This is a genomic window from Pedobacter terrae (assembly GCF_900100705.1).
In the GTDB taxonomy this organism is placed as follows: domain Bacteria; phylum Bacteroidota; class Bacteroidia; order Sphingobacteriales; family Sphingobacteriaceae; genus Pedobacter; species Pedobacter terrae.
Genome location: NZ_FNCH01000003.1, coordinates 1 through 57,671 on the forward strand (window position 1 = coordinate 1; position 57,671 = coordinate 57,671).

Below are 57,671 nucleotides of genomic sequence, written 5' to 3' on the forward strand. Positions count from 1 at the left end.
AATTTATTATTTTCACAGCAGTAATATTGGTCAACACTAATTTAAGTGAATATTACCTTGCTGCAAAACATTGTTTATCAAAGTTTTGCAGCTTTTATTTTTTTTAACCTGCGGATATTAGGAACTATCGGATTTATCTCAGCATCTTTCCAAGATAGACCCTGAAATGAATTACCTTCGGTGAGCTCGCTCAAGGCTCGGTTCAGGGTGACGACTATATTAAATGTCTATTTGGAAAGCAGGTTTCGTGGGAATAGGAATGCTTCGGTCCCGCTCACGCTTCTGCCGATAGAAAAATATCGGCATCCCGCTGCGATCGGGTTTAGGTGGCAGGGTAGGTTGTACTATTTATGGATGCAGGGTGCAAAAAAGGACTTGTAAGCAATGCGGTTAAGCCTTTAATAGTAGCAGAAACACTGCAATTTAAACCTGATTGTAATGGAAAGCCCGTAAACGAGGAACGAGTGCGGACTTGAAATGAAAAGCAGGAGTAACAGTAAAATGAAATGCTGAAATCGCTTTTCGAAGATTCTTTATATTAAAAGTTTTGTCATCTCGACTGAAGTGCAACGAAACGGAGAGATCTTTGAATTAAACAATACAGATTTCTCCACTACGGTCGAAATGACGATTCTTCGAAGGATTAATTTAATTTATAAGGGGCTACCAATTGAAATTCGGGAATATCAACATCGAATTGTGAACCATCGATATCACGTCTCATCAAATAGGTACCTTTCATGCTGCCCATATCAGTTTTTAGGTTACAACCTGAAACGTACACATGCGTTTCGCCGGGTTGTATAATGGGTTGCAAACCAACAACACCCTCACCTTCTACCTCTCTTTTGCTACTGTTCGAATCGAAAATTAACCATTGGCGGCGCATTAATTGCACGGCGTAATCAGAAAGATTGGATATTTCTATGCGATAGGCAAACATGTAATGTTCGTTGGCCGGATTTGAATATTCTGGCTGATAAACAGTTTCTACTGAAACTTTAACCCCGTCTGTAATAGCTGTAACCATGATGATAACGAATGTAGGAAAAAAGCTTTCAAAAATCAAGCCATTACACTAGTGGCGTCATAGTTGGCAAATTTTTCTGCCACTTCTTCTAAAATGCTGTAAATGTTGTTGATATCTGGCTCAGCAACTAAACGCATGCGGTATGGTTTAAAATCTGGCAGCCCTTTGAAATAGTTGGCGTAATGGCGACGCATTTCAAAAATACCGGTTTTCGGACCTTTCCATTCCAGCGATTTATCTAAGTGTGTACGGCAAACTTCAATTCTTTCCTCAATTGTTGGTCCGGCAAGGTGTTTTCCGGTTTTAAAGAAGTGTTTTACCTCGCGGAAAATCCACGGATAACCAATTGCGGCACGACCGATCATGATACCATCTACCTCATATTCCATACGCCAATTGGCTGCTTTTTCCGGACTATCTACATCACCATTGCCAAAAATGGGAATTTTGATGCGTGGATTGCGTTTAATTTCGCGGATTAAACTCCAATCGGCCTCTCCTTTGTATAATTGTGCCCTTGTTCGGCCATGAATCGTAAGTGCCTGGATGCCTACATCCTGAAGTCGCTCGGCAACTTCGTAAACATTTTTGGTATTATCATCCCAACCCAGGCGGGTTTTTACGGTAACAGGCAAATGCGAAGCTTTAACAACAGCATCGGTCATTTTTACCATTTTATCGATGTCCTGAAGCAAGCTGGAGCCTGCACCTTTGCAAACCACATTTTTTACCGGACAGCCATAATTGATATCAACCAGATCTGGACCTGCTGCAGAGGCAATTTCTGAAGCTTCGCGCATGTGTTCGATATCACCACCGAAAATCTGGATGCCAATTGGTCTTTCATATTCGAAAATGTCCAATTTTTGTAAGCTTTTTGCGGCATCCCTGATCAAGCCTTCCGAAGAGATAAATTCGGTATACATCATATCAGCCCCGTTTTTCTTGCATACATAACGGAACGGTGGATCACTTACATCCTCCATCGGAGCGAGCAATAAAGGGAACTCACCTAAATCTATATTTCCTATCTTTACAGACATTTTCTATCTTCAACGATTAATAAAACATACAAAGGTACAAATAATGAATTTTGTAACACCTAAACGCGAGGAAATCAATCCTTTCTTACAATTACTTTTACTTTTATTTTACGCAGTTGCCGGGGCTTTTGTTTTCGGTATCATTGGACTGGTAATCTGTATGGCCATGTATGGAATGGGTTTGGTGAGTAATTTCAACCTGCTTTTATCGGGCGACGCCGAATATATTTCGGGTTTTAAGGTAATACAGATTTTAAGTTCAATAGGTACATTTATTTTACCACCCCTTGCCCTCGCTTTAACAGAAAGAATAAAAATAACCCGGTTTTATAGTTTTAAACAACCAAAGGTTTTACTGTTTTTGCTAGTGATCATGATTATGATCGTGAGTATGCCTTTTATGGAATGGACAGTAATGTGGAATCAAAAAATGGTTTTGCCCGACTTCTTGAAAGGAATTGAGGCTTGGATGAAGGAGAAAGAAGAACTTGCAGCAAAAATGACTATTCAACTGATTACGGTGAGTAGTAACTGGGATTTTGTGGTTAACCTGATTATGATTGCAGTTTTACCAGCGATTGGTGAGGAGTTGATGTTCAGGGGTGGCGTGCAACGCTCATTGGAGCGGTCGTTTGGCAATCCGCACCTGGCCATCTGGCTTTCGGCTATAATTTTTAGCGCCATACATGTCCAGTTTTATGGTTTTGTGCCTAGGTTGTTATTGGGAGCAGGTTTCGGGTACCTGTATTATTTGAGTGGTAGTATCTGGTATGCCATGTTTGCGCATTTTTTAAACAATGCCTATGCGGTTTGTGCGGCTTTTTATATGCAAAAACACAACATGCCACTTGATAAAGCGGATGAACCGATTGGTTTTCTGTGGTATGGCTATTTAATTAGTGCAATAATTACCATAGCTTTGTTTAAATTTTTTAAAGATAGCGCATCACGTGAGCGAAAATTGGGTTAAAGTATATACCACCAGCAATGCTTTTGCGGCAGAGGTATTAAAACAGGGATTGACAGAGGCTGGTATCCCTGCGGTTACCATAAATAAACAACTCTCGGCATATAATATTGGCGAAATAAATGTTTTGGTGAATAAGGTAGATTTCAATAAAGCCATAGAATACATCGTTGAGAATGAAATTGAATAGTGATAATGACCTTAAACCTTCCACCCTTTACCTCTTACCTTAAATGAAAACCAGGGCAATAACCGCTTTCTTTTTTACCATCGTCATGCTTGGCTCTATCTTTTTAGGGAGTTATGCATTTACAATTTTCTATCTTATTCTAAGTGTTTTATCCTTATTCGAATTTTATAAGCTGATTAAAAATGCCGGTATCAGGCCACATCGAAATATTGGCTTAATGGCAGGATCTTTAATCTTTTTAATGGCTGCAGGCTTACATTATTTAGAGTATGATGTTAAGTACCTGTTGCTTTGCATCCCACTAATTTTCTCGGTTTTTATCACTGAGCTGTATAAGAAAAACAAAATTCCATTTGCCAATATCTCTTATACATTTGTTGGTTTTGTTTATGTAACTATACCTTTCTGTTTTTTCCACGCCCTTGGCTTTTTAAAAAACTGGAATGAATATAACTTTCATTTACCGCTCGCATTTTTGTTAATGCTTTGGGCAAATGATACCGGTGCTTATCTTTTTGGTGTAAAATACGGGAAGAGCAAATTATTTGAACGTCACTCACCAAAGAAAAGCTGGGAAGGTTTTTTCGGCGGTATGTTCACCAGTATTTTGGTCGCTTTTGGCTTATCATTTTTGTTTACCGAAAGTCCGGCTTGGGTTTGGATGGGTATGGCTATATTAATTGCGAGCTTTGGTACGCTGGGCGATTTGGTAGAATCGATGCTTAAACGCAGTTTAGATACAAAAGATAGTGGTGGATTGTTGCCTGGGCATGGCGGTTTGCTAGACCGTTTTGATGGACTGTTATTGGCTGCTCCGGTGGTTTATGCCTATTTGTATCTGATTTTGTATTAGATTAATCACAAAGACAGGAAGACACAAAGAAATACCTTATCTATCGTCCTCGTTTGTAACGAGGATGAATGGGATTCACGTTTGTAGTGTGGTTTTTGTTATTATCGATACAATCGCTATTCTCGCTAATCCTCTTACAAACGAGGACTATAATATGTTTCTCATGCTGTAGCCGTTACAACATGATATTCCCTTTCTATCTGCTCGCCAGTTTTGCTTTTTATCTGTTCAGTTTTACTAAGAATATTTTCAACTGTAAATCCTCCATTTTTTAATAGTTCCTTTACCTCTTCTACTTCGTAAAGTTTAAAACCATAAGGTGTAAAAGGAAGATTTTGCATAAAAGTTTTATCGGCAAAGCAGATTACTAGAGTGCTATTAAGTTTTAAAGTTCTTTTAATTTCGGTAAGATATTCGCTTGGATTTTGCCAAAAGTAGATTGTATTGACGGTAAAAATTTTATCGAACCGATTTTCATCAAACGGCAATGTAATTCCATCTGTTAGTTTAAAATGAACTTTTCCGGCTGGAATTAAACCCTGATTAATCTTTTCAGCCTCGGAAATAATGGTAGCAGAAATATCGGCACCAAAATAGTTGAGGTTTTCGGCTTGTGATAATAGTTGAGCGATGTGCCCACCGTTTCCATGGCCGATCTCTAAAACAGTTTCATTATTTTGGAGGTCTAATGCATCAATTGCAGAACTAGTCATTCCGATGTTACTGCTATGCATCATCTCCCCTGTTTTAACGCCATGTTCGCCTTCCGGACAACTTAATTGTTTCGCAATATTTTTTAAATCTGCTTCAGAATGTTGTTGCTCCATGATCAAATTAAAGATTTAAGTCTGATGACTTTATACCATTTTCGCTAAATGTATCGGGTTATTTGATTACCTGAACAGGCTTTTTGTTTTCATCGATAGCTACAAAAGTGAAATCGCCATGTACGGCAAGCTCCCTTCCTTCTGCATACATCTGCTCAATATAAATTTCTACGTTAACCTTTAAACTGGTATTACCCACATGGTTTACCTTGCCAATAAGTTCTACAATGGTTCCTGCTGGAATCGGTTTTTTAAAATCAATCCTGTCGCTGCTTACCGTTACCATAATCTGGCGGCTAAAACGGGTTGCAGTAATAAAAGCAACTTCGTCCATTAAATGCATGGCAGTACCGCCGAAAAGCGTATCGTAATGGTTGGTGGTATTTGGGAAAACGGCTTTAAAAATACTGGTTTTCGAATTTTCTATTCTTTCTGCTAAGGTCATGGGGTAAATATAGGATGAGTAAAAAGCTTTGACAACTTTCTGATTAGAAAGTTGTCAAAGTTGAGATCAGGATAAAACTATCATCCAAAAGATTTCTTAATACAATTTATTTCAGTTATTCATGATGAAGCGTCTTCGACAGGCTCAGACTGACAACGATTGAATATCTAACACCAATTATATTAATTCACCTGAAGATCTGCCGAAAGTACTTCTTCCGTTTTACGCATCTCTTTTGCGGCTTCAACCATTTCGATCAATGCTTTTTTGGTTTCGTCCCATCCGCGTGTTTTTAAGCCACAATCAGGGTTTACCCAAAGTTGCGCTGAAGGAATAACGGCTTTCGCTTTTTTGAGTAACTGAACCATTTCTTCACGTTTCGGAACCCTTGGAGAATGAATATCATAAACACCTGGTCCAATTTCGTTTGGATATTTAAAATCGGCAAAAGCATCTAATAATTCCATCTGAGAACGAGACGTTTCGATTGTGATTACATCTGCGTCCATATCGGCAATGTTTTGGATGATATCGTTAAACTCTGAATAGCACATATGCGTGTGGATCTGCGTATCATCTTTTACGCCACTGGCTGAAATTTTAAAGGCTTTTACTGCCCAGTTCAGGTAGTCTTGCCATTCTGCCTTTCGCAATGGCAAACCCTCTCTAATGGCTGGTTCATCAATCTGGATGATTTTAATGCCTGCATTTTCCAGATCGCAAACCTCATCACGGATAGCCAGGGCAATCTGTGTACAGGTTTCTGACCGTGGCTGATCATTGCGTACGAACGACCACTGTAAGATGGTTACAGGACCTGTTAACATGCCTTTCATGTATTTCGAGGTAAGCGACTGCGCATAAGCCGTCCACTTTACGGTCATGGGTTTCGGGCGCGTAACATCACCAAAAATAATCGGCGGTTTTACACAGCGCGATCCATAACTCTGTACCCATCCGTTTTTAGAGAAAGCAAAACCGTCTAATTGCTCACCAAAGTATTCAACCATGTCGTTCCGTTCAAACTCGCCGTGAACCAAAACATCCAGATCGATTTCCTCCTGCCATTTTACTGCTTTTTCGGTTTCTTTTGCAATAAAATCATCATATTCTTCAACAGTAAGCGTTCCATTTTTAAGTTTGGCCCGCCAGCTTCTTACCTTTGCGGTTTGCGGAAACGACCCGATAGTGGTAGTGGCATAAACAGGCAGGTTAAGTTCCTGTTGTTTGATTTTTCTACTCGAAAATGGACTCAAACGTTCGGCATCCTGCTCTTTTAAAGCCGAAACCCTTTGTTTAACTGCATGATTATGGATTATTTTAGAAATTTTACGGTTAGCAATTGCAATCTTATTTTCTTCGAATTTTTGCAGGGTAGATGCAGGGCTTTCGTTGGTGATTAGTTTTTTTAAGGTAGCTACCTCCGTAATTTTCTGTTTGGCATAAGCCAGCCATTGTTTAATTTCCGCAGAGAGATTTTGCTCGTTGGTCTCATTATCCAAATCAACCGGCGAATGAATCAGTGAACAAGATGGAGCAATCCATACTTTACCCTGACCTCTTTTTTCTATAGCACGATTAATGATCGATAGAGATTTCTCGAAATCATTTTTCCAGATGTTTCTTCCATCTACCAAACCTAACGAAAGAATGGTATCTTCTTTTAATGAAGCTAGAACATCATCTAATTGATCTTCCGCACGTACCAGGTCGATGTGTAAAACATTTACTGGCAATGAAGTGGTTAATGCTAGATTATTTCCTAAGCCTTCAAAATAGGTGGTTAAAACAACTTTCAGTCTTGGGAAAGCTTTCCTGATTTCTTTATAAGCATATTCATAAGCTTTTTTATCCTTTTCATTTAAATCCAAAGTCAAAAATGGCTCATCAAACTGAATATATTCTACATCCAGAGCGTCCAAGCGAGATAAAATCTCGATATAAACCGGAAGCAGGTTTTTAATCAGGTCAATTTTTTCAAACCCAGCTTCTTTTTCCTTGCCCAATAAAAGGTAGGAAACAGGTCCGATCAGAACGGGTTTAGTGTTAATCCCCAATTGTTTTGCCTCGTAAAACTCATCAATGATTTTAGTAGAGAAAAGTTTAAAAGGTTGGTTTTTGTAAAACTCAGGTACAATGTAATGGTAATTGGTATCGAACCATTTCGTCATTTCCATAGCCATCACATCCAGTCCTTCTTTTTGGTAACCCCTTGCCATCGCGAAATAAAGGTCAAGTTCCTCATTTCCTTTTTTCAGGATTACCTCATTGTACCTTTTCGGGATGGCCCCAAAGGTTAAGGAATGATCAAGGACATGATCATAAAAGGAAAAATCGTTTGATGGAATCACATCAATACCCGCTTCTTTTTGAAGTTTCCAGTTTTCGTGGCGAATGTTTTTGCCCACCTGCAGTACATTCTTGTACCCAGTTTTATCTGCCCAATAATTTTCGCAGATTTTCTTTAATTCCCTTTGACTACCTATTCGCGGATAGCCCAGATTTTGCGTTAGCATCTCTCTTAAAGATTAAGTAAATAAATCGTTTAAAAGCTCTTAAGGCAATATTTTTGTAATACTCTTTGTTAAAAATTAAAGGAAAGGTTATGGCACAGCCCGCCCACTTATCAGCAAAAGCTTAAAGCAAGCATATAAAATTTTAATTTTATCGTGTACAATCAGACCTGACCAATTACTTTATAACGCGAAAGCACCGTCAATTCAATATAGGCAGGTCTCCTGACTTATTCCCGATTTTATCGCCTTCCCATCCCATTAAATGGCACAGTGGCATAATGATAAAACCGTTGTCTTTTTGTTAAAGACAGAATTTACAGTTGCGCGACAGCTCGTGATTTGCACACGATTCCCTATTAATCCCGGGTGTAATTCCGGGAACCTGTATCGGTTGATGAAAAATAAAGTTAAGAACTTACATCAAGGCAAATGTATGGATTAGGATTTAAAACTTGTAACAAATTTACGGCAAGCCGTTTTTGAAAATTATTCTCTATTATATTTGATTACCCAACTAAACTTTCAAATTATGATAAAAACCTACTTTATCAGGCTCTGCATTGCTTTTTTAATGGTAAGTAACTGTGCGGTACTGGCGCAGGAAGTGCCAACGCCAAAATCGCATTTTGGTTTTGATATTGGCGATGATTATCAACTGGCCAATTACACCCAAACAGAAGCTTATTTCAAAAAGCTTGCGGTCAGTTCTAACCGCATTAAACTGGTTGATATCGGTAAAACTGAAGAAGGCAGAAGTCAATATATGCTAATTGTTTCTTCGCCAGAAAACCTAAAGAAATTAGACCGTTACAAGGAGATTTCACAACAGCTGGCTCATGCAGAAATTACGCCAGAGCAGGCCAAAGCATTGGCACAAGAGGGTAAAGCAGTAGTATGGATAGATGGAGGATTACATGCAAATGAGGTAGTTGGCACCCACCAATTAATCCAAACCATATATGAGTTTGCGTCCAGAACAGATGCAGAAACTTTGCGTATTTTGGATAATGTAATTATTTTGTTTACTCATGCAAACCCTGATGGGCAGGAGTTGGTGAGCAATTGGTACATGAGGGATAAAGATCCGAAGAAAAGAACAACTTCCGGACTTCCTGTTTTGTATGAAAAGTATGCGGGACATGATAATAACCGTGATTTCTTTATGCTAAATCTTAAAGAAACACAAAATATCGGTCGCCAGCTTTTTGTAGAGTGGATCCCGCAGATTATGTACAACCACCATCAGGCCGGTCCGGCGGGAACGGTTGTGGCAGGTCCTCCCTATCGGGATCCGTTTAATTATGTTTTCGATCCAACTTTGTTAACCAGTTTAGATGCAGTTGGTGCGGCCATGCACAACAGGATGAACGTAGAAAATAAACCTGGCTATACGCAGCGCGGAGGATCGGTGTATTCTACCTGGTACAATGGCGGTTTAAGAACTACAACCTATTTTCATAATATGATTGGGCTTTTAACAGAAATTATCGGGAATCCTACGCCTTCTGAAATTCCGCTGGTTCCTTCAAGGTTATTACCAAACGGCGACTCCCCTAACCCAATTACGCCAAGGAAATGGTATTTTAAAAATTCGATCGATTATTCGGTATCTTTAAATTATGCCGTTTTGAATTACGCACAACGTTATCACGATGAATTGTTGTACAATATTTACCAGATGGGCAGAAATTCAATTGAAAGAGGCAAAAAAGATACCTGGTCATTTTCCCCTAAAAAAATAGAAGCCATTAATAACGCTGCAAAAGGTAATGCCGCGACAAATGGCGATGCTGATTTCGGACCAAGACGCCAGATCAGTATAAAAGCTTTCGATACAGTGATGAAAGCTCCTGCGAACCGGGATCCAAGGGGATATATTATATCTGCTGATCAGCCTGATTTTAATACTGCTATTAAGTTTTTAAATGCATTGATCCGAGCAGGTATTGTAGTTCAAAAAGCGACCGCTCCATTTGCCGTGGCCGGTAAAAAATATCCGGCCGGGAGTTATGTCGTCAAAACCGATCAGGCTTTCCGTCCGCATGTTTTAGATATGTTCGAGCCACAGGACCACCCAAATGATTTTAAATACGAAGGCGGTGCGCCAATTCCGCCTTACGATGCCGCCGGATGGACATTAGCCTATCTGATGGATGTGAAATTCGATCGAATTTTAGATGATTTTTCAGGGCCGTTTGAAAAAAATCCGTACGGAGAACTCTTAAAACCAGAAAACAAATTGCCTAGTGGATCCACTTATGTGTTAAGTGCTGCACAAAATGATTCTTACCGTGCGGTTAACGATTTATTGAAAAATAAGCTTGAGGTTTACCGATCTACTGAAAACGGTGACTTTTATGTTTCGTCATCAGGAAAAGCAGTGCTAGAAAAAGCAAACATCAAATTAAAAACTGCACCGGCTCCAAAAAATAAAATCAAGGTATCTACAGCGAGAATTGCCCTTTGGGATACCTACGGTGGTTCTATGGCCTCGGGTTGGGTGCGGTTTTTAATGGAACGGTACCACTATAATGCCACAGTAATTTATCCGCAGGATATTGATGCGGGCAATTTGAAATCTAAATACGATGTAATTGTTTTTGTGGGTGGCGCTATACCATCGGTGCAGGGTGCAGGTGGGGGAAACAGGACTTTCGGACCAAAGGCTGAAGAAATTCCTCAGGAATTTAGAAATCGTTTAGGGAGAATTAGTGCTGATCAATCAATCCCTGAATTAAAGAAGTTTTTGGAAGCTGGCGGGCATATTGTAACCATTGGCAGCAGTACCAATCTGGCTTATCACTTAAATCTGCCTATACGTAACGCGATGGTAGAAATTGTAAATGGAGCGGAAAAAAGATTACCTGCTGAAAAATATTATGTTCCGGGAAGTGTTTTAAATGTTGGTGTAGATATAACGTTACCTGCCAATTGGGGCATGAAAAAAGAAGCTGATGTATATTTTGATAATAGTCCTGTTTTTAAACTCACTGGTGATGCTATTGCAGCTGAAAAGATTAAACCTTTAATGTGGTTTGAAAATGCTACACCGCTTCGCAGTGGCTGGGCCTGGGGCCAGGCTTACCTGCAAGATGGGATAACCGCTTTTGAAGCCAAAGTTGGCAAAGGTAAATTGCTTGCCTTCGGGCCCGAAATTGCATTCAGAGCACAAACGCATGGTACTTTTAAGCTGATATTTAACCAATTGTATAAATAATATCAGTTATTGCTTAGTCTTTTACGTTGAGCTTTCTGATCGGTCGTCATTCTCGCGCAGGCGAGAATCTTAATGCAGCCTGCAAACCTACCAAGGCATTAAGATTATTCATTATTTTTTTGTTTTTTTTCAGCATTCATGAGCACTACGTGGTTCCCAATCGAGTTGGGAATGACGGTTTCTCATAGCAGATCAATTTATTAGAATTTCCTTTTCATATGATTAATATAGAAGCCACTATCCTAAACAATAGTTGCTTTTTACTTTGCCCTTACTATAGCTAATTATAATCCGCTTAATTTTGTATTATGAAAGTAGAAATCTGGTCGGATGTAATGTGTCCGTTTTGCTATATTGGGAAAAGACATTTTGAACAGGCGATAGAAAAATTGCCCTTCAAAAATGAAATTGAGGTAGATTGGAAGAGTTTTCAGCTCAATCCGGAGTATCACAATACCAATAATGAAACCGTGTACGATTACCTTTCAAGAAGTAAGGGAATGCCGGTTGAACAGGCCAAACAAATGACTAAACAGGTGGTTGATATGGCTGCAAATGCAGGGTTAAGCATCGATTTCGATACCAATATTCCGGCAAATACCTTTAATGCGCATCGTTTGATCCACCTGGCAGCAAAACACGGTCTTCAGGATTTAGCGGAAGAAAAATTATTTGAAGCCCATTTTGTAAACAGCAAAAATATTGGCGAAACCGATGTTTTAGTTGATCTTGCAGTAGAGATCGGCTTGAATAAGGATGAAGCTGTAGCAGTTTTAAATAGCGACGAGTTTGCTGAAGCGGTTCGTTATGATATTTATGAAAGTCAGAATTTAGGTATTAGAGGGGTTCCTTATTTTGTAATGGACCGTAAATATGGTGTTTCAGGCGCTCAGCCTGTTCAGGCTTTTACCGATGCACTTACCCAAAGTTTTACCAAATGGAAAGAAACTCAGCCTAAAACCACACTTACCTCATTAAATAAAAATAATGATGCGGTTTGTGATGAAAATGGTTGTGAGATATAGAATTGTTTCCCGCAGATTGACGCAGATTTTTTCTGCGAAATCAATAGAAAAATCGTCATCTCGACTGGAGCGCAGCGCAATGGAGAGATCTGTCTAGATAGATTTAGCTTCCGCTGAGCCTTCGGGTTCTCGGCTTCGTTGCACTCCGCTCAAAATGACGGTATATTTTGAGGTTTGCCTCCTTTAGTGATGCATCACCGCTGATTCTTCAACGGCGTTAATAAATACTCCAAACCATTCACCCGAATTTCGAACATCGTAGCCATTAAATCACCTAATTTTCCTTTCGGAAAGCCTTTGTCTTTATACCAAAGCAAATAACTTTCAGGAATATTGCAGATCAGGTAACCTTTATATTTTCCATAAGGCATTTGCATTTTTACTAAATCGAGTAATAAAGAGGGATCTAACATTTATAATATAAAATCTAAATAATTTTCTTTGTTAATAACCGAGAAGCTAGCTTGAGCATAGTTTTTAGCAAAAAAACCTGGGATTTTTTTCTTTTGGTTTCCCCATTTGAAATCGGCAGCTAAAATTTCTCCGTTGTTAATTTCAATAAGGTCTATTTCCTGCTGGTCATAAGTTCTCCAAAAGTAATAAGTGGAATTTTGCTGTTCGTACTCCATTTTTTTGATCCGCTCACTAAAACAGTAATTTTCCCATAAAATACCTTGGTCATTCCTTAAGGCTAATAACCGGAAATCGTTTACAATCGCGTTTCGGATGCCATTATCATAAAAATACCATTTAGATGATTTGGTAACCTCTTTCCGTAAATTATTACTGTATCCACCAACTTTATAGATGATAAAAACCTTCGAAAGTAAATCAAGATAACGGTCTACTGTATTTTTGCTAATGCCTAAAGTACGCGAAATCTCATCAATCGAAACTTCCGATCCTACCTGATAGGCAATAAGCTTTAATAACTCCAGCAGTTTAGCACTATTTTGGATATTTTCATACATCAAAATGTCTTTTAACAGATATGACTTCACCAGTTCAGTCAAATATTGTGCTTTTTCAGCCAATGAGTTCAGATGAAACAGCTCTGGATAAGAACCAAAAATTAATCTTTCTTCAAGGTTTTGGGCGGTCTGCAATGCATTTTCCTGTTTATCTAATTCAACCTGTGCTATCGGGTAGAGATAATAAGTTAAACTTCTTCCGGTTAAAGGTTCGCCGGTTTGATTTGACAGATCAAAAGTAGATGACCCACTCGCAATAATGGTGAGGTCTTTGAAAGTATCAATAAGTAATTTTAATATTTTTCCGATTTCGGGAATAACCTGGGCTTCATCAATAATGAGCAGTTTGGCATCACCCAAAACCCTTTTATAATTTGCCGCTGTACGGGTTGATAGCAACACCTGTACATCCTGATCTTCTCCATTTAAAGAAAGATGGTTGATATTGGCCTCTTTAATAATGCTTTCTACTAACCAGGTTTTGCCTACCCTCCTTGTGCCGAAAATTAAGATGACCTTATTTTTCCCAATTTTATTAAGGATAACAGGCTTCAAAGATCTAACAATTTGACTTTCCATTTAAGTCAAATATAGTAAAAAATGTTAATTCAGTCAATAGACTGACTCAATTAACGTTAATTCGGTCAATTAACTGACTGAATTAACGTTTTTAGTCAATAAGTTCTAAAGTTTCGATTGCCTCTTCAACGGTTTTTACATTGTCAAAAGCAATTCTCAAGGTATTTTTTACCTCTTTTAAATTGCACATCCGTGGGTGGTTCTGTGCAAAAGTTAAAATTTTGGTAAAGGTATTGGAGTCGAAATAAGCAGACTGTTTATCATTTAAGAAATATCCGCGTAAACTATTTTTCTTGAAACTGATTTTCTCAAAGCCTAATTTCTTACCCAACCACTGCAAACGGACTACGCTGAGCATGGTTTTTACCTGTGGCGGAACCGGTCCGAAACGGTCGGCCAGATGTTTTTCAAAAATGGCCAGTTCATCTTCGTTATCAAGTTTGGAAAGCTCGGTGTACAGATTATAACGCTCGGTAATGTTGGTGATGTAAGCATCCGGAATGTATAATTCAAGATCGGTGTCTACCTGCGTAAAGCCCACGAACGGACGGGCAGGTTCATTTTCGAAAAGGCCTTTAAACTCAGCTTCTTTTAATTCCTGAATCGCTTCATCCAGTATCTTGTGGTACATTTCAAAACCGATTTCGGCAATGAAACCACTTTGCTCGGCACCTAATAAATTTCCACTTCCACGGATATCCAGATCGCGCATGGCTACGTTAAAACCACTGCCCAGATCAGAAAATTCTTCAATGGCACTTAAACGCTTACGGGCTTCGGAGGTTAAAGTAGATAAAGGTGGAGAAAGTAAATAGCAGAAAGCTTTTTTATTACTCCGGCCTACTCTGCCACGCATCTGGTGCAAATCGCTCAAACCAAACATGTGTGCATGGTTAATGATAATGGTATTGGCATTGGGGATATCTAAACCTGCTTCAATAATAGTCGTGGCTACCAAAACATCTTTCTCGCCATTGATAAAATCGAGCATTACATCTTCCAGTGCATCGCCATCCAGCTGGCCGTGCGCAATACCAATCCGTGCTTTTGGAACCAATTTCTGGATCAATCCACCCAATTGCATCAGGTCGTTTACCCGGTTATGAATAAAGAAAACCTGTCCACCACGGTCTAGTTCGAACTGTACGGCTTCCTGGATCAATTTATCATTAAAGACATGCAATTCGGTACTTACCGGCTGGCGGTTTGGTGGTGGAGTACTGATGATGGATAAATCCCTTGCCCCCATTAAAGAAAAATGCAGTGTTCTCGGAATTGGGGTTGCGGTAAGCGTTAAAGTATCAACGTTTACCCTAACGGCCTTTAACCTTTCTTTTGCCGTAACGCCAAATTTCTGCTCTTCATCAATAATCATGATGCCGAGGTCTTTAAACTTTACATCTTTGCTCAATAAACGGTGTGTCCCGATCAGGATATCAACTTTGCCTGCTGCGGCTTCAGCCAGGGTATCTTTAATCTGTTTATTGGTTTTAAAACGGTTAATGTAATCAACCGTAACGGGAAAATCTTTTAAACGTGAAGAAAAGGTTTTGAAATGCTGCAAGGCTAAAATAGTAGTCGGCACCAGTATCGCTGCCTGTTTGCCCTCCGCTACGGCTTTAAATGCCGCACGAACAGCGATCTCCGTTTTTCCAAAGCCTACATCTCCGCACACCAAACGGTCCATTGGATGTGGCGATTCCATATCCTTTTTCACATCCTGAGTCGCTTTTAACTGGTCGGGCGTATCTTCGTAAATAAAAGAAGCTTCCAGCTCAGTTTGCAAATAGCTATCCGGAGAAAATGCTGTTCCAGCCTGGGTTTTGCGCAACGCATAAAGTTTGATCAAATCCCGGGCGATATCTTTAACTTTTTTTTTAGTAGTTTTTTTGAGTTTGTCCCAGGCATCCGTACCCAGTTTATTCATTTTGGGTACACCGCTTTCCTTACCGCTGTATTTGGCAATGCGGTTTAAGGAGTTGATGTTTACGTAAAGCAGGTCGTTATCTGCATAAATTAAACGGATCATCTCCTGGGTTTTGCCATTTACTTCCACCTTTTCGAGTCCGGCATATTTACCGATCCCATGGTCGATGTGGGTTACGTAATCGCCGGATTTCAGTTCCCTTAAATCTTTCAGGGTAATGGCCTGACTTTTTTGGTAGCCCTTTTTAAGTTTATACTTGTAATAACGGTCAAAAATCTGGTGATCGGTGTAAAATGCGGTCTGGATCTCCGGATCAACAAAACCCTCGCGCAACATGCTATTGATCGGCGTAAACTTGGCCGTTTTATCAATATCCTCTAAAATGGCATATAAACGTTCAATCTGCTTTGGTGAATCGGTAAAAATAAAATTGATAATCCCTGCCTTTTCATTCTCCTTTAGGTTATGGATCAGCAGGTTAAAATCTTTATTGAAAGATGGCTGTGGTTTGGTTTCAAACTCGAAACGGTTATCTGTTTTATAAAAAAACTGTTTGCCAAATTCTACCAATGGGAAATCCTGAAGATGATCGCCCAATAATTTTTCGTCGGTAAAGGCAAATTTAGGATCGATCCACTCGGGATTTTGAGTTTTATCTGTTGCTGGCAACGCTTTCCAAAGCTCCACAGCCTTTTTAAAGCCAGCTTTAACAATATCTAAGGTAAATTCTACGTCTTTAAACCAGAGTTGTGTATCTTGATCGATATAATCAAGGATGCTGATATTGCTTTCGGTTAAAAATTTGGCCTGAACATTTGGGACAATGGTCAGCGATTTAACATCGCCAACCGAAAGCTGACTTTCAATTTCAAAACTCCTGATACTTTCTACCTCATCGCCAAAAAATTCGATTCGGTATGGAAGGTCAGACGAGAACGAAAAGATATCTACAATACCGCCACGGATGGAAAACTGACCAGGCTCGTAAACAAAATCCCTACGGTCGAAATCGTAATCAATTAAAAACTCATTGATAAAATCAATGCCTAATTTGGCCCCTAGGCTAATTTCTAAAGTGTTTTTTTCCAGCGCCGATCGATCAATTACCTTTTCGGCAATCGCCTCTGGATAAGAAACGACAATTTTTCCATATTCTGAATCATGATTCAGCTCGTTCAATACCTCTGCACGGGCCAATACATTGGCTGTATCTACCTGGGTAAAATCAAAAGATTTACGGTATGAGGAAGGAAATAGTAAAACCTGCTTATCCAATACACTTTCGAGATCGGATTGAAAATAGGCGGCTTCTTCCCTATCTGGTAAAACGAACAGGATGGGCTTGTGTAACAGGAAATAAGAAGAAAGTGCAACAATAGCATCTGCCGAACCCACCAATCCCTTTAATTGTATCTTTGGGTTTTTGCTGCTATTCAACGCTTTGGTAAATTGGGTTACCCTATCGTCGGTTTTGTATCTGTTTATTAAATCGCGAATGTTCAAGGCACAAAAATAAGCTTATCTTTTAATATTAACCCGCAATTTGTGTAAAGGTTTTTTTAACTATTTTTGGCAGGGTTGCGATATGGAAATTAGATTTGGGAAAAAGCGAAAACTTATTCTTAGATGGTATCGTTCGTTTGGTCGAAATATATTCCCCTTTCGTCGATTAAGGGCAAATCGGTGTAACAAAGGTAGTTCTATAGCTTCTAAATTATATAAAAAGTGAAACAATGAATTACGTTAAGAGCTTTCCACTAGAACTTTTTTTCTGGGTAACAGCTTTAATATTACTGGCAACGGCGAATAGCCAACAGCATCATTTTACACTTTGTCCTTTAGCTAATTTAGGTTTTAAGGATTGGTGTCCGGGATGTGGCATCGGCAGGTCAATCAGTCATATTTTACATGGCGAGTTTACCGAAAGCTTTTCCGAACATTGGTTTGGGCTTCCGGCACTTTTGATAATAGTTTATAGAATTTACACATTGATAAAAAATAAGTTTAAAATTTCAACCACAAATACATAGAAACCATGGATATATTTCAATCACCTCTAATGTCGTTACCAGGTATAACACCAGAGGAATACTCCTATTTACAACAAGCCACAACAGGTTTAACTGAAGAGCAGTTGCGTAATTTCCTGATGGTTTACAGCAGTAAAAGAAAAAACCCATCTGATATGTTGATTTTCTGTTTAATTGGATTGTTTGCTGTTCCAGGTTTGCAGCGGTTTATTATAGGCCAGATCGGCATGGGTATTTTATACCTTTTAACTGCGGGTTTATGCTTTATCGGATCAATTATCGATGTGGTAAACCACAAAACCCTTGCTTTTGAGCACAACCAGAAAATGGTTTTTGAAAGCTTACAGATGGTCAGAATGGGCGGGGGATTCCAGCAGGCAGGAAAATTCTAAGATAACCAAGTTTTTGATGTTTACATCCGTATCCAAATAAATTGGGTGCGGATTTTTTCTGTTGAATGAAGGGTAAGAAAAAGAAAACTAAAGCAATGAAATTTCTATATTTATCGAATGAAATTAGCTGAAATTACCAATTATTTAGAAAGCATTGCGCCACTTAATTATCAGGAAGATTACGATAATGCTGGCTTAATAGTGGGCGACCCAAACATGGAAGTCCGTGCTGCTTTGGTGGCTTTAGATTGTGTAGAGAAAATTGTGGATGAAGCCATTTCGACAGGATGCAATTTGATTATTACCCACCATCCGATAGTTTTTAAAGGGCTAAAAAAACTCAATGGAAAAAACTACGTGGAACGTGTAGTGTTAAAAGCCATTAAAAACAACATTGCGCTTTATGCCATTCATACCAATTTAGATAGTATCCATACCGGTGTAAATGCGAGGATCTGTGAACGTTTGGGCTTAACAGGTACAAAGGTACTTTTACCAAAAGCAGGTTTGTTAAAAAAACTGGTTACTTATTGTCCGCAGGCCCAGGCAGAGCAATTACGATCTGCATTGTTTTATGCGGGTGCAGGGAACATTGGCAACTATAGCGAGTGTAGTTTTAATGCTGATGGTTTTGGCACTTTTAAGGGAAATGAAAATTCAGACCCTTTTGTGGGCGAAAAAGGTATTCGCCACCGCGAGGCTGAAGTGCGGATCGAAATGGTTTACCCTACACAGGCAGAGCGGAAAATTCTGGTTGCTTTGTTCGAGAACCATCCTTACGAAGAAGTAGCTTACGATATTTATAAACTCGAAAACAAACACGAATTGGTGGGTTCGGGTATGGTGGGCTGGCTGGAATACGATATGGATGCTTACGATTTTCTGCATTTGGTGAAAGATAGCATGCAGGCCAAAGTGGTGAGACATACAGAAGTAATTGGCAAAAGGATTAAAAAAGTTGCGGTTTGTGGAGGTTCGGGAAGCTTCCTGTTAAAAGAAGCCATTGCTGCCGGAGCGGATGCATTTATAACCGCAGATTTTAAATATCATGAGTTTTTTGATGCGGAGGAAAAATTGATCATTGCCGACATCGGACACTTTGAAACTGAACAATTTACCTCAAATTTATTGCTTGAAATTATTCAGAAAAAATTTACTAACTTTGCAATCCGTTTAACGGAGCAAAATACAAACCCCATAAATTACTTGTTTTAATGGAACAAACCGTAGAACAAAAGCTAAAAGCTTTATACGAATTACAAAATATCCACACAAAAATTGATAAGATCCGCCAGGTGCGTGGTGAATTACCAATGGAGGTTGCCGATCTTGAGGATGACGTTTTAGGATTAGAAACTAGAATTGCAAAAATCAAAGCTGAGCTTGATGATCTTGAAGATTCGATCGTAACACGTAAAAATACAATTAAAGATGCGCAAGCAGCGATCAAAAGATATGATACTCAATTAAAAGAAGTTAAAAATAACCGTGAATACGATGCTTTAACTAAAGAAATTGAGATCCAAGGTTTAGATATCCAGGTTTCTGAAAAGAAAATTAAAGAACACGGTTTCGAAATCACTTCTAAAACTGAAATCTATGAGGCAGCTAAAGCAGAATTAGATGGCAGAAAGAAAGATTTAGAGGTTAAAAAAGGCGAATTGGATGTAATTACTGCTGAAACTGAAAAAGAAGAGCAGGATTTACAAAAGAAAGCAGATAAAGCTGAGCCTCAAATTGAAGAGCGTTTGTTGGTTGCCTATAAACGTTTACGCAAAAATGCGGTAAATGGTTTGGCTGTAGTAACTATCGATCGCGATTCTTGCTCTGGTTGTTTCAACCAGATTCCACCTCAACGTCAGTTAGATATCCGTCAACGTAAAAAAATTATCGTTTGTGAACACTGCGGGCGTATTTTGGTTGATGAAGCTTTAACACACGAAGTAGCAGAAGCTTAATCTAAATTATAAGATTATTTGAACGTCCCGATTTAATCGGGACGTTTTTTGTTTTAGCTTCTTTTCTTGTGCTACACAAAACAAGAATATGATTTTAGCGTTAATGTAGATATTTGTTTAATGTGAAGCTGTCGTGGCAGCATCGAACAGTACCGAAATAGAATCCCTAATGAATAAAAGCTTCCGTTTTTTTATAACGTCTGCACTGCTCCTTTCTCCTTTGTTTTCACTTGCAAACTTCGATTTTAATAACAATTGCTTAAATGCTTATAAAAGTATATTCGAATTGAAGTTGGGTAACGCAAGGGCCTATATCTCTACAGAAAAAAAACAGCATCCCAACAACGCCATTATTCCGCTTCTGGAAAATTATGTAGATTATTTTACAGTTTTAACCTCAGAGAGTAAGGCTGATTTTGACCGTTTGAAAGGAAATAAATCTAAACGGTTGGATCAAATAAGCGACGACGATAAAAATTCGCCATACTACCTCTATGCTCAGGCAGAAATTAATTTGCAATGGGCGCTCATTCGTGGTCGTTTTGGAGAGTATTTTAACGCCGCTATGGAAGTTAAAAGAGCGAACAGCCTTTTGCAGGATAATAATAAGAAGTTTCCAAATTTTCATCTAAACTTAAAAGGACTGGGTTTGATCAATGCCGTTTTGGGTAATCTTCCTGATGGCGCTTTAAAAACAGCACTTTCAACTTTTGGTATTAAAGGGAATTTGCAGAGTGGATTAAATATGTTCGAAAAGCTGGCAGATAATCTGCCAAAGTCATCTTATGAACCTTTTTACGAAGAAGTGGTGTTTTATTACGCTTATGTATTAACTGATGTGGCACACAGCCCGCAGGCATATGCCAAAACCATGAAGTATACCGAACGGATTGCAGATACCAGTTTATTAAAAAGTTATTTGCAAAGTTATGTATGCATTAAAAACGGGCACAGTGAACAAGCTATTTCTATTTTGGCCAAGCGACCAGAGGGAGGTGTTTATCAGCCTTTTCCTTATCTGGACTATTTAGAAGGAATTGCGCATTTAAATAAACTCGACCTCAATGCCAGCACCCATTTCAACCGGTTTTTACAGACCACAAAGGGTGTAAACTTTGTAAAGGATGCTTACCTTCATCTGGGTTGGATCGCTCTTCTTAAAGGAGATAAAGCAACATATATGGCCTTTGCGGCAAAGGCTGTTAAAAATGGCTATACTTACATGGAAAAGGATAAGCAAGCCAAGACTGAAGCTTCAGCAGAAACACCAGCCGTTGATCTTTTAAAAGCCAGACTGCTGTTTGACGGTGGTTATTTAAGCAGGGCCTTACAGGCAATTGATGGGAAAAAGGCAACGGATTACACTAACAATAAAGACAGAATAGAACTAAATTATCGTTTAGGTAGAATTTACGATGATTTAGGGAAAGATGATCAGGCATTAGCGGCTTATCAGGAAACGATTAATGACGGGAAAAACCTGAAGTATTATTTTGCGGCGAATGCTGCGGTGCAGATGGGTAAGATTTATGAAAGAAGAAAAAACCTGGCAAAAGCAAAAGAGGCTTTCAATACTGCCATTGCCATGAAAAATCATGAGTTTGAAAGCAGTATTGAAAACCAGGCCAGAGCCGGGTTAAAACGGTTAGTTAATTAAAAGCGGTGTATAAAAGCATTAATGTGCATACCTGCTCCTACTGAAGCAAATACAGCTACATCGCCAGCCTTCACGTTATAACCTTTAACTTCCCCTTTTAATACCAGGTCGAGTAAGGTTGGTACAGTGGCAACAGAACTGTTTCCTAACCACGAAATCGTCATCGGAACTAAGTTTTCCGGCACTGTATCCTTTCCATAAAGTTTGAACAAACGCTTCATGATAGCGGCATCCATTTTACCATTAGCCTGGTGCACAAATACAATGTTTACATCATCAACACTAATGCCCGCTTTGTCTATAGCTTTTTTAATGACCTGAGGTACCTGGATTACCGCAAATTCGTAAAGTTTACGCCCATTCATTTTCAGGTAGAAGTTTCCGCTAGTCTCATCAGGATTGTATCCTTTGCCCATGGTGAGTAAATTACCATGATTAACGGCGTGCGTTTCTGTTTTATGGGCTAATATTCCTCTTTTTTCTGTTCCTTCTTCTGCTTCGAAAATTACAGCTCCGGCACCATCCGAAAAGATCATGCTATCACGGTCATGCGGATCGATAATTCGGCTTAAAGTTTCAGCGCCAATAACCATAACGCGTTTGGCATCGCCACTTTTTATATAGTAATCGGCCTGTATTGCGCCTTGAACCCATCCTGGGCAACCAAAAATGATATCGTAGGCAACGCAATCGGGATTTTGAATGCCGAGTTGTTGTTTAACCTTTGAAGCTAAAGATGGTAAAATATCTGTGCGGTTACTACCCAAAGGGATATCGCCAAAGTTATGACAGAATATAATATAGTCTAAGGTTTCTTTATCTATGCCTGCATTTTCAATGGCTTTTTCTGCTGCTTTTGCGCCAATATGATTGCTTAACTGATCAGGACAGGCATAACGACGCTCTACGATCTCTGTAATTTCAGAAAATTTATGAATGATCTCTGCATTCTCTTTTTCCAGTACGTTTCCGTTCTCAAAAAATGTCGAGTTTAAGAATTCATCACCAGAAATAATATTTTTTGGAATATAACTTCCGGTACCGGTTATTACCGTATTTATTGCTTTGCTCATAATTATAATACCGCATACCAAAACGGTATGTAGTATAAAAATATCAATTATATTCGATATTCGAAAATAAATTTAATTTTAGCGAAGCTTATTTTCAAGGGCAAACTTTAATAATCCTGCTTTCCCGGTTACATTTAGCTTTTGCGCCATGTTTTTCCGGTGGGTATCAACAGTGTTTAAAGCTATAAATAATTTTTGGGCAATTTGCTGTGAAGAATAGTCTTCGCTAATCAATTTCAGGATTTCCATTTCACGTGCAGTTAAGTTGTGGCTTTTTTGGAAATGGTCACCATCGTTAAATACAGATGAAGCAGGCGGATCTGATTTTGCTTTTTGGAAATATTCCTCTCCCTGTTGTATGCCAATTATGATTTCAAATAGTGTTTCTGCGTTGGTATCTTTCTGGATAAAGGCCCTCACGCCGATATCCTCGAGTTTAGCAGATAGTTTGGTTGTATAATACATCGATAATACCATTATTTTTACCGAAGGAAATAACTGGCGCACCTTTTCTGCGGCCATTTCACCATCTAGAATGGGCATGTTTAAATCGAGAATTAAAACATCTGGCAGCTGGTGATTAAGCAGATGCAAAATTTCTTTTCCGTTGGCGGCCATTCCAATTACCTTAAAATCAGATTGTTCAGAAAGGATTGCAAATAGCCCTTCTGCAAACAGTTTGTGATCATCTGCAATCATAATGGTTATGGGGCGCTGTTGAATCTTGTCCATTAGTTTAGTGGAATATCAATAGTTGTAGTTGTGCCGTTCTGATTACTATCTACCTGGATGTTACCGTTGAGGTAATTTACCCTCGATAGAATATTTTGAATGCCTAAGCCCTTTTTGTCTGTGTCGGGATTAAAACCGATGCCATTGTCTTCTGCCATAATGCTAATTCTTTCTGTAAATGATAAAATTTGTATGGTTGCCTTTGAGGCAAAAGAGTGTCTGATGATGTTATTGACCAATTCGTTAACAATCCGATAAATGGTAATTTCCATTCCGCTATCAATAGGCTGTTCTACCTGAAAAACGAACTCAAATGCAATTTTACCAGAATGGTTAAGGATTTTAAAATGTTCATTTAATGTTTCAATCAGACCATGTTGTTCAAAGTTTTTGGGCATCAGGTTATGCGATATTTCCCTTAAGTCTGCACATGCCTTTTCGATCATGCCAATGGTTTGATCATAAAATATGCGGTCATTTTCAGTAAGTTTTAAAACTTTTTGCTGAAAAGCGGTGATATTTAGTTTTATAATCGATAATGTTCCGCCCAGATCATCATGTAAATCACGGGCCAAACGTGTTCTTTCATCTTCCTGAGCATTGAAAATACCATCTGCCAGATCAACCTGGTGCTTACTTTTTTCTTCCAGCAGGATTTCTTTTTCTTTTTTCAAAAAATTATACCGCTGTGTTAGTGCAAATGAAAGAAAAATGATTTCTGCCGTTAAGCCTACCACTAACCCGTTTGGTTTTAATAAATTAAAGTTAGTAAGGCCTAAAGTGTTAAAAACATAATTAAAAACGCCAAATAACAGCATCACGGTTGCAATAAAATAATACCAGCCTAACTTATAGCCAGATCTTATTCTTTCTACCACACCAATAATAATAATGATTACAGTAAGAAGTGCCAGAAAATTGTTGATGTAAAAAACCGTTTTTTCTAAAATAATAAATGATTTAAAGAACATAAATACTGGAATGACAGACATGACCCAGCAAAACCTTTTATAATAGTTTGTAAAACGGTATAACTTACTGTTTATCCTGTTTTGATTCACAAACAGCTGCATGACCTGGATCAACAAGCCACAGCTTAATGATGCCATTATTAACCGCATGTAATCTTGCAGGCCGGGCAAGTTTGGGTAAAACCACTGGAAAGCCAGTCCCTCTTCTTCCAGAATGAAAATTAAGGTGCAAAAAATGTAAATGGCGTAATATAGGTGGATATTATCTCTTACCGAAGCAAACATTAATAAGTTAAAGATTACCGCGAATACAAAAATACCAGTGTAAAATCCAAACAAAGTGTGCTGCGGAATTTCTGCCTGAATAATGTCAACATCACGGCCGATAGACATTGGCATATACATATTCTGTCCGCGTTTATCTGCCCACAAATAAAAGGTAGCTTTCTCGTGAGGCAAAAGAATAATTGGATAGATGAAGCTCCTGTTGTGATAAGGACGTTGTTTAAAAGGGAAATGATCGCCGGTTAAACCTAGCGGATAAATCTTTCCCTGCTCATTTACTTTAAACAACTGGAGTTGATTAATGCTCGAACTCTGTTCCTTAAACATCAGGTGTACAGCTTGGTCCAGTGTATTTTCTATATCAAAAGCAATCCAATAATAAGATTGGGTATAACCTTTACTAAAAACTTTTCCTGCTATTAATGGGCTGAGTTTACTGGCCTGTTTATATTTTATAACAGAGTCGATGGTTAGGTTTAAATTTTTGTCTTCGTAAAAATAACCATGTTTACTGATACTGAATTTTTTGGCCGTGTCAATTTGTATGGGGTTGCCTTGCTGCGCAAAACATACCTGAAATGGAAGTAGAAAAAATAAGCATAAAAATTTGTTCATTGATGAGCGAATTTGCGGTAATAATTAACGGGGAACAAGGTTAATATTTCATAAATATAACACATAAATCAGGTACTAAATATACCGAGTAAAGGGTATATAAAACACTTGAGCTGTAGGTTACTTTTACATCAAACAAAACAACTTAAAATGAAAAATTTCTTAGCTACTATTTTGCTCCTGTTTATGGTACAGCTGGCAAATGCTCAATCGCACGTTTCGAGAAGCGAGTATGCAAGGTATAACTGCAGATTTGCACCGAAAGGATGGAATAATGCCGAAGGTAAACTGATGTGCCCGGCCTGCGCAAAAGAAAATGAAGATGCCAGAAAAAAGAAAATAGCCGATGATAAGGCTGCGGATGAAGCAGGCAAAATCAGAAATGCAAAACTAAAGGCCGAGAACGAGGCAAACTTTAAAAAGAAGATGGCCGAAGTAAGAGAAAAAAGTAAAGTGACCGAAGTGCATGTAACGATGGGTAAAATGCCTGCAGGTAAGGCAATTGAAAAGCCCGTAAAGAAAGCTCCCGTTAAGCTTACCAAAGATTTGCTGTTTTTCGCTGATTATGCCGGATCAATGATGCCGAACGGGAACCGGTTAAATTATTTTCTGAATGAAAACGGTGACACTATTTTGAAAAGTAACGATTACTATAGCACTTTCGGGGCTTTTAGCGACAATAGAAACAATTTTCCAAAAAATATCGGTATTGTGGTTTTTAATGCGGAAAACAGATTGACTAATGGTAAAACGCTAAAAATAGTGGACATTGTTGATTTAAAAGGGAAACGGCTTTTTAATGATAACAGCATCAGTAATATTTTTCACCTAAAGGATGATTATTTTGTGATTGGCAGAAGTAAGGATTTTGGAGAGGATTCTAGCTGGGGTTATAATTACAGAAGAATCCAGAATGTGGATATCTATAATGTTAAAACAAAAGAAACGATCACGTTGGATAAAGACCGCAATAAGGTAGAGATTTACGTAGCTTTTGATCGCCGAAAATTCGAAGATGATGGCCTGAAAGCTATGCTTTTAAGAAGGTATAGCAATGATGATGAGGATGTATATTGTTTAAATGCTGCCGGAGAGTTGGTGGTTAAAAGATCCCAAGGTTCGAAGTGATAACTTATTATTCAAAATCTAAATTAATGCTATTATGAAAAATTTAATTTTTGCTCTTCTATTTGTTTTATCTTTTACTAAAGCATATAGTCAAACTAATGTTCAAGGAACAAATCTTATTGGACAATCTTATGTAACTAAAGTAAGCGTACTGGTAAAAGTATATGATCCAGTCAAAAAAGAAGTAAAAGATTTAGCTTTTATGCTTAATGATGATATAAAATTTTACATATATGAGGTCGCTGATAGTGGATATATTATTTCAGTATGGGATTTTAAACCTGATACTGCCAAAACAAACTTTTATAAATCTTTAGATGGAGAAAAGGGAGGAAACAACCTAAATGCATCATCAAACGAATATTACAAAATGAGTAAAGCCCAATTAGGTATAGAAAATACTGGAAATACTGATATTTTAAACAAGTTTAAGAATCTTGCTTATGTAGATCTTTGGGCTAACAATACTCAATTTTTTATTTCACTCAAAGATTTCAACAATAAATGCGAACCTATATATCCGCACAAGCGAGGTTTTACCTGGGGCTTTTTAACTCTACCCATAAAGGCACGCTTTGGTAATAAAAAAGCGCCATTTACTTTCGAAGAAAAAATTAATTTTGGTATATCGGCAGGTGTCAAATGGCAACATGTTAATACAGTCTATTCCGCTAGTAATTTGTTGGGTGGAATATCCGTTGGAGGCGTAAAGTTGGATAAGGACAACTCAGCGGCTGCCATCTCTTTGTCTGCAGGTTACATGTATCAGTATGATAAGTTTCAGATAGGGATTTTTACAGGACTTGATTTTATTGACAAGTCTCGAGGTATTGATTGGGGTTATCAAGGTAAGCCTTGGCTGGGTTTTGCCATTGGGTTTAGCTTGTTTGGAGAAAGTAAAACATCCGCATCTAATGATCAGACACAATAATTAAACCAATCGGTACTACAATTAATTAACAACTGCTCTTATGAAAAATACTTTACTTCTATTTTTTTTAATGCTTTTAATATCAAAAGCATCTTTTTCACAAGAAACTGAAAAACCATTACACCGTGCAGGGATAGTTGTTGACCAAGATTACTTTCTAAAATTTGTTAAGCCATCTTATGCTACAGATAGGAATTATACGATGGGGCTAGGCTTAATTTATCAAGATAAAGGACTCGGTGGATCATGGGTTTTCACTCCACACAGATTTATAGTGAAAAAACTCTTTGGCAAAATGCTTAAAGATTACGATGTATACGATGCAACCATAATGCTGGCAAACACTACATTTACGCCGGAGTACTTGGGTAATTTGCACGATCCTGTACATGAATTTAAGCGCGAAAATGACCGTCCCTTTGCCAGTCTGAATGTTATTGGTACAAGCTTGGGTTCGCAGGATAATGCTGGTAACGAATTAATGACTTTAGGTATTAATGTTGGTGCCATAGGATTAAATGTTTCTAAAGCAGTACAAACAACAATTCACCGTGACCACTGGTTCGGAAATACTGCTGATATTCCTTACGGATGGGAAGGGCAGATCTCAAATGGAGGAGAGCCCACCCTATTGGTTACAGGAAAAAAGGATTGGCTGCTTATTGGTAAGCGAGATGTAAATGATGTTGGGCTTTTTCAGCTAAGCACTAATGCTGAAGTGCGCTTAGGCTATTATGTAAGTACAGGCCTAGGTTTTAATGCAAGACTTGGTTTGCTAGATAAGAAAAATTGGGCAATAAATACTTTGCCAATGGCAAATTTAGTTGGCCTCACTAGTGAAAATAAAAATTTATTGGAGGTTTATCTTCTTGCAGGTGTTAAAGGTAATTGTTGGCTTTACAATGCTTTATTAATGGGGCAGTTTAGGGATAGTCCTTATACTTTAAGCTTCAAGCAATTAAACAAAGCTACCCTGGATTGGAATTTGGGTTTTGGTACAAAAATACCTATGTGTGAAAAAAAGGCCATAAGACTATCGGCTACAGCTGTTGGACGATCACCTGAATTTAATACCGTGAGTGAGTTTAACAGGTGGCATTCATGGGTAAGCTTTCAGTTGTATTATGAATGGTGATTTAATCAACTAAAATCATCAATCAGAAACACGAAAAGCTCTTTAGGGCCATGCGCGCCTAAAACCAATGTTTTTTCGATATCTGCCGTTCTGCTTGGCCCTGTAATATTGCTGATCATGGATGGGAGCTGATTGCCATACTTGTTTTTCAATAACAGAAAAGCATCTTTAAGATCTAAAACCAACTGACTGGTTTTGGCGATTACAATGTGGTGGTGTGGAAAGATGCTGAGCCTTCTTCCTGCTGCACCCTGGTTAGTGACCATTACGCTTCCATTTCGGGCAATTAAGGCTTCGCAGAGGGTAATGCCTACCTCTGCCTGATCAAAATCTTTGTCGGTTTGATAAAAAGGAAATTCGTATTTGCTTAAAAACTGCTGTAGCTCAGGTTCCCAGCAGTATATTTTTCGCCATTTGAACTTATCGGCAAGCTGCAACATATTTTCAAAAAAATCGATCCCGTCTTCGCAGAATATAAAGTTGCCGGATATAGCCGTAAGCTGTTCAGCAAATAATATCTCAAGCTCATCTGTATTTTTTTTATACAATGGGCTTTCTTCTAAATTAGGATAGGGGTTTTCGCGCTTCTCTAATAGGGCTTTCCTTATCTTTTTCAGTATTTGTTCTTTCGCTGTCGTATTATCCTTCATTATAAAAAAAAAGCTACCCTAATGATTAAACCAGGGTAGCAAATGTAATAATAGAAATTATTTATTTAAGCCTCAACCGGCGTAATATGTCCGGGTGTTCCGCTTTCGCCTTGGTTTTCGAATAAACGTTTACCAAAAATGACTTCTAAATCGTCTTTAAATAAAACTTCTTTTTCGATCAGGATATCAGCTAACTGGATCAATTTATCTTTATTTTCTTCCAATAACTGGATCGCTCTCTGATATTGACCTTCAATTAATGCCGAAATTTCTTTATCAATAGTTAAAGCGGTATCCTCTGAATATGGTTTAGAGAAATTATACTCGTTCTGACCAGATGAATCATAATAAGTGATGTTTCCCAATTTATCGTTCAAACCATAAATGGTAACCATGGCCCTTGCTTGTTTATTCACCTTTTCTAAATCGCTAAGTGCACCGGTAGAGATGGTATCAAACATTACTTTTTCAGCGGCCCTACCACCCATAGTTGCACACATTTCGTCGAGCATTTGGTGAGGACGTACAATTAAGCGTTCTTCAGGCAAATACCAGGCAGCACCTAAGCTCTGTCCGCGTGGAACAATAGTAACCTTAACTAAAGGCGCCGCATGTTCTAACAACCAGCTTACTGTAGCGTGTCCGGCCTCATGGATAGCAATGGCACGTTTTTCACTCGGTGTGATGATTTTATTTTTCTTTTCCAGACCACCTACAATTCTATCTACAGCATCCAGAAAATCTTGCTTATCTACTGCCGATTTATTTTTACGGGCTGCAATTAATGCGGCTTCGTTACAAACATTAGCAATATCTGCACCTGAGAATCCTGGCGTTTGTTTAGCTAAAAATTCGGTATCAAGCTCTTCCGATTTTTTAAGCGGAGTGATGTGAACCTCAAAAATCTGTTTACGTTCTATAACATCTGGTAAATCAACATAAATCTGTCTGTCAAATCTACCTGCTCTTAATAAGGCTTTATCTAAAACATCAGCGCGGTTGGTTGCTGCCAGAATAATAACATGGGTGTTGGTGCCAAAACCATCCATCTCAACTAAAAGCTGATTTAGCGTATTTTCACGTTCGTCGTTTCCGCCCATTACGCCATTTTTACCACGGGCGCGGCCAATGGCATCAATCTCATCAATGAAGATAATACAAGGCGATTTATCTTTTGCCTGTTTAAATAAGTCGCGAACACGTGATGCACCAACTCCAACAAACATCTCTACAAAGTCAGAACCAGATAGAGAGAAGAAAGGAACCTGAGCCTCGCCTGCAACGGCTTTTGCCAATAGGGTTTTACCGGTACCCGGCGAACCTACCAATAAAGCACCTTTAGGTATTTTTCCGCCCAAATCGGTATATTTTTTAGGGTTTTTAAGGAAATCTACAATTTCCATTACCTCTGTTTTAGCTTCTTCTAAACCTGCAACGTCATTAAAAGTAATATTTACCTGACTTTCTTTGTCAAATAAGGTTGCTTTAGATTTTCCAATGCTGAAAATCTGACCGCCGCCACCAGCTCCACCGCCCATTCTGCGCATCATAAAAATCCAGAAACCGATTAAAAGCAGTACTGGTAAAATGATACTTAAAAACCAGCTTGCTAACGGATTGCTACGGCTGGTTTTTTCTGCCAGTATCCTTGGTTGGTTAGCAGGAAGATCTTTTTGCGAATCGGCAAGTTGTTTATCCAGCCCATCCATTGTTCCGGCATTAAAAAACACAATAGGACTCGCGGCGTTATTTACACTAAAAGTGCTGGTGCTTTTATACGGATCGTATATTGGTTTTTTAAGACTGTCCTTTTTGATATAAACCTCTACACGTACCAAATCGTCTGATTTGTAGGCGACAACCTTTTGGACGTCACCTTTAAGTAACATCTGTTGTTCAAATTTTTGGTAGGTTACTTCTTTACCCCCATCGGTAGTAAATAAAAATTGTGCTGCAATAATGGCTATAATAATGGCCGCATACACCCAGAAAATATTAAATTTTGATCCTTTTTGTGGTTTTTTAGGGATGTTTGGAATCCTTCTTCCCTGTTTTTCGTTGGTATTTTGATTATCGTTCATTTGTCTTTGTCAAAATGGTTCTATTAGGTTATGCGCTTTGAAAATTTGTGCTTTCTGCATCACCCCAAAGTTCTTCTATGCCATAAAAGTGGCGCTTTTCTGTTTTAAAAATGTGCACAACCACATCGAAATAATCCAGAATTATCCAATCTGCTGATTCGAAACCCTCCTTATGTCTTGGGTCGGCCTGAGTGGCTTTATATATTTCTTTTTCTACACTATCGGCAATAGCTTTTACCTGAGTACCAGAATTGGCACTTGTTATAATAAAATAATCAGCTACTGAAGTGTGAATATTTCTAAGATCTAACCGCACGATATCTTCTCCTTTTTTTTCCTGTATGCCGTGAACGGCCAGCTCAGAAAGATATGTAGAAAGGGCTACTATTTTCTTTTTTACCATTAAAATGCTCTAATTTTGGAATTACAATATTATAAATTCAACACTTGCAAAATAACACTTTTTCGACACTATTTGTTGGTCAAAATTTAATCAAATTAAAAGAAGTTGATTCTACTAATAACTTTTTAAAGAAGTTGGTGTCAAAATCCGAGCCATTAGCAGAAGGGACTGTAATTATGGCAGACCATCAGTTTGCCGGAAGAGGGCAGCAGGAAAGCGTTTGGCAAACTCAAGAAGGGAAAAACATTAGTACAAGTATTTATCTAAAGCCTTCTTTTTTGCCACTTAGCAAGCAGTTCTACTTAAATATAGCCATTAGCCTGGCTGTTAGTGAAGCTTTATCTTGCTTTGTGCCACAGGGAATAATGGTGAAATGGCCAAACGATATATACTATCAGGAGAAAAAACTGGGCGGGATATTAATCGAAAATACACTGACAGGTAGTGCGTTTAAATCATCAGTAATCGGCATTGGCTTAAATGTGAATCAATCAGAATTTTCGGAAAGCATTAGTGGACGTGCCACTTCCGTCATTCAAATTTTACAAAGAGAGGTGCCTTTAATGGATATTATGGAGAAAATATTCATATTTATGGAAAAATACTACCTAATTTTGAGGGCAGGGAAATACAGTATTTTACAAAACAATTACCTTGTAAAACTATATAATTATCAGGTTTCTGCGTTATATAAACATAACGGCGAGATTTTTGAAGGAACGATTAAAGGAGTTGAAGATAACGGCAGGTTGAACGTTGATACAAGAAATGGCCTAAAAGTTTTTAACTTTAAAGAAATTGAATTTACACACACAAAATAAAACACAAATGAAAAAAATCACCCTGGTGCTTTCGATGGTACTTTTTACCATTGCTGGCGCATTTGCTCAAATCGAAAAACCGGTAACCTGGGCCTACTCTGCAAAGAAAATAAGTAAAACTGAAGCAGTAATTTATTTAAAGGCTACAATTGATGATAGATGGCATATTTATTCTCAGAATGTAAAAGATGGAGGACCTGTAAAAACCACTTTTACTTTTTCCCCTTCCAAAGATTTTAGTCTTGTAGGCAAAACCATTGAGCCTAAAGCCATTGTTAAATATGAAAGCACATTTAAAATGAATGTGAGTTACTTTGAAAAATCAGTAATTTTTCAACAGAAAATTAAGCTGAACAAAGCAACAACCGTTGTTAAGGGTGTGGTAGAATTTATGGTTTGTAATGATAAACAATGTCTTCCTCCAGAAGAAGTTGAGTTTAGTGTTCCGGTTAAATAATTGACTTCAAAATATTTACAACAGTCCCGAATTTTTGGGACTGTTTCTTTTTAAAGTAAAATCTACAGGCTGTGTGGTTTAAACAAAAATCGTTTCTAAAATTATTCTTAATTTCACGGTTTCAAATACACACACAAATGAAAAAGGTTTTATTATTGTTGTTAATGGCTACTATGGTTATTGCATGGCCCGCCGTTAAGAGTTACGCCTTAGTAATTCAAGATACCACAGCAACTGCCCCCTCGGATGATATTGTTTTTACTGAGGTAGGTTCTGCACAGGACAGTGCCGCGAATAATGTTGTAAAAGACACCGTAAAAAAAGATACAGTCAAATCATCTGTTGCCCCGGCATCAAAAAGTGTTGATGCCGAGAAATTAACATTATGGCAAACTTTTCTTAAAGGTCTATTATTCGGCTTTGCCGCTATTTTAATGCCTTGTATATTTCCTATGCTTCCACTTACCGTTAGTTTTTTTACTAAAAAAGCCGGAAGTAAGAGTAAAGCCGTTGGCCAGGCATTAATTTACGGCGTATCCATTATCATTATTTATGTCGCATTAGGAATGTTGGTTACCATAGCATTTGGCTCAGATGCTTTAAATGCGTTATCAACAAATGGAATATTTAATGCATTCTTCTTTTTGATGCTTGTCGTTTTTGGTGCATCTTTTCTTGGTGCGTTCGAAATTACTTTGCCAAGTGCCTTTGTAAACAAGATTGACGCAAAATCTGATAAAGGTGGTTTAATGGGCATCTTTTTTATGGCATTCAGTTTAGCTCTGGTATCCTTTTCATGTACGGGGCCACTTATTGGAACATTGCTTGTAGATGCAGCATCAAAAGGAGATAGACTAGGCCCTGCAATAGGAATGTTCGGGTTTTCTTTCGCTTTGGCAATTCCGTTTGCATTATTTGCTCTTTTCCCATCACTATTAAAATCCCTTCCAAAATCAGGAGGGTGGTTAAACAGTGTAAAGGTTGTTCTGGGGTTTATAGAACTCGCCTTTGCGTTTAAGTTTCTGTCAAATGTAGATTTAGCATACCACTTGAATTTATTGGATAGAGAGGTTTTCTTAGCCATTTGGATTGCTATTTTTGCCTTAATGGGCATCTATCTTTTAGGGAAGATCAAATTTTCGCACGATAGTGATTTACCATATTTGTCAGTACCAAGAACATTTTTGGCTATTATCGTATTTGCCTGGGTAATTTATTTGATTCCGGGCATGTGGGGGGCACCATTAAAATCGATCAGCGCATTTTTACCTCCAACTGCCACACAGGATTTCGATTTAAATAATCTAACAGCTTCGCCTGCCAACACAGGAAATAAAACATCTATCGGCGAAAAAAAATATGCCGAGCTGTTTCACAGATTAACGCCCAAAGGATTTGATCCTTATTACGATTTTGAACAGGCCAAACAAGCATCAAAAGAATTAGGAAAGCCGGTTTTAATTGATTTTACCGGATGGAATTGCGTAAATTGCCGTAAAATGGAAAACAATGTATGGTCTAATCCCGAGGTTGCAAAAAGATTAAAGAATGATTTTGTAATGGCCGAACTGGTAGTAGATGACAAGACAGAATTGCCTGTGGAAGAGCATTATGTTTCTACTTTTAGTAAGAAGAAAATAAATACGATTGGAAAGAAGTGGAGTGACTTTCAGGCTGCAACTTTTAACAGTAATTCTCAACCCCAATATGTGATTGTAGATGGTGATGGAAATGTTTTAGTTCCACCTCAGGGAGCAGATTATGAACCTGAGAACTACATTAAATTTTTAGACAAGGGAAAGGCAGCTTTCCAAAAACAAACAAATGAATAAGATTAAGAATATTGGTGTTTTAACCTCTGGTGGAGATTCGCCAGGCATGAACGCTGCAATTAGAGCTGTTGTTAGAGGCTCTATTTATTATGACATTGAGGTAACCGGATTCCTCCGTGGGTATGAAGGGTTAATCAACAATGATTTTATCCCTATGGACCGCAAATCTGTTGCGAATATTATTCAGCGTGGCGGAACTATTTTAAAAACGGCCCGTAGTGAAGCGTTTAAAACAGTTGAGGGTAGGAAAACTGCTTACGAAAATCTAAAAGCCAACGGAATTGATGCCTTAGTGGTAATTGGTGGCGATGGAACATTTACCGGAGCCAATGTTTTTTCTAAAGAATTCAATTTTCCGATAGTTGGCCTGCCGGGTACCATTGATAACGATTTAGCGGGTACCGATTTTACTATTGGCTATGACTCTGCTATCAATACGGTTGTTGATGCAGTAGATAGAATCAGGGATACGGCTGAATCGCACGACCGGCTTTTTATTGTAGAGGTAATGGGCCGCGACTCCGGATTAATTGCTTTAAGAAGTGGAATTGGCGTTGGTGCTGAAGCCATCATGATTCCTGAAGCAAATATGAACGCTGACGATATTTTGCACAAGCTGGAGCATAGCCGTAAAGATAAAGCATCGAAAATTATTATTGTTGCTGAAGGTGATGATACCGGAGGCGCATTTAAGGTTGGCGAAATTTTGCAGGAAAAATACCCCCATTATGATACTAAAGTTTCCGTTCTGGGGCATATTCAACGTGGGGGCAAGCCAACCTGTATGGACCGTGTGCTGGCTAGCCGCTTGGGTGTAGTTGCGGTAGAAGGTTTAATTCAAGGAGAAAGTGGTGTAATGGTGGGTCAGATTAACCGGGAGATCGTTTTTACTCCTTTTGACCATGCCATCAAGCATATTAATGCAGAGAAGGTAAGTTCTAAATGGCTCAAGCTAATAGACATCCTTTCATTTTAAACAAAAATAATAAAGTATAAAAAGAAAAGTCTTTCCCGCACCGGAAAGACTTTCTTGTTTTTTGCTTAGTTTTCGCAATAAGCAAATTCTTAGTCTGCTAAAATTACCGCAGTACCATTGGCGCTTACCATCAGCATACTTCCGCCGCTGCCCACGGTTTCGTAATCTAAGTCAACACCAACAATAGCATTTGCGCCAAGTGCGGCCGCATACTGTTGCATTTCGTTAACTGCAGTATCTTTACCCTCTCTTAAAACACGTTCGTAAGAACTCGATCTGCCTCCTACTATATCTGTTATTCCGGCAAATAAATCTTTAAAAATATTTGCGCCAATAATGGTTTCTCCGGTTACTAAACCAATATATTTTATAATTTTTCTGCCCTCAACTGTAGGCGTTGTGGTTACCAACATAGTTTTAGTTTTTTATAATTAGAGCAATTTTTCTAAAAAATGTTACATTTTTCAGAAAGCCTTATTAAGCAATTTTAAAATGGTTTTTGCTGCTAAAAACGAAGGGCAAGAAAGGTTTTAAAAAAATAAATTTATGAAATAGCCAATGCTTTTGCATCACTATAAAAAATTATTTGCTATGAGCACATCTAAAACTTTACTCCTCCTACCCTTGTTGTTGATCGCTTTTTTTGTTGACGCACAAATGCCGGTTTTAAAAGTACAACAAGCCGAAACCGCAGAACAGAAAAATGCCGTTAAACTTAAAAAACTGAATATCGATGTACAGATAACAGGGAACATTGCTTCAACGGTAATGACAATGACCTTTTATAATAGCAGTAACCGCATTTTAGAGGGAGAACTTACCTTCCCGATGCCGGATGGAGTAAGCATTAGCCGTTATGCTTTAGATATTAATGGAAAAATGCGCGAAGCAGTACCTGTAGAAAAAGCAAAAGCAACCGAAGTTTTTGAAAGTATTGAGCGCAGAAGGGTTGATCCTGGGCTGCTTGAGAAAGTTGAGGGGAATAATTTTCGTACCAGGATATATCCTTTGCCTGCACATGGCAGCAGGACCATCATTGTTGGGTACGAAGAAGAATTAAATTTTAATAATGCCAATGTTTTGAGATATCATCTCCCTTTAGATTATAATCAGGCCATTGAAAATTTTAGTTTAAAAACTACCGTTTTCGAAAGCGTTATCAAGCCAGAGCTTGACGAACAGCCTGATGGCAGTTTTGATTTAAAGGCCAATGGGAATACCTATGTTGGCGAGATTAATAAAATCAATTACCAACCCCAAAGAGGCCTTACTATTAATTTACCAAAGCGAAATAACCTGCCTGAGGTACAAATGCAAAAAGCATCATCTGGTTACTACTTTTTGGTGAATGTTTTTCCTAAAATGGACCACCGGGAGCGTATTTGGGGCAATAATATCGGTTTGATCTGGGATGTATCGTTAAGCGGTCTTCAACGTAATACGGATAAAGAGATGGCATTGCTGGATTTAATCATCAGGCAAAAACAAAATTTAACCATACAATTGGGTTTAGTAAACAACGGCTTTAAAAATGCAGGCACTTTTGTTATCGCTAATGGCAATTGGTCAATTTTAAAAGATAAACTGAAAAACCTGGTTTACGACGGTGGTACAAATTTCAGCGCGATTAATCCAAAGTTTATTGAGGCAGACGAATATCTTTTGTTTACTGATGGCTTATCTACCTTTGGAAGAAATACCGTTGCTTTAAATAAACCTGTTCATTGTATTAATACAGCATTAAAAGCAGATTATAGTACCTTGAAATACATTACCTTAAAAACAGGCGGACAATTTGTAAACCTTAATTCCATAACTGTTAATGAGGCATTTAAACAATTGAGCCAGCAGAACCTTCAGTTCTTAGGAATTAAGAATGGAAACAGTATCAGGCAAACCTATCCTTCAATGAAGGTAAATGCAAATGGCCATTTTTCATTGGCAGGCATTATGAGCGATTTTAATACCGAATTTATACTGCAATTCGGCTTTGGAAATACCGTGGTTGCAGAGCAGGTTGTTCGCTTAAATGCTACAGAGCATACTTTAAGTAGTATTGATGTAAGCCGGGTTTGGGCGCAAAAGAAAATTGCTGAAATGGATATCCGGTACGAAGAAAACAAAGATGATATCAGCATTTTAAGTAAACAGTTTGGTATTGTTACCCGAAATACCAGTTTGATCGTATTAGAGAATCTGGATGATTACCTACGCTATGATATAGTTCCCCCAGTTGAATTGCAGCAGGCTTATCATGCTGTATTAAAGCAGCGCAGAACTGATCTTTTAGAACATAAACAAGACCTGATCAATGCTGCGGTAGTCATGACTAAAGATTTGAAAACCTGGTGGAATACCGATTTTTACTATAAAGAACCTGGAAAGAAAAAGGAAAGTTACCCTAATCCGGCACAAAGGGATGTAAAAGGAGATCCAACGGCCGATATGATGATGAGCGAACCCATTCCGGTAACCCCCCCGGTCGTAACAGCTGCTCCACCTGAGAGGGCTGCCAACAGAGATAAAGAGACCAATCAATTAAATGAAGTAGTAGTTGTAGGCTATGGATCTCAACAGAAAAGTGCTGTCGTCGGGTCTGTCGCAACAATTCGGGGAAATGCTTCAAATGCGCTTCAAGGTAGGGTTGCAGGAGTGCAGGTAGGAAAAGTTGAGGGCAAGAGGATGTCGCCAACATCTCCGCCACAACAGCCCACCATCGTTATCCCGGAATTTAAAAGTGATAAAGACTATATGAAAAATTTGGTTGGTAAACCGGATAGCGCTTATCAGGCTTATTTAAAAATGCGTTCGAGATATATTTCAACACCGATGTTTTATTTTGATGTGGCGAATTGGTTTTATCAGCAAAAAGATAGTGTGAGGGCCTTAACCATTTTAAGTAATATTGCTGATTTAGATCTGGAGAATACTGATTTATATAAAACCCTGGCCTATAAACTAAAACAGACAGGCAATTATAAAGATGAGCTTTTTATCACTCAAAAAGTTTTGCAATGGCGTCCAATGGATGCCCAGAGTTACCGCGATTATGCTCTGGCGCTGGCAGATAATGGTCAATATCAGCCAGCTTTGGATAATTTATATAAGGTTCTTACTCAAAGTTACAATGCTCAGATTGCAGATAGAGACCAGGGTATTGAGGAAATTGTGATTTCTGAGATGAATAACCTCCTGGCAAAACATGGCAATAAACTTAGTACAAAAGGAATCGATAAACGGTTGATCCAGCCTCTGCCGGTAGATGTGCGTGTGGTACTCAACTGGAATAAAAATGATACCGATATCGACCTTTGGCTGACCGATCCTACTGGCGAAAAAGGATATTATGGAAACTCCAGAACGAAAATTGGCGGAAGGATCAGTAACGATTTTACGTCAGGCTATGGCCCGGAGCAGTTTATGCTTAAAAAAGCCGTAAAAGGAAAGTATAAGATAGAGGTAAATTATTATGGCGATCGGCAGATCAATATTAGCGGACCAACAACAGTAACAGCGGAAATTTATACCCGCTATGCCACCGGTAAACAGGAGCGAAAAATCATCGTAATGCCACTTGCAGCAGGCAGTGGTGGTGGAAATTTTGTAGGGGAATTTAACTTTTAGGATTATATGGATTAATTGCATTCATAGGCATCGACTTAAGCCGATGCCTATGAAATAATATTATAACAACAAACCCGCTACCTCTTCCCAGTTATTTACGCGTTCATACGCTGTAACCAGCAAATTATGCGGAGAGGTAAATAATAAAGGCCTGCCGCTAAAATTTATAAAGTTTTTAGTGCGGTCGTCAATGATGATGTCAACATTCACAATTTTATTTCCGCAGAACATAATGTGCTGCCAGTCGATGAAAGGGAAATGTTCAGCCAGCCAATCATACTTATCCACTAGTGAATTACGGAACTCCATTGCTGCTGAAACAATGTAAACATCATATTTCTGTTGTAGGGCCTTAATTACGCGTTGACTATCAGCAATAACATCGAGATCACGAAAAAAACCAGGCTCATTGATATATTCGAACCATTTCTGATTTATATCTTGTGGAACATGGTGATAGATTTCATTCCCCGCGTCAATTTTTAAGTCTAAAGGGACATTAAAATCCCGGTTATAAAGTTTAATAAATTTTCCAACGGCATCGGCAATCACCTCGTCCATATCAATCGCTATTCTTTCCATTTGTATCTGCAGTTATTTTTGGCGTAAATATCCTGAAAACAAAGAAATTAAACTATGTTTTTAATTTCCAGGATTTTAGTTATCTTTGCAGCCCCGCAGCATGAAGCTCCGGGAACTATGTTGAATACATAAATACAAAAGAAAATGGCAACTAAAATCAGATTGCAAAGATTCGGTAAAAAAGGAAAACCTTTTTTCCACGTTGTGGTAGCAGATTCTCGCTCTCCACGTGATGGTAAATTTATTGAGCGTTTAGGTTCTTACAACCCAAATACCAATCCTGCTACCATCGAAATTAACTTCGAAAAAACTTTAGCTTGGGTTAACAGTGGTGCACAACCAACTGATACTGCTCGCGCTATCCTTTCTTACAAAGGTGTTTTATACAAAAAACACTTAGAAGGTGGTGTTAAAAAAGGAGCTTTAACTCAAGAACAGGCAGATGAAAAATTTGCAGCTTGGTTAGATGCTAAAGCGGGTAAAATTTCTGGTAAAACAGAAGGTTTAGCTACTTCTAAAGCAGATGCACGTAAAGCAGCATTAGCAGCAGAAGCTAAGAAAAAAGAAGATAAAGCAGCAGCTATCGCAGCCAAAAATGCACCAGTTGCAGAAGAGGTTGTGGAAGAAGAAGCTCCAGCTGTTGAGGCTGAAGCAACTGAAGAAGCTCCTAAAGAAGAAGGCGCAGAATAGTTTTAATTATTTTGTCTCATGAAATAGCGTTCCGATCTCCGGAACGCTATTTTTATTAATACCCCTTGCCCCTAAAGGGGGGTGTTAATAAGTCCCCTTTAGGGGATTTAGGGTAGATATGAAACACGAAGAAGCATTTTACATCGGTTACGTAACCAAAACGAGAGGTTTAAAAGGAGAAGTTCAGGTATTTTTTGAATTTGACGAATACGAACAGCTCGAGTTTGACGTGATATTTGCTGATATGAATGGCAAGCTCGTTCCATATTTTGTAGCCTCGGCAAAACTACAGGCCAATAAAACCGGCTACTTCAATTTTGATGATGCTGATCATATCGATAAAGTGCAGCCCTTATTAAAAAAGAAATTGTACCTACCCCTTTCGCAAATGCCCGAACGCGAAGAAGGAGAATTTTTCTATACCGATTTTAAAGGTTACTTAGCGATAGATGAAACTTTAGGCGAATTGGGCGAAATTCTGGAAGTAAACGAATATCCACAGCAATTTGTGGCTACGGTGATGTATAAAGAAACGGAAGTCCTGTTTCCGCTAAACGAAGATTTTATTGTCGAATACGATGAGGATGAAAAGGTCCTCACCCTTAATTTACCTGAAGGTTTGCTGGATGTGTATCTGGAAAATAAATAGTCTGACATACTAAAATTAATTATCATGATATAGATCTAAATTTTTATATTGGCTGTATCTAATTAATTCTTTTATGTTCAAAAAATGCGCTAAAGCCATTGCGGTACTTTTAATCACAGCTTCATTTCAATCCTGCACCACACAAAAACTATCTTTTAAAGCTAACAAACCCTTAGTTGGGATTTGGCAAAATATTAAAGAACCAGCATCTTTTATCACTTATACTGAAGATGGCCATTTTTACAATAGTTATAAGGAGGGCGAAAACCAGGTGATTACGCATAGTGGTAATTACAAAATTATAGGGAATGATGCCTATTTGCTTGATATCACGTATGAATTGCCTAACAGAAAGTATGCACTAAAAGATCGTCAGTATATCAATCATTATGTTTTTGGAAAGGATCTGAAAAGCGTAAAGCTTACCGGGGTGGTATCTGGTAAATCTGGTTCTGATACCCTTAAATGGGAAGAAAATATGGTGAAAGTGAAATCGTTTTAGCGCTACATTCAAACTTTTTTCTCGTGGCTCTTCTTCTTAAGCTCGAATTATATTCTTGCCAGAAGCAAGCAACGTTATCTGATTTTATTGGTGTAAGGGAGTTGGTAACTCCGCCCCGCCAGGCTGATGCTTCTCCTATGTCTTTTCTGTTAACCCTTAAAGAATTTGCTGCTAAACAAGTTGGTGAAAAGAAACTTATGAATGGCAGAAAGAATGGCGTAGACTAGATAAATTTAAAAAAGCTAAATATTTGTCTCCGTTGTTATTGTTTGTATAACCCAATATTCGTCAGTGAGTCTCCAACAGAAATAGGTTGGTATTGCTGCTAGTATGTTCTGTTTATATTTGGCGGTCAAAAGGCTATCTTTGTATTATGCGTTTCGATATTATTACAGTTTTGCCAGCTTTATTAGAGAGCCCTTTTGCCCATTCAATTTTACAGCGTGCACAAAAAAAAGGCATTGCCGAAATTGTTGTGCATAACCTGAGGGATTATGCTACCAACAAACAAAAAAGTGTAGACGATTATCAGTACGGCGGTGGTAGTGGTATGGTAATGAGTATTGAGCCTTTTGCAGCTTGTATTGAAAAACTTCAGACAGAGAGGGAATATGATGAGATTATATTCATGAGTCCGGATGGTGTTACTTTAAACCAGAGTACGGCAAATGAGTTGTCTATTAAAAAGAACATCATTATTCTTTGTGGCCACTACAAGGGCATAGATCAGCGTATACGCGATATCTTTGTAACCAGGGAGATTTCTGTTGGCGATTATGTTTTAAGCGGAGGAGAGCTTCCTGCTGCCATTGTGGTAGATGCTGTGGTGCGTTTAATCCCCGGGGTTTTAAATGACGAGACTTCTGCCCTATCTGATAGTTTTCAGGGAGAATTGCTTGATGCTCCAGTTTATACCCGGCCTGCAGATTGGCGTGGACATAAAGTACCTGATGTTTTATTAAGCGGCCATGAGGCAAAAGTGAATGAGTGGAGACACGAACAGGCCTTAGAACGGACTAAAACGCGCCGCCCTGATCTTTTGGAATAAAATTTCCTTGTAAATAATAAAGGTAAATTCTATTTAGGAGAAACGCTTCTAGTCTCAACAATATGTCCAAACAGATAGTAATTTGTGATGATCATTTACTTTTTTTAAATGGCATTTCCGAATTGCTTAAAAATACGGGGAACAACTACTGCATTTTTAAATTTAGCGATGTACATTCCTGCAGAAGCCATTTAATGCAAAACGTTGCTGATATTTTCATCTGTGATTTAAATATTAACCACTTTGATGGATTTGTATTGATTGAAGAACTCAAATCGCAGCTAAAAGACACTAAAATAATTGTCCTTACTGCTTATTATGAAGATTTTCTAATTCAAAAGGCAAGAAAACTGGGTGTAAACGCTTTTCTGAAAAAAGAAACACCGGCAGATGAACTTATCAGTGTTATTGAAGCAAATAAAAAAACGGCATTTTATACCAATAAGAGTGATAAAAAGGGAGAAAGTGTATACAGCGCCATTGATGGTTCAATCATTAATAAATTCCGGATATCCAGACAGGAAAAAGAGATCATCAAATTAATCATCAAAGGATTAACCAGTAAAGAAATTGCTGAAGTACTATTTATCAGCATAACAACCGTAACAACCCATCGCAAGAACATCCACCGGAAGTTGGAAATCAATAACAGCAGTTCGCTCATTAAATTTGCTCATGAGAATAACCTACTTGATTAGCTTTCTGCTATTGCCGCTATTCTCTTGTGCACAAAACATAAACAAATCAATATCAGTAGTATCCGGCTATGCTGTAGACCAAAACTCATCGTGGACGATCGCGATGCTCCAACAACAAAAACTTCAGCCTTTTAAGCAGGACAGTAAAGTTAACATCGGCTACAACAAAAATGCGGCGATATGGTGCCAATTTATAGTGAAAAATGCAAGTGTTTCACAAAGCAATAAAACGTGGCTATGTTTTAACAATAATCATATTGATAGCCTTAGCCTTTATGATGGTAGCGGAATTAAAACCATAGGTGACAGAACGGTTGGCCGGAGTCCATTTATCGAGACTCTTGCATTTGAAATTAACCTTCGGCCAGGCGAAGAACGATTGCTTTGGGTGCGGGTTAAAAAGGAAACCTCCTTTCTAGATTTTTCTTATAGTTTAGAAGATCAGGCTTATTTAGAAAGCAAATCATCCGAAAAAATAGCATTGACTTCCTTTTTTATCGGTATGGTGTTTTTGCTACTCATGATCAATGGAATATTGTTTTTGATGACCAAAAAAAGGTTATACGTCTATTACATTGCTTATTCTGTACTTACTGTGTTTTATACGGCGATTACAACCAATTTCGCCAAGCATGTTTTATTTCCGGAGTTTAGGTTTTTTAGCGAGGGTCGGGTTTACACAGGGGCACTTTGGTACATTGCCCTGAGTATTTTTCTTGGACATTTTTTAAAACTAAAAGAAAATCAGCCCGTTAAACATAAACTGGTCATCGTTCTTGGTGGCATAAACTTTTTATTGATTTTAATGTCGATTTCGTTATTGGTGTTTTATAATGACTTTGAATTTCGCTACTTTTTTGTGTTTGGCTACATCATATTCCTGGCTTCTATCGTCATACTTTTCTGGTCGGCGTTAACCCATCTGAAAATTGAAAAAACTCAAGCGATTTATGCACTTTTTGCCTTTGCTCCACAGCTTGTATGGGGTGCTTGTTTAATTTTAAAAACGTTTGAAATTATTCCTAAATCACTAGGCGATAATTGGATGTTGTTCATTGGTCTTTATGAAGTGTTTTTGTTCGGATACGTTTTATCGAGAAATTATATTGATATTTTTTTGAAGAACAACGAGCTGGTTCAAGAGGTTCTTTTCGAAAAAGAAAGCTCATTGAGGGCCATTAGTGAAGTTCAGCTACGGGAGCGGAGAAACATCGCTAACATTATTCACGACAATGTAGGAAGTAAGATTGCCCATATTGTTCATCTTTTTGACATGAAGAACGCTGAACTTGCCAAGCAAACAATAAACGAACTGGCTGAGGATATCAGAGAGATATCCCACACAATACTACCGAAAGCACTTGATGAAGGTGCTTTGATCTCTAGTTTAAAAAGTCAGATCTCAAGGCTGAACGCAGGTTTAACAGGTGCAAAAATTGAGCTTTTCTGTTACGACTTTCCTGATAAAATTGATGAAAAATGGATTTATGATTTATACCTTATTGCGCTTGAAGTTATAAACAATGCCATTAAACATGGTAACGCAGCGTTAATCACCATCGAGCTTTATAAATATCCAAAAAACTATCACTTTCAATTTACGGATGATGGGCTCGGTTTCGATCTGCAGAAAACAAACAAGGGTTTTGGACTCGAAAACATTGAAAAAAGAATAGACTACTACAAAGGTAATTTCGAAATCAGTAGTGTTAAAAACGAAGGCACTATTATTCAAATCAATATCCCATCCAACCGTTAACTGCTTTCACGAGTTCTGTATCTGTAAATATACCCTTTAATGGGTATTTCTACCCAACTATCTTTCGCATACTTTAGTTTAATAAAATCAAGGTATCCTTTAAATTAATGAACATGAAACAATTACTTACAGCGGTGCTAAGTGTACTGGCTATTGCTGGTTATGCGCAGGATTTAAGTCCAAAAAAGAATGAAAGTGGAAAATACGGGTTTGTAGACAAAACCGGGAAAGAGGTAATTCCTTTTAAATATGAGAAAGCTGGTTACAGTTTCCACGAAGGACTAATTGCTGTTAAACTAGACGGAAAATATGGCTTTATAGATGAGACAGGGAAAGTGGTTATTCCCTTCAGGTATGATGATGCCATTTATTTTAAGGATGGTTTTGCGCAGGTTGAACTAAATGGAAAATCGGGTTATATCGATAAAAAGGGTAAGGAAATCACCGCCTTAAAATACGATGTTGCCTTTGATTTTTATGAAGGTATTGCCAAAGTGAGACTAAACGATAAATATGGCTTTATTGATGTTATAGGCAGGGAAATAACCCCTTTAAAGTATGAAGATGGGAATAATTTTAAAAATGGTTATGCCAGTGTTAAACTAAACAACAAATGGGGTTTTATTGATAAAACGGGTAAAGAGTTTACCAAGTTTAAATATGATTATGCAAAAGATTTTAATGATGGGGTTGCTCCTGTTGAAAAGAATAAACTCTATGGTGCCATTGATAAAAACGGAAATGAAATCATCCCCTTTAAGTACAGGTTTATCGCCGATTTTGAGGGTGGTTTAGCTAAAGTTGGGCTCAATGGACGGGAGGGATTTATAAACACAAGAGGTGAAGAGGTTATACCGATTAAATATGATGCGGTTGGCAGCTTTGAGAATGGAGTGGCCCGATTCAGACTAAACGGCAGATGGGGAGCTATGGATAAAACAGGAAAAGAAATTACAAGATAAATAAAAATAGACATGAAAAAATTAACCGTATTACTTTTTTTACTCTATGGGACTTTTGCCTTTGGTCAGACCACTTTCGAGAACAAAAAATTAGCCTTGATTAACGATATTTTTTATAATACCACAAGGCAAAACATTAACGCTTTTATGAAGGATAAAGGCTTTGAAAAAGGAGATGTTGAAGAAGGAGAAGGTGATATTAAAGAAATATTGGCCTTTGACTCCAAATTTGATATGATGCAGGTGTCTTATGCGAAAAATGATAAAATTTCGACTATAGTATGCATTTTTTCGGGTGCAATTAATGTGACAGTTATCGATATTGAACTAAAAAACAAAGGATATACAGCAAAAGTTGTTAAACAATCTATTGAGGGGCAGCCAGTTAATAAAAATATATGGAGCAAATCAGGAACAAAGTACAATTTTATTACCTATGCTGATGAAAAGGAAAAAATTGGCGTTTTGGGCTATGGCGTGTACTAGTGCTGGTTTTTAAGTCCGGACCAGTTTATTTGAATTAAATGAAACTTAAAGGAGCAGAAAAACAATTCTGGTGGCATTTTGGACATATTACCGAAGCTAAAAATATCCCTACTAAGCTGTCTGGTTTTACCAGCATCGATTCGGGGGTTGATGATGAATATATAGCGATGCTGTTGGCAAAAGTTTCGGTTATTGGGAGTATTTATTTGAAAGAAACGGAAGTGACCGATGAGGGGGTGAAATTGATCAGCAATGTTAAGCAGCTTAAGTATTTAACGCTGATGAAGCATGAAAATATTACTAAAGCCTGCTTGCCTTATCTGAATAAACTAACCGATCTGGAATATCTTGATATCTGGAGGACTAAAATTCGCTTAGAAGATATAGTGGTTTTAAAAGATTTAAAAAATCTTAAAGAACTCCACATCTCCTCTCATGATGAGGGAGTAGAAGAAAGCAGGGACGCTATTTTGGAAAAGATCATTAAAGCGGAAGAAGTGTTGCCAAATTGTATTATTCACACTTAATCTCATCAATGTGGAGGAAATAATTTACCTCAGGATATTGAATGCTGAATTCGGCATAAACTGGCGAATAGTGTTCTCCTGACCTTTTGGAATAGAAGCAATTAACACAATCGAATGTGGAATTCATAAAGAATGTGGAAAAAATTAAAATAGGTTTTTTTTTCTCGAAAATAATCCCTAATATTGCAATCCGATTTTCACGGGATGAAATATCGATTTAATAGCTTAAAATCATGGATTTAGTAAAATTTGTTGAAGAGCAGGCCATCGCGAAAAAAGATTTTCCTGCGTTCAAGTCTGGCGATACAGTGAGCGTACACTATAAAATTCGCGAAGGTAATAAGGAACGTATCCAAATTTACCAAGGTGTTGTAATACAACGTAACAGTGCTGGTGCTAACGAAACTTTCACAGTTCGTAAAATGAGCAACAGTATTGGGGTTGAGCGTATTTTCCCTATCAATTCTCCAAACATTGAGAAAGTAGAAGTAAATAGCTATGGTAAAGTTCGTAGAGCGAAATTGTTCTATTTACGTGCTTTAACTGGTAAAGCTGCCCGTATCAAATCTTTGAGAAAATAATATTCTTTATTATAAGATATAGCCTTCACGATTAACTTCGTGGAGGTTTTTTTGTTTATACCTTTGTTAAATGTTAGATTCTGCTTTTTTCGACCAGGTTTTTTGGGGCAATACCATAAAGGCTTATTGTCTTTTTGGTGGAATACTTTTTTTTGGCTTAGTTTTCAAGAATATTGTTTCCAAGCTATTAAGCAAATTGCTTTTTAAGCTTTTCAGAAACTTTTCAAATCAATCACATGATGATGCTTTTGTGGCCTTACTGGTGAAACCCATAGAAGTTTTTATTCTGTTAACCACACTTTATCTATCCATTAACCAATTAAAACATCCATTAGAGGTAACTGTATTCCATTACAGCAAATTAATTGGAAAGGTTAAAGAATCTATACCGGTTTCTATTGGCGATTGTATAGACCGGATATTTTTGTTTGGCATCATTCTTTCGGTTTTCTGGATTATTTTAAGAATAATCGATTTCATTAGCCATGTTTTGTTGTTTAAAGCATCGCTGACGGGAAATAAGGCTGACGATCAATTGGTACCTTTTTTAAAAGAACTGCTTAAAACAACGGTAATTTTTATCGGTTTTTTCACCCTATTGGGTTTTGTTTTCGAAGTTAATGTGTTAACACTAATTACCGGATTGGGTATTGGTGGTATTGCTATTGCTTTGGCCGCAAAAGAGAGCTTAGAGAATTTAATAGGCTCATTTACCATTTTTTTGGATAAGCCCTTTACTGTTGGCGATCTGGTAAAGGTTGATGGTGTGGAGGGTACTGTAGAAAAGGTCGGTTTCAGGAGTACCAGGATCAGGACTTCCGAAAAAACAATGGCTACCTTACCTAACAGGGGTATGATTGACGGGGTTTTAGAAAATCTTTCTTTGCGAAATTCGCGTAAAGTATCATTTGTAATCGGGCTTACCTACGAAACCAGTTCAGATTCTTTAAGAAAAATTATTTTTGAGATACAGGATTATATCAACCATCATCAGGGCACTAGTGACGATGGTAATGCCTCCTTTAAAAGCTTTGGCGATTCAGGCCTCAACGTTGAGATCAACTATTTTGTAACGGTACTTAATTATGCTGAGTTCCTAAAAATCAGACAGGAAATCAACCTCGAAATTATGGATATTGTTGTCCGTAACAAATCAGATTTTGCTTATCCTACCCAGCGTTTAATTAGCGACAAGCCGGCTACTTCGGGCGGTAAAGAAGAAGTGGGAAATGATGCTACAGATTAGTTCTGGTCCTATAGTTTGTATTTCCACAAACCGCTGCGTAAATTAAAGAAATTACCATGCAGAAGTTAATTTGCTTTTTTGGAAAGCAAAGCCTGTGAGAATGATTAAAGTTTGTTCCTGCTATCCACTACAAGTCCTCTCCCGATGAAAAATCGGGATCTGGGCTTTCCGTTGCTATCAGGTTTAGGTGGATTCTTTAGTGTTTCAAAATCCCTATCAGTTCCATTGGTGTGTGTCCTCACAGAAAATCGTATTAGTCAAAAGGTAGCAACAAAAAAAAGCCGTTCTGATTTTACATCGGAACGGCTTTTTTTGCTTTTATATTTTTAGCTTAATGTGGCTAAGGTAGTAATCCCTCCTTTTACAACCTGGTTCAGTTCTACATTAACTTTGGTACCTACCGGAAGAAAAACATCAACCCTTGATCCGAATTTGATGAAACCGAACTGTTCAGTTTGTATTACCTGATCGCCTTCTTTTACATACCATACAATTCTGCGTGCTAAAGCACCTGCAATTTGACGGAACAATACAGGCGTACCATTTTTATGTTCAACAACGGTTGTAGTACGCTCGTTTTCAGTAGATGACTTTGGATTCCACGCAGCCAGATATTTTCCCGGGTGATATTTAAAGAATTTGACCACTCCGGAAATTGGGTTACGGTTGATGTGAACATTTACAGGCGACATAAAAATAGAAACCTGTAAACGTTTATCTTTAAAATATTCGCCTTCTTCCGTTTCTTCAATTACCACTACTTTACCATCTGCGGGGCAGATAACCAGCTCCTCGCCTGACGAAAAGCTACGGCTCGGATTACGGAAAAATTGCAGTACAATAATAAACAGTACCGCGGAAAAGATATAGATAAACCAGCGCAACCAAGTAATGTCATGGTATTTATAATCAACTACGGCGTTGATTACGAAGATAAATAACAGGCTTATGGCAATGGTGGTGTAGCCTTCTTTATGTATGGTCATTGTTTTAGAAATTATTGGGCAAAGGTGCGAAAAATAAATTAATCCAATCTAAAAATTATGCGCCTGTTGCTCTGTAAATATCAGTCAGGTTTCTGCCAAGGCCATTATAATCCAGGCCATAACCCACCACAAACTCATTGGGTATTTCAAAACCTACGTATTCCAGCGCTTTAATTTCATGTTTTAAAGCATCCGGTTTAAGTAATAGTGAAGCAACTTTAACTGAAGCCGGATTTTTTTCATTTATCGTTTTTAGAATATGCGTTAAAGTTAAACCTGTATCAACAATATCTTCCACGATGACGATATCTCTACCTTCAATGTTATCCGGCAATCCGATCAGTTCTTTCACATTCCCCGAACTTGATGCTCCTTCGTAAGAAGCTACACGCATAAAAGCAACTTCGCAAGGTACATTAATCTCTTTGATCAAATCTGCCATAAAAAGGAAGCTCCCATTTAGCACACCGATAAATAACGGGCATTTATCCTCATAATCTACATTCATCTGGATACCCAGCAAACGAATCCTTTTGTTTAAAGTATCATTTTCTAAAAATATCTCGAACTCTTTATCCTCTACCTTTATTTTGTGCATTTTGATGTTAAATAGTTTAAATGTTGGTAAGTGATTTAGGTTAATTGTTTAAATCGGTTAACTGTGGAGTGGACTAAAAACTTAAAACTGCCAATTGCAAACTGTTTCTGGTTAATTGTATAAATGGGTTAACAGGTTAATTGTTAGTCTGCTGAAAGCTTTAAACTGTAAACCGTCAACTGATAATCGGCTATTGTTGCAAGGTCTTTTCCAGTTCCTTTTGGCGTCTCCGTTCTTCTCTCCGTTCCTGCCTCAATTGCTTTTTGCTTTTAGTGGTATCGGCTGGCGTGGTCATCTGTTTATTGGTCGTTGTATCTTTTTTAGGATTGCCACCGAAAAGGCGGTCGAAGAAACTTTTATTTTTGTCGTTTACGATTACAACCGGTAATCCATCTCCATCATCGTCAAAAGCAGTAGTATCAACCACAGCAGTGTCTGGTGCTAAGTAACGACGCAGTCCTTCTCTTAAGCGAACATTATAAAAACCATAACCAGAAGTGTCGCCAGGGGTTAAACCTTTTCTGGCCATAATATTACCCATAAACCTGAAATAATTAAACATGTAAGGTTTCAGGCTACCATCGGCCATAAATTTATACATCGAGGCTTTAGGTTTAGGCACAATACTGGCCAGAAACAGCCCTTCGCCAATGGTTAAATCTGCTGGTTGTTTTCCAAAATAGTATCTTGACGCTTCTCCTATTCCGTAAATGTTTTGTCCCAGTTCCATAATGTTGAAGTAAACCTCCAGCATCCGCTGTTTGCTGATCAGGTGGTTATGTTCGATCAGCCAAACAATCAAAATTTCTTCGGCTTTACGGGCCAAAGTTTTCTGACGGCTTAAATACACATTTTTAACCAGCTGCATGCTGATGGTACTCCCGCCACGCTTAAATTTCTTTTCTTTAAAGTTTACAGCGATGGATTTGCGGATTGATTCTTCAACGAAACCATTGTGCGTAAAAAAAGAAGGATCTTCTGCCGTTAAAACAGCATTGATAAAATTCTTTGAAATGGCTGATAATGGTGTAAAATTCGGGTTGGATGGGCCAATGGTAATGTCACGCATCGGTTTGCCATACTCGTATGGGGTATATACAAAAGTATTGTTGATTTTTTGGAGATTGGTTTTGCCCCACTGCACAATTTTGAAATTAACAGGTGTTAGTGTGGAGTTGAAACGTACGCTATCCGGCACTTTGGTGTCCAGGTAAAAGTTTAGGTTATATTTAACCTTGCCCTGTACTTTTAACCCCTCCAGCGATTCGAACAAACCTTGAGGGAATGCTTCTAAAACCCCTTGAGCATCCTGCTCTTCAGCATTTAGTTTTAGCTCATATATTTTGTTTTTTCCTAAAGTATATTTAACGAACGGATGGATCTGTGCATTTTTTAAATAGGCTGTAGAGGTACTATCTAAGGCAATGTAATTAGGTCCAACCAAGATATCGGCATCCAGTTTTGCACTTTGTACAATAATATCATTTGATGCGATTCGGGGCTGATTGATCAACATATTTTTAACGGACCAGGAGCCGGATATCTTATAATCATCGCCACTGTATTTGGCATTTTTTAATTCGGTCTGTAAGGTGTCGAAGCTAAGCTTTGCATGTAATTTACTATTGAGGTAAGGCAGCTCCAGCTTTTTTCCATCAGCATAGGCTAAGAAGTTCAACTTTTTACTCCCTGGATTAACATAACCATTAATATGCCAGGTAGCTTCATTATTGTTTACATCAATGGTTGATTTTAAATCTCCTCCATCAATTATAGCATTGGTTGCAAAGCTCAATTTGGCCGTATCATGATCGTTTAGCTTAAAAACCATGTTTTTTACATCCATATCATCAGGAATTTTATATAAAACCTGATTTAAAATGTTACTGGCTATTTCTGATAAGTTCGCTTTTTGATCGGTCTGCGTGCTGTCTTTTTTCTTCCGTTTTAAGATGAAATCGATATTGGTGGTCGAATCTTTCAGCACAATGCTAACATAACCTTCTTTCAGCTTTACTTCTGAAAGCTTTACGTTACCAAAGATTAAAGGAAAAAGTTTAACACTAACACTCAGCTCGTTGATGTTTGAAAGGGTATCGCGTTCTTTAGGAACAACAGAAATATGGGTCATTTTAACGGTGCTGAGCCCGGTAAAGTCGGCTGATCCGATTTTAACCTCCAAGTCATAATCCTTATCGGCTTTGGCAATTGCTTTGGCCACCATCTTTTTAAGAAGCGCTTCCCTTTTACTGTAGGCTATGGCCCCCAGAGCAATACAAACGACAAAAAAAACACCTAAAAACCAGGCTCCGATTTTTAAATATTTTTTGGGGATCTTAATTTTTGGTATTTGCATATAGTCGTTAAAATGATTAATTGCTTAAACGTAACAATTAAATGTTTATTTCGTGTTAAAATTACAGTTAAAAAGCCTAAATAAAAGTATTTGTGGCTATGTTTTGTTAATTTTGAATTTAAATTAATACCATGCAGATTAGCCCGCAACAAGTTTTAGATGCGCTTAAAAATGTCGAAGATCCCGATCTTAAAAAAGATCTGGTTACTTTAAACATGATTAAAGATTTACAGATAGCAGATAACCAGATCAATTTTACATTAGAGCTTACTACGCCGGCATGTCCGATGAAGGAAATGCTGAAAAATGCCTGTACAAATGCCATCAAACATTTTGTATCGCCAACGGCGGAAGTAGTGATCAATGTAACGTCGAGGGTTACGCAGCCCAGTAATTCATCATCGTTAGATAACATCAAAAACATTATTTTGGTTTCATCTGGCAAAGGAGGAGTTGGTAAGTCTACTGTGGCGAGCAATCTTGCAGTTGTATTGGCTAAAGATGGTGCCAAAGTTGGCCTTATTGATGCCGATATTTATGGCCCATCGGTACCAACCATGTTCGATCTGGTTGATGCAAAGCCAGGTGCCGAAGAAACAGCTGATGGAAAGACCAAGATTTTACCTATCGAAAAATATGGCATTAAGTTGCTATCGCTTGGTTTTTTTGCAGATCCGGGACAACCAGTGCCCTGGCGTGGACCCATGGCATCAAATGGGGTTAAACAATTGTTTAACGATACCAATTGGGGAGAACTGGATTATCTGATCGTAGATCTTCCACCGGGAACGGGCGATATCCATATTACTATTACGCAAAGTTTCCCAATCTCCGGAGCGGTTGTAGTTACTACACCCCAGCAGGTTGCGCTGGCTGATACGCACAAAGGTTTGGCGATGTTCAGAATGCCGGGAATTAATATCCCTATTTTAGGTGTGATAGAAAACATGTCTTATTTTACCCCAGCTGAATTGCCGGAGAACAAATATTATATCTTTGGAAAAGGTGGCGGTACCGAGCTTGCTGCGCGTTTTGATGTGCCTTTTTTAGGTGAAATTCCAATCATCCAGAGTATTTCTGAAGCTGGGGATAAGGGAAAACCTGTAGCGCTAAATCAAAACCCGTTATTGGATGTTGTATTTGGAGATATTGCCAGTAAAATTGCGCAACAAATATCCATCAACAATGCACAAATGGTGAATTGCTAAAAAATTACTATTTTTATAAATTAAAATATATATAATGAATTTAACAGAAGAAGTAGAACAGGCATTGGAAACTATCAGGCCGTATTTAAAGGCTGATGGAGGGGATGTTTCTGTTGAAGAAATTACAGCAGAAGGAACAGTAAAGCTTAAGCTTTTAGGCAACTGCGGTTCTTGCCCAATGAGTTTTATGACTATGAAATCTGGTATCGAACAAGCCATTATGAAAGCTGTTCCGCAGATTACTTCAGTAGTTGCCGTTAACATGGCCGAACAAGAATAAGCTTTAACAATATTTAACAAGGAAGTTTTATTAATAAAATTACTTTTGTCTTAATGAGATATTGTATTATCCTGATTTGCCTTATTTTTTCTGTAACCGCTTTTGCACAACAAAAGCCGGCTCAGGATAAACTGATTCAATTTTCCGGGATTATTACCGATATCGACAGTTCAAACGTAATACCATATGTTACCATCACCAATCTTTCTGCCAGGAGTAAAAGGGTTGGTGCCGATTACAGGGGATATTTTACTTTTATTGTTAATCCTGGTGATACGATTTTATTTACAGCCATTGGTTATAAGAAGTTTTCTACGGTGATTCCGGAAAGTACGCCGGATAGTAAGTACACCATTATGGTTAAATTGAAAGCGAATGTGATCGATTTACCCTCGGTGCGCGTTTTCCCCTGGGCTACTACAGAAGAATTTACCCGTGAGTTTTTATCAATGAAACTGGCGGATGATGATATGGCTATTGCAAAAAAGAATCTTTCGCGTTCATCAATCGATGGTATGATTCAGACGCTACCGCGCGACGGACAGGAAATCGGCAGTCAGAATTACCGCTATAATTTTGACAGGATGATCAATAAAAATATGGTGCAAACCAATCCACTACTTAATCCTTTCGCCTGGGGTAAGCTGATGCAGCAGATCTTTGATGGCGATAAGAGCAGGACGAATTAGTCAGGAGTCTTTAGTCTTTGGGCACCTGACCGTTTTAATTAATAATCATATCATCATTCAGATTTTAACGTATCAGGAATGAAACTTTTTCCCTCTCAATCATTCGTATTACACGCTGATATTTCAGCTCATGAAGCCTGGGATAATTTATCAGGCGCATTGCTAAAGGATCCAAAGCGTCCTCTATATTTCATTTTCGGAAATCCAGATCATGTACCATTCAAAGGATATATCAACGGTTCTAGATTTAATATCTCAAGAAACTTATCGTATAGAAACTCGTTTCAGGCAGAAATTTCAGGAGAGATATTTGCAGAAAGTAGTGGTTGTAAAATAGCCATTAGGCTAAGTTTAATGCCCTTTGTAAAAGGATTTTTAATGCTTTGGTGCTCATTCGCAGCGATGTTTTTTTTGATGTTTATTTCTGGTGCGATAAAAAATCAAGAACCCAAGCTGGCATTTGGCTCCTTATTCGCATTAGGCATGATCGGATTTTGCAGTTTAATTGTATCTATTGGCTTTAAATCTGATTGTAATGCGTGCCGAAAAGCACTGAATGCTGTTTTTAAGATTGAAATGTAACTATATTAAAGGATAAGCGCAGTGAATCATATCTAAAAAGATCCTGAAACACCCGTCCGACTGGCCGGGCGGAAGTTCAGGATGACGGAAAGCAACAAATTGATGAGGGAAAGCAAGGACAAAAAAAGGGAAAACGTTTCCATTTTCCCTCTTACATCTTCCATCAAAACCTATCTTTTTTTGCTCTTGTTCGGAAACTTCATTTTGTAATCTGTTTGGATATTTCCTTTTGAAATGGCATCCAATTTGCTTTTAAGCATGGTTTTACGCAAAACACTTACTTTATCAGTAAATAATTTGCCTTCAATATGATCGTATTCATGCTGGATTACACGTGCAGGCATTCCATCAACCTCATCGGTATGCGCTACCCAGTTTTCATCAAAATAGCTAATTTTGATATTGGGTTTACGCATAATATTTTCGCGAATATCTGGAATACTTAAGCAGCCTTCGTTAAAGCTCCAGGCTTCACCTGTTTCTTCCAAGATTTCGGCATTGATAAACACTTTTTTATAGCCAGGGTTTCCGTCTTCATCTTCACCGGTATCTACAATAAACAAACGGATCGGCAAACCAATCTGCGGCGCAGCCAGGCCCACACCATTGGCGTAATACATGGTGTCGAACATATCGCTGATTAATTTTTCTAATTCCGGATAATCTTTATCAATATCGGTGCAAACCTTTTTTAAAACCGGATCGCCGTAAGCTACTATTGGTAATTTCATTGTATTGTATTTTATGTCGTGCCTCGCAATGACGAAAAAAGTCAAGCGATGCAAATCGCATTTTTTTACAAAAATAACAATTATTCCTCTATTGGACAGAAAGTAAAGATATTCAGTTGTTCAATATCTAAAATTTCATGGGTAACATCGGCCATTTGTGTAGTAGTAACTGCATCTATTTTCTCAAAAACGGTATCTAAAGAATCTATTTTATTGTGATCAATCAGACTTTTTGCCATTGAAATGATTAAACCGATCCTGTTTTCTTCTCCCAAAGCAATCTGTCCGATAAACTTGTTTTTGGCCTTCTGAAGCTGTAAATCATTTAGAGGACGATCTCTAAGCTTTTTGATTTCCTTGAAAATTAAAGATAGTGCTTTAGCCTGTTTTTCTTTATCTGTTCCGAAATAAATAGAAAAGATACCGGTATCACTTAGTGGTGAAAAGTTGGATTCGATGGTATAAGCAATCCCGTATTTCTCCCTGATCTGCAGATTTAATACCGAGCTCATTCCATTGCCGCCAAAGTAATTATTCAACAACATTAAAGGAACTTTCTGTGTTTGGTGTGTGGAATATGCCTGTGTGCCCAAAATGCAGTGTGCCTGCATAATTGGTTTGTAAATGGTGGTATTGCCTGGTGGAAGTATAGTTGGTTTAACCCTCGTTTTATTTGGGTTATTCTCCTCAACATCGGCAAAATGTTTGCTTCCTTTGCTTACAACTTTATTTAAAGTATAATTGCCTAAAACAGCTACTACAATTTCATTTGTGCGGTAGTTGGCCTTTATGAAGTTGATTACATCCCCGCGGGTAAATTGCTGAACGGTTTTGGTTGTTCCCAAAATGTTATTGCCTAAAGCATGGCCGGCAAAAAGCATATCTTCAAAATCATCATTAATGGCTTCTTCTGGTTGATCCAGATAAGAAGAAATTTCATCCAGAATTACACTTTTCTCTTTATCCATCTCCTCTTCCGGAAAAGTTGAATGGAATAGAATATCGTTGAAAAGATCTAAGGTCCTATCTAAATAAGGATTTAAAAAAGAAGCATGTACGCAGGTATACTCTTTAGTGGTATAGGCATTTAAATCTGCCCCAACACTTTCTAAACGATTTAAAATCTGGTTGGTGCTCCGTTTTTCGGTACGCTTAAAAATTAAATGCTCA

At 38.0% G+C, this 57,671-nt stretch carries 55 protein-coding genes and 1 riboswitch (1 of these 56 running past the window's edge); of the genes, 34 read left to right on the top strand and 21 right to left on the bottom strand.

The annotated features are described in order from the left end of the window. Positions 1–643 precede the first annotated feature (643 nt). Positions 644–1,030 (bottom strand): Co2+/Mg2+ efflux protein ApaG, encoded by a 387-nt coding sequence (apaG, locus tag BLR60_RS04870; RefSeq protein ID WP_090497993.1) that lies wholly within the window; start codon positions 1,028–1,030, stop codon positions 644–646. A 35-nt stretch (positions 1,031–1,065) separates the two neighbouring features. Further along, positions 1,066–2,073 carry a tRNA dihydrouridine synthase DusB gene (gene dusB, locus BLR60_RS04875; protein WP_090497406.1) on the bottom strand — a complete coding sequence of 336 codons (1,008 nt, stop codon included), beginning with the start codon at positions 2,071–2,073 and terminating at the stop codon, positions 1,066–1,068. Between the two features lie 43 nt (positions 2,074–2,116). On the opposite strand from dusB, the gene BLR60_RS04880 reads away from it, so the two are divergent. The 3 genes from BLR60_RS04880 to BLR60_RS04890 are packed head-to-tail and all read left to right on the top strand — an operon-like array spanning position 2,117 to position 4,083. Next, complete coding sequence (locus BLR60_RS04880; protein ID WP_090497408.1) at positions 2,117–3,043, top strand: CPBP family intramembrane glutamic endopeptidase; 927 nt, start codon at positions 2,117–2,119, stop codon at positions 3,041–3,043. Further along, positions 3,024–3,230, top strand: a complete 207-nt coding sequence (locus tag BLR60_RS04885) for a putative signal transducing protein (protein WP_167354688.1) — start codon at positions 3,024–3,026, stop codon at positions 3,228–3,230. Before BLR60_RS04880 ends, BLR60_RS04885 begins: the two co-directional genes overlap by 20 nt. A gap of 43 nt (positions 3,231–3,273) precedes the next feature. Further along, positions 3,274–4,083, top strand: coding sequence for a phosphatidate cytidylyltransferase (locus BLR60_RS04890; RefSeq protein WP_090497412.1), 810 nt, complete (start codon positions 3,274–3,276; stop codon positions 4,081–4,083). Positions 4,084–4,244: 161 nt separating this feature from the next. Here the strand turns inward: BLR60_RS04890 and BLR60_RS04895 are convergent, their stop codons facing one another. From BLR60_RS04895 to metE, 3 genes are all read right to left on the bottom strand, one after another. Further along, a complete protein-coding gene (locus BLR60_RS04895; RefSeq protein ID WP_090497414.1) occupies positions 4,245–4,910 on the bottom strand; it encodes a class I SAM-dependent methyltransferase in 666 nt (221 codons plus the stop codon). Positions 4,911–4,968: 58 nt separating this feature from the next. Beyond that, positions 4,969–5,355, bottom strand: a complete 387-nt coding sequence (locus tag BLR60_RS04900) for an acyl-CoA thioesterase (protein WP_090497417.1) — start codon at positions 5,353–5,355, stop codon at positions 4,969–4,971. Between the two features lie 182 nt (positions 5,356–5,537). Continuing rightward, on the bottom strand, positions 5,538–7,871 hold the full coding sequence (metE, locus tag BLR60_RS04905) for a 5-methyltetrahydropteroyltriglutamate--homocysteine S-methyltransferase (protein WP_090497419.1): 2,334 nt from the start codon (positions 7,869–7,871) through the stop codon (positions 5,538–5,540). 195 nt (positions 7,872–8,066) lie between these two features. Next, positions 8,067–8,272, bottom strand: a riboswitch (cobalamin riboswitch). Positions 8,273–8,400: 128 nt separating this feature from the next. Between metE and BLR60_RS04910 the strand changes: the two genes are divergently transcribed. Both BLR60_RS04910 and BLR60_RS04915 read left to right on the top strand, forming a co-directional pair. Further along, positions 8,401–11,088, top strand: a complete 2,688-nt coding sequence (locus BLR60_RS04910) for a M14 family metallopeptidase (RefSeq protein WP_090497421.1) — start codon at positions 8,401–8,403, stop codon at positions 11,086–11,088. A gap of 308 nt (positions 11,089–11,396) precedes the next feature. After that, positions 11,397–12,113 (top strand): DsbA family oxidoreductase, encoded by a 717-nt coding sequence (locus BLR60_RS04915; RefSeq protein ID WP_090497423.1) that lies wholly within the window; start codon positions 11,397–11,399, stop codon positions 12,111–12,113. Positions 12,114–12,307: 194 nt separating this feature from the next. Here BLR60_RS04915 and BLR60_RS04920 read toward each other — a convergent pair whose 3' ends face one another. The 3 genes from BLR60_RS04920 to mfd form a co-directional block, all read right to left on the bottom strand. Further along, complete coding sequence (locus BLR60_RS04920) at positions 12,308–12,526, bottom strand: DUF3820 family protein (RefSeq protein WP_090497425.1); 219 nt, start codon at positions 12,524–12,526, stop codon at positions 12,308–12,310. Beyond that, on the bottom strand, positions 12,527–13,663 hold the full coding sequence (locus BLR60_RS04925; RefSeq protein WP_090497427.1) for an ATP-binding protein: 1,137 nt from the start codon (positions 13,661–13,663) through the stop codon (positions 12,527–12,529). Positions 13,664–13,754: 91 nt separating this feature from the next. Continuing rightward, positions 13,755–17,093, bottom strand: a complete 3,339-nt coding sequence (gene mfd / locus BLR60_RS04930) for a transcription-repair coupling factor (RefSeq protein WP_090497429.1) — start codon at positions 17,091–17,093, stop codon at positions 13,755–13,757. 230 nt (positions 17,094–17,323) lie between these two features. On the opposite strand from mfd, the gene BLR60_RS04935 reads away from it, so the two are divergent. The 5 genes from BLR60_RS04935 to BLR60_RS04955 all read left to right on the top strand — a co-directional run bounded on the left by BLR60_RS04935 (position 17,324) and on the right by BLR60_RS04955 (position 21,627). Further along, a complete protein-coding gene (locus BLR60_RS04935) occupies positions 17,324–17,620 on the top strand; it encodes a DUF2752 domain-containing protein (protein WP_090497431.1) in 297 nt (98 codons plus the stop codon). Positions 17,621–17,625: 5 nt separating this feature from the next. Beyond that, entirely contained in the window at positions 17,626–18,012 is a 387-nt protein-coding gene (locus BLR60_RS04940; RefSeq protein WP_090497432.1) for a TM2 domain-containing protein, read from the top strand. Between the two features lie 117 nt (positions 18,013–18,129). Further along, positions 18,130–19,227, top strand: a complete 1,098-nt coding sequence (locus BLR60_RS04945) for a Nif3-like dinuclear metal center hexameric protein (RefSeq protein WP_090497434.1) — start codon at positions 18,130–18,132, stop codon at positions 19,225–19,227. Beyond that, the gene (locus BLR60_RS04950) at positions 19,227–19,970 is read left to right on the top strand and encodes a zinc ribbon domain-containing protein (RefSeq protein ID WP_090497436.1); all 744 of its coding nucleotides are present in this window, start codon (positions 19,227–19,229) and stop codon (positions 19,968–19,970) included. The genes BLR60_RS04945 and BLR60_RS04950 overlap by 1 nt, the downstream gene beginning before the upstream one ends. A gap of 169 nt (positions 19,971–20,139) precedes the next feature. Then, positions 20,140–21,627, top strand: a complete 1,488-nt coding sequence (locus BLR60_RS04955; protein WP_090497995.1) for a tetratricopeptide repeat protein — start codon at positions 20,140–20,142, stop codon at positions 21,625–21,627. Here the strand turns inward: BLR60_RS04955 and BLR60_RS04960 are convergent. The 3 genes from BLR60_RS04960 to BLR60_RS04970 all read right to left on the bottom strand — a co-directional run bounded on the left by BLR60_RS04960 (position 21,624) and on the right by BLR60_RS04970 (position 25,303). Then, on the bottom strand, positions 21,624–22,700 hold the full coding sequence (locus BLR60_RS04960; protein WP_090497439.1) for a 3-oxoacyl-ACP synthase III family protein: 1,077 nt from the start codon (positions 22,698–22,700) through the stop codon (positions 21,624–21,626). The two genes, BLR60_RS04955 and BLR60_RS04960, sit on opposite strands and share 4 nt — an antisense overlap. A gap of 78 nt (positions 22,701–22,778) precedes the next feature. After that, on the bottom strand, positions 22,779–23,432 hold the full coding sequence (locus tag BLR60_RS04965) for a response regulator transcription factor (protein ID WP_090497442.1): 654 nt from the start codon (positions 23,430–23,432) through the stop codon (positions 22,779–22,781). Continuing rightward, positions 23,432–25,303, bottom strand: coding sequence for a sensor histidine kinase (locus tag BLR60_RS04970; RefSeq protein ID WP_090497444.1), 1,872 nt, complete (start codon positions 25,301–25,303; stop codon positions 23,432–23,434). Before BLR60_RS04970 ends, BLR60_RS04965 begins: the two co-directional genes overlap by 1 nt. Before the next feature lie 150 nt (positions 25,304–25,453). Here BLR60_RS04970 and BLR60_RS04975 point away from each other — a divergent pair, with 150 nt between their 5' ends. The 3 genes from BLR60_RS04975 to BLR60_RS04985 are packed head-to-tail and all read left to right on the top strand — an operon-like array spanning position 25,454 to position 28,497. Next, positions 25,454–26,431: a hypothetical protein gene (locus tag BLR60_RS04975; protein ID WP_090497446.1), complete on the top strand. Its 978-nt coding sequence runs from the start codon at positions 25,454–25,456 to the stop codon at positions 26,429–26,431. A gap of 34 nt (positions 26,432–26,465) precedes the next feature. Further along, the gene (locus BLR60_RS04980; protein ID WP_090497448.1) at positions 26,466–27,362 is read left to right on the top strand and encodes a hypothetical protein; all 897 of its coding nucleotides are present in this window, start codon (positions 26,466–26,468) and stop codon (positions 27,360–27,362) included. Between the two features lie 40 nt (positions 27,363–27,402). Further along, the gene (locus tag BLR60_RS04985) at positions 27,403–28,497 is read left to right on the top strand and encodes a lipid A-modifier LpxR family protein (protein ID WP_090497450.1); all 1,095 of its coding nucleotides are present in this window, start codon (positions 27,403–27,405) and stop codon (positions 28,495–28,497) included. 5 nt (positions 28,498–28,502) lie between these two features. Here the strand turns inward: BLR60_RS04985 and BLR60_RS04990 are convergent, their stop codons facing one another. The 3 genes from BLR60_RS04990 to rsfS all read right to left on the bottom strand — a co-directional run bounded on the left by BLR60_RS04990 (position 28,503) and on the right by rsfS (position 31,631). Further along, a complete protein-coding gene (locus BLR60_RS04990; protein ID WP_090497452.1) occupies positions 28,503–29,147 on the bottom strand; it encodes a LutC/YkgG family protein in 645 nt (214 codons plus the stop codon). Positions 29,148–29,212: 65 nt separating this feature from the next. After that, complete coding sequence (gene ftsH, locus BLR60_RS04995; RefSeq protein WP_090497454.1) at positions 29,213–31,228, bottom strand: ATP-dependent zinc metalloprotease FtsH; 2,016 nt, start codon at positions 31,226–31,228, stop codon at positions 29,213–29,215. Positions 31,229–31,256: 28 nt separating this feature from the next. Next, a complete protein-coding gene (gene rsfS / locus BLR60_RS05000; RefSeq protein ID WP_090497456.1) occupies positions 31,257–31,631 on the bottom strand; it encodes a ribosome silencing factor in 375 nt (124 codons plus the stop codon). 44 nt (positions 31,632–31,675) lie between these two features. On the opposite strand from rsfS, the gene BLR60_RS05005 reads away from it, so the two are divergent. The 4 genes from BLR60_RS05005 to pfkA all read left to right on the top strand — a co-directional run bounded on the left by BLR60_RS05005 (position 31,676) and on the right by pfkA (position 35,717). Next, positions 31,676–32,452 carry a biotin--[acetyl-CoA-carboxylase] ligase gene (locus tag BLR60_RS05005; RefSeq protein ID WP_090497458.1) on the top strand — a complete coding sequence of 259 codons (777 nt, stop codon included), beginning with the start codon at positions 31,676–31,678 and terminating at the stop codon, positions 32,450–32,452. 7 nt (positions 32,453–32,459) lie between these two features. Further along, positions 32,460–32,909 (top strand): protein-disulfide reductase DsbD domain-containing protein, encoded by a 450-nt coding sequence (locus BLR60_RS05010; RefSeq protein WP_090497460.1) that lies wholly within the window; start codon positions 32,460–32,462, stop codon positions 32,907–32,909. 137 nt (positions 32,910–33,046) lie between these two features. Beyond that, on the top strand, positions 33,047–34,741 hold the full coding sequence (locus BLR60_RS05015) for a protein-disulfide reductase DsbD family protein (RefSeq protein WP_090497463.1): 1,695 nt from the start codon (positions 33,047–33,049) through the stop codon (positions 34,739–34,741). Beyond that, a complete protein-coding gene (gene pfkA / locus BLR60_RS05020; RefSeq protein ID WP_090497465.1) occupies positions 34,734–35,717 on the top strand; it encodes a 6-phosphofructokinase in 984 nt (327 codons plus the stop codon). The genes BLR60_RS05015 and pfkA overlap by 8 nt, the downstream gene beginning before the upstream one ends. A gap of 89 nt (positions 35,718–35,806) precedes the next feature. Here pfkA and BLR60_RS05025 read toward each other — a convergent pair whose 3' ends face one another. Then, the gene (locus BLR60_RS05025) at positions 35,807–36,130 is read right to left on the bottom strand and encodes a heavy metal-binding domain-containing protein (protein WP_090497467.1); all 324 of its coding nucleotides are present in this window, start codon (positions 36,128–36,130) and stop codon (positions 35,807–35,809) included. Positions 36,131–36,308: 178 nt separating this feature from the next. Here BLR60_RS05025 and BLR60_RS05030 point away from each other — a divergent pair, with 178 nt between their 5' ends. After that, positions 36,309–39,341: a VIT domain-containing protein gene (locus tag BLR60_RS05030; protein ID WP_167354689.1), complete on the top strand. Its 3,033-nt coding sequence runs from the start codon at positions 36,309–36,311 to the stop codon at positions 39,339–39,341. Between the two features lie 60 nt (positions 39,342–39,401). Here BLR60_RS05030 and BLR60_RS05035 read toward each other — a convergent pair whose 3' ends face one another. Next, complete coding sequence (locus BLR60_RS05035; protein WP_167354690.1) at positions 39,402–39,923, bottom strand: 5' nucleotidase, NT5C type; 522 nt, start codon at positions 39,921–39,923, stop codon at positions 39,402–39,404. Between the two features lie 144 nt (positions 39,924–40,067). Here BLR60_RS05035 and BLR60_RS05040 point away from each other — a divergent pair, with 144 nt between their 5' ends. The 12 genes from BLR60_RS05040 to BLR60_RS05095 all read left to right on the top strand — a co-directional run bounded on the left by BLR60_RS05040 (position 40,068) and on the right by BLR60_RS05095 (position 49,071). After that, the gene (locus BLR60_RS05040) at positions 40,068–40,613 is read left to right on the top strand and encodes a 30S ribosomal protein S16 (protein ID WP_090497473.1); all 546 of its coding nucleotides are present in this window, start codon (positions 40,068–40,070) and stop codon (positions 40,611–40,613) included. Between the two features lie 118 nt (positions 40,614–40,731). Beyond that, positions 40,732–41,262: a ribosome maturation factor RimM gene (rimM, locus tag BLR60_RS05045; RefSeq protein ID WP_090497475.1), complete on the top strand. Its 531-nt coding sequence runs from the start codon at positions 40,732–40,734 to the stop codon at positions 41,260–41,262. Between the two features lie 73 nt (positions 41,263–41,335). Continuing rightward, the gene (locus BLR60_RS05050; protein ID WP_090497477.1) at positions 41,336–41,764 is read left to right on the top strand and encodes a hypothetical protein; all 429 of its coding nucleotides are present in this window, start codon (positions 41,336–41,338) and stop codon (positions 41,762–41,764) included. 23 nt (positions 41,765–41,787) lie between these two features. After that, a complete protein-coding gene (locus tag BLR60_RS05055) occupies positions 41,788–41,991 on the top strand; it encodes a hypothetical protein (protein ID WP_143009031.1) in 204 nt (67 codons plus the stop codon). A gap of 146 nt (positions 41,992–42,137) precedes the next feature. After that, positions 42,138–42,812: a tRNA (guanosine(37)-N1)-methyltransferase TrmD gene (gene trmD, locus BLR60_RS05060; protein ID WP_090497481.1), complete on the top strand. Its 675-nt coding sequence runs from the start codon at positions 42,138–42,140 to the stop codon at positions 42,810–42,812. A gap of 62 nt (positions 42,813–42,874) precedes the next feature. Then, positions 42,875–43,510, top strand: a complete 636-nt coding sequence (locus tag BLR60_RS05065) for a response regulator (RefSeq protein ID WP_090497483.1) — start codon at positions 42,875–42,877, stop codon at positions 43,508–43,510. Further along, on the top strand, positions 43,488–45,269 hold the full coding sequence (locus BLR60_RS05070) for a sensor histidine kinase (protein WP_090497485.1): 1,782 nt from the start codon (positions 43,488–43,490) through the stop codon (positions 45,267–45,269). The genes BLR60_RS05065 and BLR60_RS05070 overlap by 23 nt, the downstream gene beginning before the upstream one ends. Before the next feature lie 113 nt (positions 45,270–45,382). Continuing rightward, positions 45,383–46,231: a WG repeat-containing protein gene (locus tag BLR60_RS05075; protein WP_167354691.1), complete on the top strand. Its 849-nt coding sequence runs from the start codon at positions 45,383–45,385 to the stop codon at positions 46,229–46,231. A 12-nt stretch (positions 46,232–46,243) separates the two neighbouring features. Continuing rightward, positions 46,244–46,717: a hypothetical protein gene (locus BLR60_RS05080; protein ID WP_090497488.1), complete on the top strand. Its 474-nt coding sequence runs from the start codon at positions 46,244–46,246 to the stop codon at positions 46,715–46,717. 38 nt (positions 46,718–46,755) lie between these two features. Further along, on the top strand, positions 46,756–47,244 hold the full coding sequence (locus BLR60_RS05085; protein ID WP_090497489.1) for a hypothetical protein: 489 nt from the start codon (positions 46,756–46,758) through the stop codon (positions 47,242–47,244). Between the two features lie 233 nt (positions 47,245–47,477). After that, entirely contained in the window at positions 47,478–47,825 is a 348-nt protein-coding gene (rplS, locus tag BLR60_RS05090; protein ID WP_025141628.1) for a 50S ribosomal protein L19, read from the top strand. A gap of 70 nt (positions 47,826–47,895) precedes the next feature. Further along, positions 47,896–49,071: a mechanosensitive ion channel family protein gene (locus tag BLR60_RS05095; protein WP_090497490.1), complete on the top strand. Its 1,176-nt coding sequence runs from the start codon at positions 47,896–47,898 to the stop codon at positions 49,069–49,071. A gap of 326 nt (positions 49,072–49,397) precedes the next feature. Here BLR60_RS05095 and BLR60_RS05100 read toward each other — a convergent pair whose 3' ends face one another. The 3 genes from BLR60_RS05100 to BLR60_RS05110 form a co-directional block, all read right to left on the bottom strand. Beyond that, on the bottom strand, positions 49,398–50,057 hold the full coding sequence (locus BLR60_RS05100; protein ID WP_090497491.1) for a phosphatidylserine decarboxylase family protein: 660 nt from the start codon (positions 50,055–50,057) through the stop codon (positions 49,398–49,400). Positions 50,058–50,112: 55 nt separating this feature from the next. Further along, on the bottom strand, positions 50,113–50,655 hold the full coding sequence (gene hpt / locus BLR60_RS05105) for a hypoxanthine phosphoribosyltransferase (RefSeq protein WP_090497492.1): 543 nt from the start codon (positions 50,653–50,655) through the stop codon (positions 50,113–50,115). A gap of 190 nt (positions 50,656–50,845) precedes the next feature. Continuing rightward, positions 50,846–53,011, bottom strand: a complete 2,166-nt coding sequence (locus BLR60_RS05110) for a transglycosylase domain-containing protein (RefSeq protein WP_090497493.1) — start codon at positions 53,009–53,011, stop codon at positions 50,846–50,848. 131 nt (positions 53,012–53,142) lie between these two features. On the opposite strand from BLR60_RS05110, the gene BLR60_RS05115 reads away from it, so the two are divergent. From BLR60_RS05115 to BLR60_RS05130, 4 genes are all read left to right on the top strand, one after another. After that, positions 53,143–54,219 carry an Mrp/NBP35 family ATP-binding protein gene (locus tag BLR60_RS05115; protein ID WP_090497494.1) on the top strand — a complete coding sequence of 359 codons (1,077 nt, stop codon included), beginning with the start codon at positions 53,143–53,145 and terminating at the stop codon, positions 54,217–54,219. A 34-nt stretch (positions 54,220–54,253) separates the two neighbouring features. After that, positions 54,254–54,499: a NifU family protein gene (locus BLR60_RS05120; protein WP_090497495.1), complete on the top strand. Its 246-nt coding sequence runs from the start codon at positions 54,254–54,256 to the stop codon at positions 54,497–54,499. Between the two features lie 53 nt (positions 54,500–54,552). Further along, on the top strand, positions 54,553–55,188 hold the full coding sequence (locus BLR60_RS05125) for a peptidase associated/transthyretin-like domain-containing protein (RefSeq protein WP_090497496.1): 636 nt from the start codon (positions 54,553–54,555) through the stop codon (positions 55,186–55,188). A 78-nt stretch (positions 55,189–55,266) separates the two neighbouring features. Then, positions 55,267–55,770: a hypothetical protein gene (locus tag BLR60_RS05130; RefSeq protein WP_090497497.1), complete on the top strand. Its 504-nt coding sequence runs from the start codon at positions 55,267–55,269 to the stop codon at positions 55,768–55,770. 170 nt (positions 55,771–55,940) lie between these two features. Here BLR60_RS05130 and def read toward each other — a convergent pair whose 3' ends face one another. Then, complete coding sequence (gene def / locus BLR60_RS05135; RefSeq protein ID WP_090497498.1) at positions 55,941–56,501, bottom strand: peptide deformylase; 561 nt, start codon at positions 56,499–56,501, stop codon at positions 55,941–55,943. Between the two features lie 80 nt (positions 56,502–56,581). Continuing rightward, positions 56,582–57,671, bottom strand: partial view of a M16 family metallopeptidase gene (locus tag BLR60_RS05140; RefSeq protein ID WP_090497499.1) — the 3' portion only. The gene runs 143 nt beyond the window's last position; 1,090 of the gene's 1,233 nt are visible here — the last part of the coding sequence; its start codon lies off the right edge, out of view; its stop codon occupies positions 56,582–56,584.

Excerpts from the sequence above, each read along its gene's own strand:
- apaG (WP_090497993.1), bottom strand. The coding sequence starts at position 1,030 with ATGGTTACAGCTATTACAGACGGGGTTAAAGTTTCAGTAGAAACTGTT.
- dusB (WP_090497406.1), bottom strand. The coding sequence starts at position 2,073 with ATGTCTGTAAAGATAGGAAATATAGATTTAGGTGAGTTCCCTTTATTG.
- BLR60_RS04880 (WP_090497408.1), top strand. The coding sequence starts at position 2,117 with ATGAATTTTGTAACACCTAAACGCGAGGAAATCAATCCTTTCTTACAA.
- BLR60_RS04890 (WP_090497412.1), top strand. The coding sequence starts at position 3,274 with ATGAAAACCAGGGCAATAACCGCTTTCTTTTTTACCATCGTCATGCTT.
- BLR60_RS04895 (WP_090497414.1), bottom strand. The coding sequence starts at position 4,910 with ATGGAGCAACAACATTCTGAAGCAGATTTAAAAAATATTGCGAAACAA.
- BLR60_RS04900 (WP_090497417.1), bottom strand. The coding sequence starts at position 5,355 with ATGACCTTAGCAGAAAGAATAGAAAATTCGAAAACCAGTATTTTTAAA.
- metE (WP_090497419.1), bottom strand. The coding sequence starts at position 7,871 with ATGCTAACGCAAAATCTGGGCTATCCGCGAATAGGTAGTCAAAGGGAA.
- BLR60_RS04910 (WP_090497421.1), top strand. The coding sequence starts at position 8,401 with ATGATAAAAACCTACTTTATCAGGCTCTGCATTGCTTTTTTAATGGTA.
- BLR60_RS04915 (WP_090497423.1), top strand. The coding sequence starts at position 11,397 with ATGAAAGTAGAAATCTGGTCGGATGTAATGTGTCCGTTTTGCTATATT.
- BLR60_RS04920 (WP_090497425.1), bottom strand. The coding sequence starts at position 12,526 with ATGTTAGATCCCTCTTTATTACTCGATTTAGTAAAAATGCAAATGCCT.
- BLR60_RS04925 (WP_090497427.1), bottom strand. The coding sequence starts at position 13,663 with ATGGAAAGTCAAATTGTTAGATCTTTGAAGCCTGTTATCCTTAATAAA.
- BLR60_RS04935 (WP_090497431.1), top strand. The coding sequence starts at position 17,324 with ATGAATTACGTTAAGAGCTTTCCACTAGAACTTTTTTTCTGGGTAACA.
- BLR60_RS04940 (WP_090497432.1), top strand. The coding sequence starts at position 17,626 with ATGGATATATTTCAATCACCTCTAATGTCGTTACCAGGTATAACACCA.
- BLR60_RS04945 (WP_090497434.1), top strand. The coding sequence starts at position 18,130 with ATGAAATTAGCTGAAATTACCAATTATTTAGAAAGCATTGCGCCACTT.
- BLR60_RS04950 (WP_090497436.1), top strand. The coding sequence starts at position 19,227 with ATGGAACAAACCGTAGAACAAAAGCTAAAAGCTTTATACGAATTACAA.
- BLR60_RS04955 (WP_090497995.1), top strand. The coding sequence starts at position 20,140 with ATGAATAAAAGCTTCCGTTTTTTTATAACGTCTGCACTGCTCCTTTCT.
- BLR60_RS04960 (WP_090497439.1), bottom strand. The coding sequence starts at position 22,700 with ATGAGCAAAGCAATAAATACGGTAATAACCGGTACCGGAAGTTATATT.
- BLR60_RS04965 (WP_090497442.1), bottom strand. The coding sequence starts at position 23,432 with ATGGACAAGATTCAACAGCGCCCCATAACCATTATGATTGCAGATGAT.
- BLR60_RS04970 (WP_090497444.1), bottom strand. The coding sequence starts at position 25,303 with ATGAACAAATTTTTATGCTTATTTTTTCTACTTCCATTTCAGGTATGT.
- BLR60_RS04975 (WP_090497446.1), top strand. The coding sequence starts at position 25,454 with ATGAAAAATTTCTTAGCTACTATTTTGCTCCTGTTTATGGTACAGCTG.
- BLR60_RS04980 (WP_090497448.1), top strand. The coding sequence starts at position 26,466 with ATGAAAAATTTAATTTTTGCTCTTCTATTTGTTTTATCTTTTACTAAA.
- BLR60_RS04985 (WP_090497450.1), top strand. The coding sequence starts at position 27,403 with ATGAAAAATACTTTACTTCTATTTTTTTTAATGCTTTTAATATCAAAA.
- BLR60_RS04990 (WP_090497452.1), bottom strand. The coding sequence starts at position 29,147 with ATGAAGGATAATACGACAGCGAAAGAACAAATACTGAAAAAGATAAGG.
- ftsH (WP_090497454.1), bottom strand. The coding sequence starts at position 31,228 with ATGAACGATAATCAAAATACCAACGAAAAACAGGGAAGAAGGATTCCA.
- rsfS (WP_090497456.1), bottom strand. The coding sequence starts at position 31,631 with ATGGTAAAAAAGAAAATAGTAGCCCTTTCTACATATCTTTCTGAGCTG.
- BLR60_RS05010 (WP_090497460.1), top strand. The coding sequence starts at position 32,460 with ATGAAAAAAATCACCCTGGTGCTTTCGATGGTACTTTTTACCATTGCT.
- BLR60_RS05015 (WP_090497463.1), top strand. The coding sequence starts at position 33,047 with ATGAAAAAGGTTTTATTATTGTTGTTAATGGCTACTATGGTTATTGCA.
- pfkA (WP_090497465.1), top strand. The coding sequence starts at position 34,734 with ATGAATAAGATTAAGAATATTGGTGTTTTAACCTCTGGTGGAGATTCG.
- BLR60_RS05025 (WP_090497467.1), bottom strand. The coding sequence starts at position 36,130 with ATGTTGGTAACCACAACGCCTACAGTTGAGGGCAGAAAAATTATAAAA.
- BLR60_RS05030 (WP_167354689.1), top strand. The coding sequence starts at position 36,309 with ATGAGCACATCTAAAACTTTACTCCTCCTACCCTTGTTGTTGATCGCT.
- BLR60_RS05035 (WP_167354690.1), bottom strand. The coding sequence starts at position 39,923 with ATGGAAAGAATAGCGATTGATATGGACGAGGTGATTGCCGATGCCGTT.
- BLR60_RS05040 (WP_090497473.1), top strand. The coding sequence starts at position 40,068 with ATGGCAACTAAAATCAGATTGCAAAGATTCGGTAAAAAAGGAAAACCT.
- rimM (WP_090497475.1), top strand. The coding sequence starts at position 40,732 with ATGAAACACGAAGAAGCATTTTACATCGGTTACGTAACCAAAACGAGA.
- BLR60_RS05050 (WP_090497477.1), top strand. The coding sequence starts at position 41,336 with ATGTTCAAAAAATGCGCTAAAGCCATTGCGGTACTTTTAATCACAGCT.
- trmD (WP_090497481.1), top strand. The coding sequence starts at position 42,138 with ATGCGTTTCGATATTATTACAGTTTTGCCAGCTTTATTAGAGAGCCCT.
- BLR60_RS05065 (WP_090497483.1), top strand. The coding sequence starts at position 42,875 with ATGTCCAAACAGATAGTAATTTGTGATGATCATTTACTTTTTTTAAAT.
- BLR60_RS05070 (WP_090497485.1), top strand. The coding sequence starts at position 43,488 with ATGAGAATAACCTACTTGATTAGCTTTCTGCTATTGCCGCTATTCTCT.
- BLR60_RS05075 (WP_167354691.1), top strand. The coding sequence starts at position 45,383 with ATGAAACAATTACTTACAGCGGTGCTAAGTGTACTGGCTATTGCTGGT.
- BLR60_RS05080 (WP_090497488.1), top strand. The coding sequence starts at position 46,244 with ATGAAAAAATTAACCGTATTACTTTTTTTACTCTATGGGACTTTTGCC.
- BLR60_RS05085 (WP_090497489.1), top strand. The coding sequence starts at position 46,756 with ATGAAACTTAAAGGAGCAGAAAAACAATTCTGGTGGCATTTTGGACAT.
- rplS (WP_025141628.1), top strand. The coding sequence starts at position 47,478 with ATGGATTTAGTAAAATTTGTTGAAGAGCAGGCCATCGCGAAAAAAGAT.
- BLR60_RS05095 (WP_090497490.1), top strand. The coding sequence starts at position 47,896 with ATGTTAGATTCTGCTTTTTTCGACCAGGTTTTTTGGGGCAATACCATA.
- BLR60_RS05100 (WP_090497491.1), bottom strand. The coding sequence starts at position 50,057 with ATGACCATACATAAAGAAGGCTACACCACCATTGCCATAAGCCTGTTA.
- hpt (WP_090497492.1), bottom strand. The coding sequence starts at position 50,655 with ATGCACAAAATAAAGGTAGAGGATAAAGAGTTCGAGATATTTTTAGAA.
- BLR60_RS05110 (WP_090497493.1), bottom strand. The coding sequence starts at position 53,011 with ATGCAAATACCAAAAATTAAGATCCCCAAAAAATATTTAAAAATCGGA.
- BLR60_RS05115 (WP_090497494.1), top strand. The coding sequence starts at position 53,143 with ATGCAGATTAGCCCGCAACAAGTTTTAGATGCGCTTAAAAATGTCGAA.
- BLR60_RS05120 (WP_090497495.1), top strand. The coding sequence starts at position 54,254 with ATGAATTTAACAGAAGAAGTAGAACAGGCATTGGAAACTATCAGGCCG.
- BLR60_RS05125 (WP_090497496.1), top strand. The coding sequence starts at position 54,553 with ATGAGATATTGTATTATCCTGATTTGCCTTATTTTTTCTGTAACCGCT.
- BLR60_RS05130 (WP_090497497.1), top strand. The coding sequence starts at position 55,267 with ATGAAACTTTTTCCCTCTCAATCATTCGTATTACACGCTGATATTTCA.
- def (WP_090497498.1), bottom strand. The coding sequence starts at position 56,501 with ATGAAATTACCAATAGTAGCTTACGGCGATCCGGTTTTAAAAAAGGTT.